At 73.4% G+C, this 56,460-nt stretch carries 53 protein-coding genes, 4 pseudogenes and 1 riboswitch (2 of these 58 cut by a window edge); of the genes and pseudogenes, 34 read left to right on the forward strand and 23 right to left on the reverse strand.

The genetic code is table 11. The features are described 5' to 3' along the window. On the forward strand, positions 1-346 hold the 3' portion of the coding sequence (locus tag KRR39_RS23115; RefSeq protein ID WP_216939694.1) for a LytR C-terminal domain-containing protein. It extends 164 nt beyond the left edge of the window; 346 of the gene's 510 nt are visible here — the last part of the coding sequence; the start codon falls outside the window, past its left edge; the stop codon is at positions 344-346. A gap of 4 nt (positions 347-350) precedes the next feature. Then, a complete protein-coding gene (gene otsB / locus KRR39_RS23120) occupies positions 351-1,205 on the forward strand; it encodes a trehalose-phosphatase (protein WP_216939695.1) in 855 nt (284 codons plus the stop codon). Here the strand turns inward: otsB and KRR39_RS23125 are convergent. Further along, positions 1,193-1,636, reverse strand: coding sequence for a hypothetical protein (locus tag KRR39_RS23125; RefSeq protein ID WP_216939696.1), 444 nt, complete (start codon positions 1,634-1,636; stop codon positions 1,193-1,195). The genes otsB and KRR39_RS23125 overlap by 13 nt on opposite strands. Positions 1,637-1,714: 78 nt before the next feature. Next, positions 1,715-1,865: riboswitch (SAM riboswitch) on the forward strand. Between KRR39_RS23125 and thrC the strand changes: the two are divergent. From thrC to KRR39_RS23140, 3 genes and pseudogenes are all read left to right on the forward strand, one after another. Then, positions 1,859-3,149, forward strand: a pseudogene (gene thrC / locus KRR39_RS23130) (threonine synthase). Its footprint overlaps the riboswitch before it by 7 nt. Before the next feature lie 52 nt (positions 3,150-3,201). Further along, positions 3,202-3,477, forward strand: coding sequence for a MoaD/ThiS family protein (locus KRR39_RS23135; RefSeq protein ID WP_216939697.1), 276 nt, complete (start codon positions 3,202-3,204; stop codon positions 3,475-3,477). A gap of 6 nt (positions 3,478-3,483) precedes the next feature. Then, entirely contained in the window at positions 3,484-3,945 is a 462-nt protein-coding gene (locus KRR39_RS23140) for a PPOX class F420-dependent oxidoreductase (protein ID WP_216939698.1), read from the forward strand. On the opposite strand, the gene KRR39_RS23145 is transcribed toward KRR39_RS23140, so the two are convergent. After that, complete coding sequence (locus KRR39_RS23145) at positions 3,942-4,889, reverse strand: NAD(P)H-dependent flavin oxidoreductase (RefSeq protein WP_254185365.1); 948 nt, start codon at positions 4,887-4,889, stop codon at positions 3,942-3,944. The genes KRR39_RS23140 and KRR39_RS23145 overlap by 4 nt on opposite strands. A 47-nt stretch (positions 4,890-4,936) precedes the next feature. Here KRR39_RS23145 and KRR39_RS23150 point away from each other — a divergent pair, with 47 nt between their 5' ends. Continuing rightward, a complete protein-coding gene (locus tag KRR39_RS23150) occupies positions 4,937-5,773 on the forward strand; it encodes an ATP-grasp domain-containing protein (protein WP_216939699.1) in 837 nt (278 codons plus the stop codon). Between the two features lie 329 nt (positions 5,774-6,102). Beyond that, positions 6,103-7,731 carry a chaperonin GroEL gene (gene groL, locus KRR39_RS23155; RefSeq protein WP_216939700.1) on the forward strand — a complete coding sequence of 543 codons (1,629 nt, stop codon included), beginning with the start codon at positions 6,103-6,105 and terminating at the stop codon, positions 7,729-7,731. Between the two features lie 86 nt (positions 7,732-7,817). Here groL and KRR39_RS23160 read toward each other — a convergent pair whose 3' ends face one another. From KRR39_RS23160 to KRR39_RS23175, 4 genes are read right to left on the reverse strand one after another with little or no spacing between them, the layout of a single operon-like run. Continuing rightward, complete coding sequence (locus tag KRR39_RS23160; RefSeq protein WP_216939701.1) at positions 7,818-8,480, reverse strand: alpha-ketoglutarate-dependent dioxygenase AlkB; 663 nt, start codon at positions 8,478-8,480, stop codon at positions 7,818-7,820. A gap of 33 nt (positions 8,481-8,513) precedes the next feature. Next, positions 8,514-9,029, reverse strand: a complete 516-nt coding sequence (locus tag KRR39_RS23165; protein ID WP_216939702.1) for an AAA family ATPase — start codon at positions 9,027-9,029, stop codon at positions 8,514-8,516. Continuing rightward, a complete protein-coding gene (locus KRR39_RS23170; protein WP_254185366.1) occupies positions 9,026-9,553 on the reverse strand; it encodes a DUF1990 domain-containing protein in 528 nt (175 codons plus the stop codon). The genes KRR39_RS23165 and KRR39_RS23170 overlap by 4 nt, the downstream gene beginning before the upstream one ends. Before the next feature lies 1 nt (position 9,554). Continuing rightward, a complete protein-coding gene (locus KRR39_RS23175) occupies positions 9,555-9,827 on the reverse strand; it encodes a DUF3253 domain-containing protein (RefSeq protein ID WP_216939703.1) in 273 nt (90 codons plus the stop codon). 84 nt (positions 9,828-9,911) lie between these two features. Between KRR39_RS23175 and KRR39_RS23180 the strand changes: the two genes are divergently transcribed. The 12 genes from KRR39_RS23180 to KRR39_RS23235 all read left to right on the forward strand — a co-directional run bounded on the left by KRR39_RS23180 (position 9,912) and on the right by KRR39_RS23235 (position 21,928). After that, the gene (locus tag KRR39_RS23180; RefSeq protein WP_216939704.1) at positions 9,912-10,709 is read left to right on the forward strand and encodes an ABC transporter ATP-binding protein; all 798 of its coding nucleotides are present in this window, start codon (positions 9,912-9,914) and stop codon (positions 10,707-10,709) included. A 103-nt stretch (positions 10,710-10,812) separates the two neighbouring features. Further along, positions 10,813-11,565 carry a GntR family transcriptional regulator gene (locus KRR39_RS23185; RefSeq protein ID WP_216939705.1) on the forward strand — a complete coding sequence of 251 codons (753 nt, stop codon included), beginning with the start codon at positions 10,813-10,815 and terminating at the stop codon, positions 11,563-11,565. Positions 11,566-11,569: 4 nt separating this feature from the next. Further along, complete coding sequence (locus KRR39_RS23190) at positions 11,570-12,667, forward strand: dipeptidase (RefSeq protein WP_216939706.1); 1,098 nt, start codon at positions 11,570-11,572, stop codon at positions 12,665-12,667. After that, the gene (locus KRR39_RS23195) at positions 12,664-13,254 is read left to right on the forward strand and encodes a nucleotidyltransferase family protein (RefSeq protein WP_216939707.1); all 591 of its coding nucleotides are present in this window, start codon (positions 12,664-12,666) and stop codon (positions 13,252-13,254) included. The genes KRR39_RS23190 and KRR39_RS23195 overlap by 4 nt, the downstream gene beginning before the upstream one ends. Positions 13,255-13,309: 55 nt before the next feature. Continuing rightward, entirely contained in the window at positions 13,310-13,918 is a 609-nt protein-coding gene (locus KRR39_RS23200) for an NAD(P)-dependent oxidoreductase (protein WP_216939708.1), read from the forward strand. A 304-nt stretch (positions 13,919-14,222) separates the two neighbouring features. After that, positions 14,223-14,924 carry an AAA family ATPase gene (locus KRR39_RS25720; RefSeq protein ID WP_436972067.1) on the forward strand — a complete coding sequence of 234 codons (702 nt, stop codon included), beginning with the start codon at positions 14,223-14,225 and terminating at the stop codon, positions 14,922-14,924. Between the two features lie 4 nt (positions 14,925-14,928). Next, positions 14,929-16,071 carry a vWA domain-containing protein gene (locus KRR39_RS23210; RefSeq protein ID WP_254185367.1) on the forward strand — a complete coding sequence of 381 codons (1,143 nt, stop codon included), beginning with the start codon at positions 14,929-14,931 and terminating at the stop codon, positions 16,069-16,071. Beyond that, positions 16,064-17,194: an XdhC family protein gene (locus KRR39_RS23215; RefSeq protein ID WP_216939709.1), complete on the forward strand. Its 1,131-nt coding sequence runs from the start codon at positions 16,064-16,066 to the stop codon at positions 17,192-17,194. The genes KRR39_RS23210 and KRR39_RS23215 overlap by 8 nt, the downstream gene beginning before the upstream one ends. Positions 17,195-17,336: 142 nt before the next feature. Further along, positions 17,337-17,831: a (2Fe-2S)-binding protein gene (locus KRR39_RS23220; protein ID WP_216939710.1), complete on the forward strand. Its 495-nt coding sequence runs from the start codon at positions 17,337-17,339 to the stop codon at positions 17,829-17,831. Then, the gene (locus KRR39_RS23225) at positions 17,828-20,302 is read left to right on the forward strand and encodes a xanthine dehydrogenase family protein molybdopterin-binding subunit (protein ID WP_216939711.1); all 2,475 of its coding nucleotides are present in this window, start codon (positions 17,828-17,830) and stop codon (positions 20,300-20,302) included. The genes KRR39_RS23220 and KRR39_RS23225 overlap by 4 nt, the downstream gene beginning before the upstream one ends. Further along, entirely contained in the window at positions 20,299-21,153 is an 855-nt protein-coding gene (locus KRR39_RS23230) for an FAD binding domain-containing protein (protein WP_216939712.1), read from the forward strand. The genes KRR39_RS23225 and KRR39_RS23230 overlap by 4 nt, the downstream gene beginning before the upstream one ends. 7 nt (positions 21,154-21,160) lie before the next feature. Continuing rightward, positions 21,161-21,928 (forward strand): SRPBCC family protein, encoded by a 768-nt coding sequence (locus tag KRR39_RS23235; RefSeq protein WP_216939713.1) that lies wholly within the window; start codon positions 21,161-21,163, stop codon positions 21,926-21,928. Between the two features lie 73 nt (positions 21,929-22,001). Here the strand turns inward: KRR39_RS23235 and KRR39_RS23240 are convergent, their stop codons facing one another. Next, a complete protein-coding gene (locus KRR39_RS23240; protein WP_254185368.1) occupies positions 22,002-22,364 on the reverse strand; it encodes a DUF8819 family protein in 363 nt (120 codons plus the stop codon). Positions 22,365-22,428: 64 nt separating this feature from the next. Between KRR39_RS23240 and KRR39_RS23245 the strand changes: the two genes are divergently transcribed. Then, positions 22,429-23,124 (forward strand): copper homeostasis protein CutC, encoded by a 696-nt coding sequence (locus tag KRR39_RS23245; RefSeq protein ID WP_254185369.1) that lies wholly within the window; start codon positions 22,429-22,431, stop codon positions 23,122-23,124. Positions 23,125-23,131: 7 nt separating this feature from the next. Next, entirely contained in the window at positions 23,132-24,331 is a 1,200-nt protein-coding gene (locus KRR39_RS23255) for a DUF4031 domain-containing protein (RefSeq protein ID WP_254185370.1), read from the forward strand. 22 nt (positions 24,332-24,353) lie between these two features. Here KRR39_RS23255 and KRR39_RS23260 read toward each other — a convergent pair whose 3' ends face one another. From KRR39_RS23260 to KRR39_RS26420, 5 genes are all read right to left on the reverse strand, one after another. Continuing rightward, a complete protein-coding gene (locus KRR39_RS23260; protein ID WP_216939716.1) occupies positions 24,354-25,055 on the reverse strand; it encodes a hypothetical protein in 702 nt (233 codons plus the stop codon). Between the two features lie 12 nt (positions 25,056-25,067). Further along, positions 25,068-25,373, reverse strand: coding sequence for a hypothetical protein (locus KRR39_RS23265; RefSeq protein ID WP_216939717.1), 306 nt, complete (start codon positions 25,371-25,373; stop codon positions 25,068-25,070). A gap of 206 nt (positions 25,374-25,579) precedes the next feature. Further along, on the reverse strand, positions 25,580-26,833 hold the full coding sequence (fmdA, locus tag KRR39_RS23270) for a formamidase (RefSeq protein ID WP_216939718.1): 1,254 nt from the start codon (positions 26,831-26,833) through the stop codon (positions 25,580-25,582). 42 nt (positions 26,834-26,875) lie between these two features. After that, on the reverse strand, positions 26,876-27,514 hold the full coding sequence (locus tag KRR39_RS23275; protein ID WP_216939719.1) for an AmiS/UreI family transporter: 639 nt from the start codon (positions 27,512-27,514) through the stop codon (positions 26,876-26,878). A 66-nt stretch (positions 27,515-27,580) separates the two neighbouring features. Further along, the gene (locus tag KRR39_RS26420) at positions 27,581-27,871 is read right to left on the reverse strand and encodes a zinc ribbon domain-containing protein (protein WP_216939720.1); all 291 of its coding nucleotides are present in this window, start codon (positions 27,869-27,871) and stop codon (positions 27,581-27,583) included. A gap of 264 nt (positions 27,872-28,135) precedes the next feature. Here KRR39_RS26420 and KRR39_RS23285 point away from each other — a divergent pair, with 264 nt between their 5' ends. Beyond that, positions 28,136-28,924 carry a GNAT family N-acetyltransferase gene (locus KRR39_RS23285; protein ID WP_216939721.1) on the forward strand — a complete coding sequence of 263 codons (789 nt, stop codon included), beginning with the start codon at positions 28,136-28,138 and terminating at the stop codon, positions 28,922-28,924. A gap of 18 nt (positions 28,925-28,942) precedes the next feature. Here the strand turns inward: KRR39_RS23285 and KRR39_RS23290 are convergent, their stop codons facing one another. Next, on the reverse strand, positions 28,943-29,536 hold the full coding sequence (locus KRR39_RS23290) for an HD domain-containing protein (protein ID WP_254185372.1): 594 nt from the start codon (positions 29,534-29,536) through the stop codon (positions 28,943-28,945). 22 nt (positions 29,537-29,558) lie between these two features. After that, positions 29,559-31,664, reverse strand: coding sequence for a HelD family protein (locus KRR39_RS23295; RefSeq protein ID WP_254185373.1), 2,106 nt, complete (start codon positions 31,662-31,664; stop codon positions 29,559-29,561). Positions 31,665-31,826: 162 nt separating this feature from the next. On the opposite strand from KRR39_RS23295, the gene KRR39_RS23300 reads away from it, so the two are divergent. Continuing rightward, positions 31,827-33,443, forward strand: a complete 1,617-nt coding sequence (locus tag KRR39_RS23300) for an alpha/beta fold hydrolase (protein ID WP_216939722.1) — start codon at positions 31,827-31,829, stop codon at positions 33,441-33,443. A 147-nt stretch (positions 33,444-33,590) separates the two neighbouring features. Further along, a pseudogene (locus KRR39_RS26425) lies at positions 33,591-34,115 on the forward strand (aminotransferase class V-fold PLP-dependent enzyme); the annotation flags it as partial. A gap of 630 nt (positions 34,116-34,745) precedes the next feature. Here KRR39_RS26425 and KRR39_RS23310 read toward each other — a convergent pair. From KRR39_RS23310 to KRR39_RS23320, 3 genes are read right to left on the reverse strand one after another with little or no spacing between them, the layout of a single operon-like run. Next, on the reverse strand, positions 34,746-36,389 hold the full coding sequence (locus KRR39_RS23310; protein WP_216939723.1) for a DNA repair helicase XPB: 1,644 nt from the start codon (positions 36,387-36,389) through the stop codon (positions 34,746-34,748). A 44-nt stretch (positions 36,390-36,433) separates the two neighbouring features. Beyond that, a complete protein-coding gene (locus tag KRR39_RS23315) occupies positions 36,434-36,862 on the reverse strand; it encodes a TY-Chap domain-containing protein (protein ID WP_216939724.1) in 429 nt (142 codons plus the stop codon). 37 nt (positions 36,863-36,899) lie between these two features. Next, positions 36,900-37,424: a CGNR zinc finger domain-containing protein gene (locus KRR39_RS23320; RefSeq protein ID WP_216939725.1), complete on the reverse strand. Its 525-nt coding sequence runs from the start codon at positions 37,422-37,424 to the stop codon at positions 36,900-36,902. Positions 37,425-38,461: 1,037 nt separating this feature from the next. Here KRR39_RS23320 and KRR39_RS25410 point away from each other — a divergent pair. Beyond that, a pseudogene (locus KRR39_RS25410) lies at positions 38,462-38,743 on the forward strand (GGDEF domain-containing protein); the annotation flags it as partial. A gap of 67 nt (positions 38,744-38,810) precedes the next feature. Beyond that, positions 38,811-39,857, forward strand: coding sequence for a putative bifunctional diguanylate cyclase/phosphodiesterase (locus KRR39_RS23330; RefSeq protein WP_367303695.1), 1,047 nt, complete (start codon positions 38,811-38,813; stop codon positions 39,855-39,857). Between the two features lie 21 nt (positions 39,858-39,878). On the opposite strand, the gene KRR39_RS23335 is transcribed toward KRR39_RS23330, so the two are convergent. Beyond that, complete coding sequence (locus tag KRR39_RS23335) at positions 39,879-41,117, reverse strand: EAL and HDOD domain-containing protein (RefSeq protein ID WP_216939727.1); 1,239 nt, start codon at positions 41,115-41,117, stop codon at positions 39,879-39,881. 85 nt (positions 41,118-41,202) lie between these two features. Further along, entirely contained in the window at positions 41,203-43,623 is a 2,421-nt protein-coding gene (locus tag KRR39_RS23340; protein ID WP_216939728.1) for a helicase C-terminal domain-containing protein, read from the reverse strand. A 68-nt stretch (positions 43,624-43,691) separates the two neighbouring features. Between KRR39_RS23340 and KRR39_RS23345 the strand changes: the two genes are divergently transcribed. The 5 genes from KRR39_RS23345 to KRR39_RS23365 all read left to right on the forward strand — a co-directional run bounded on the left by KRR39_RS23345 (position 43,692) and on the right by KRR39_RS23365 (position 49,626). Continuing rightward, positions 43,692-44,624 (forward strand): ATP-binding cassette domain-containing protein, encoded by a 933-nt coding sequence (locus KRR39_RS23345; RefSeq protein ID WP_254185376.1) that lies wholly within the window; start codon positions 43,692-43,694, stop codon positions 44,622-44,624. Continuing rightward, positions 44,621-45,433, forward strand: coding sequence for a DUF2705 family protein (locus KRR39_RS23350; RefSeq protein WP_216939729.1), 813 nt, complete (start codon positions 44,621-44,623; stop codon positions 45,431-45,433). The genes KRR39_RS23345 and KRR39_RS23350 overlap by 4 nt, the downstream gene beginning before the upstream one ends. Then, a complete protein-coding gene (locus KRR39_RS23355; RefSeq protein ID WP_216939730.1) occupies positions 45,433-47,289 on the forward strand; it encodes a helix-turn-helix domain-containing protein in 1,857 nt (618 codons plus the stop codon). The genes KRR39_RS23350 and KRR39_RS23355 overlap by 1 nt, the downstream gene beginning before the upstream one ends. A gap of 139 nt (positions 47,290-47,428) precedes the next feature. After that, positions 47,429-48,220: a 3-hydroxybutyrate dehydrogenase gene (locus KRR39_RS23360; RefSeq protein ID WP_216939731.1), complete on the forward strand. Its 792-nt coding sequence runs from the start codon at positions 47,429-47,431 to the stop codon at positions 48,218-48,220. A 14-nt stretch (positions 48,221-48,234) separates the two neighbouring features. Further along, a complete protein-coding gene (locus KRR39_RS23365) occupies positions 48,235-49,626 on the forward strand; it encodes an MFS transporter (protein WP_216939732.1) in 1,392 nt (463 codons plus the stop codon). A gap of 27 nt (positions 49,627-49,653) precedes the next feature. Here the strand turns inward: KRR39_RS23365 and KRR39_RS25415 are convergent, their stop codons facing one another. The 3 genes and pseudogenes from KRR39_RS25415 to KRR39_RS23375 all read right to left on the reverse strand — a co-directional run bounded on the left by KRR39_RS25415 (position 49,654) and on the right by KRR39_RS23375 (position 51,665). Continuing rightward, entirely contained in the window at positions 49,654-49,893 is a 240-nt protein-coding gene (locus KRR39_RS25415) for a hypothetical protein (RefSeq protein WP_254185377.1), read from the reverse strand. Between the two features lie 19 nt (positions 49,894-49,912). Continuing rightward, positions 49,913-50,404: pseudogene (locus KRR39_RS26430) on the reverse strand (glutamine amidotransferase); the annotation flags it as partial. After that, positions 50,394-51,665, reverse strand: a complete 1,272-nt coding sequence (locus KRR39_RS23375; protein WP_216939734.1) for a MurT ligase domain-containing protein — start codon at positions 51,663-51,665, stop codon at positions 50,394-50,396. The gene KRR39_RS23375 and the pseudogene KRR39_RS26430, both read right to left, overlap by 11 nt. Positions 51,666-51,806: 141 nt before the next feature. Between KRR39_RS23375 and KRR39_RS23380 the strand changes: the two genes are divergently transcribed. Genes KRR39_RS23380 through KRR39_RS23390 form a run of 3 tightly spaced genes read left to right on the forward strand, consistent with a single transcriptional unit; the run spans position 51,807 to position 55,749 of the window. Further along, on the forward strand, positions 51,807-52,436 hold the full coding sequence (locus tag KRR39_RS23380; protein WP_216939735.1) for a histone deacetylase: 630 nt from the start codon (positions 51,807-51,809) through the stop codon (positions 52,434-52,436). Positions 52,437-52,469: 33 nt separating this feature from the next. Then, positions 52,470-54,086: an AMP-binding protein gene (locus KRR39_RS23385; protein ID WP_216939736.1), complete on the forward strand. Its 1,617-nt coding sequence runs from the start codon at positions 52,470-52,472 to the stop codon at positions 54,084-54,086. A gap of 10 nt (positions 54,087-54,096) precedes the next feature. Continuing rightward, positions 54,097-55,749: a DUF885 domain-containing protein gene (locus KRR39_RS23390; RefSeq protein ID WP_216939737.1), complete on the forward strand. Its 1,653-nt coding sequence runs from the start codon at positions 54,097-54,099 to the stop codon at positions 55,747-55,749. Between the two features lie 23 nt (positions 55,750-55,772). On the opposite strand, the gene KRR39_RS23395 is transcribed toward KRR39_RS23390, so the two are convergent. Next, a protein-coding gene (locus tag KRR39_RS23395; RefSeq protein WP_216939738.1) for a S8 family serine peptidase crosses the window boundary here: on the reverse strand, positions 55,773-56,460 show its end. Its footprint extends 2,225 nt past the window's final position; only the last 688 of its 2,913 coding nucleotides appear in the window; the start codon falls outside the window, past its right edge; its stop codon occupies positions 55,773-55,775.

Consider the following 56,460-nt stretch of genomic DNA (forward strand, 5'->3'; position numbering starts at 1 on the left):
GAGCACCGCCCCCGCTCCGGTGGTCGAGCAGCAGCCGCAGCAGAAGAAGAAGGTCGTCAAGAAGAAGGTCCGCCGCGGCGGCACCTACGTCGAGGTCTACAACAACTCCGGCATCAGCGGCCTGGCCGGCAGCACCGCCGCCCGCGCGCAGGGCGCCGGCTGGCAGGTCGTCGGCTCGGACAACTGGTACGGCACCATCGCGGCCAGCACGGTCTACTTCCCGGCGCGGCTCAAGGACCAGGCGCAGCTGCTCGGCAAGGACCTCGGCATCAAGCGGCTCAAGCCCGCGATCGCCCCGATGCGCGGCGACCGGCTGACCGTGATCCTCACCCGCGACTACTCCTGACCCCGTGACGCCTCCCCGCGGGTCCGGCGACGGTTCCGGCGACCGGTACGACGCCCTGGTGGCCGTCGCCGACGAGGTGCTGGTCGGCCTGGACTTCGACGGCACGCTCTCCCCGATCGTGGAGGACCCGTCCCGGGCGGTGATCCACCCCGACGGGCCGCGGGTGCTGCGCGACCTGGCCGCCTGCGTCCGCGCGGTCGTCGTGATCACCGGCCGCCCGGCGCGCCAGGTCGTCGAGCTCGGCGGTCTCGACGCGGTCGCCGACTCGCTGGCCGCCGGGTCCCGGCTGGTCGTGATGGGGCAGTACGGCAACGAGCACTGGGACTCCGGCTCCCGCGAGTTCCGGTCGCCCGAGCCGCCCCCCGGCCTGCAGGCCTTCCGTGACGAGCTGCCGGCGCTGCTCGCCGCCCAGGACGCCGAGGGTGCGTTCGTGGAGGAGAAGGGCCTCGCCGTCGCCGTGCACACCCGGCGGCTGCCCGACGCCGCGGCCGCCTACGCCCGGCTGGAGGCCGCCCTCGGCGAGGCCGTCGAGCGGCACGGTCTCGGTCTGGAGCCCGGCCGGATGGTGCTGGAGGTCCGCGCCCCGGGCATGCACAAGGGGCTCGCGGTGCACGCCGCGCTCGAGGAGCACCGCGCCGGTGCCGTGCTGTTCGCCGGCGACGACCTCGGTGACCTCGAGGCGTTCGAGGCGGTGCGCGGCCTGCGTGACCAGGGTCTGCCGACGCTGCTGGTCTGCTCGGGCTCGGAGGAGCAGGAGGCGCTCGCGGCGCTGTCCGACGTGGTCGTCGACGGTCCGGCCGGGGTGCTCGGGCTGCTCGCCCGGTTCGTCGAGGACGTCCGCTCCGCTCAGGAGGGCTGAGCCGCCGCCTGCCCGCGCCGCCGGGCCCGGGCGCTCACGGTCGGGTAGCCGCCGTCCGCGAGCCCCGCGAGCCGCTCGAAGGCGTTGTGCACCGCGGGGTCGCCGCCGACCAGCAACGACCAGCCCACGGCCAGGAGGTACAGCGGCAGCAGCGGCAGCCCGAGGCAGGCGACGTACTGCCAGGTGTGCCGCTCCTCGTGCCGCATCAGGGCCGGGCGGGCGTCGAGCCAGGCCCGGTCGTGCGTGCTGGCCACCACGTTGCCCAGGGTGAACGCCGAGGCGACCGGCAGCGGCAGCCGGTAGCCGGTCGCGACCACCAGTCCGCGCGGCCCCCGGTCGACGTGGGCCCGGCCGGCCCGGGCGACGGCCAGGCCGAGCAGCGTCGAGCCGTTCAGCACGTTGACCACCTGCTTGACCCGCCACGGCTCCATCCCGTCATCCTGCACCCCGTCGGTCTCGCATGATGGATGCGATGTGCACATGCTGAGACGGATTCGTACAGTAAGGACTGCTCATCGAGAGGGGCAGAGGGACACGGCCCGCTGAAGCCCCGGCAACCCGCCACCGCACGCACGCGTCGAAATCCGTCGACCGGCCTGTGGTGCCAACGGTGCTAATTCCGTCCCGGTCCGAGAGTCGGCCCACCGGGGAAGATGAGAAGGAGGATTCCTTTGAGCACCTCAGTCGTTTCCGGTCCCGGCACCAGCACGCGTCCCGGCGCCTTCGGCAACGCGGTCAACCTCGTCTGTCGCGAGTGCCGCGCCACCCAGGACCTCGGTCCCTTCTACGCCTGCCAGGAGTGCTTCGGCCCCCCTGGAGATCGGCTACGACTTCCCCGCGGTCACCCGCGCCGGGATCGAGGCCGGACCCAAGAACATCTGGCGCTACCAGCAGCTGCTGCCGGTGCCCGCCGACATCACCTCGAGCCCCAACATGGAGCCCGGCTACACCCGGCTGATCAAGGCGAACAACCTCGGCCGCGAGCTCGGCATCAAGAACCTCTGGGTCAAGGACGACTCCGGCAACCCCACGCACTCCTTCAAGGACCGCGTCGTCGCGATCGCGCTGTCGGCCGCCCGCGAGTTCGGCAGCAAGGTCTTCGCCTGCCCCTCGACCGGCAACCTCGCCAACGCCGTGGCCGCCGCCGGTGCCCGCGCCGGCATGAAGACGGTCGTGTTCATCCCGGCCGACCTCGAGCGGCCCAAGGTCATCACCACCGCGGTGTACGGCGGCACGCTGGTCGCCGTGAACGGCAACTACGACGACGTGAACCGGCTCGCGTCGGAGATCGCCGGCGAGGAGGACGGCTGGGCGTTCGTGAACGTCAACGTCCGGCCCTACTACGCCGAGGGCTCCAAGACCCTGGGCTACGAGGTCGCCGAGCAGCTCGGCTGGCGGCTGCCGCAGCAGGTCGTGATCCCGGTCGCCTCCGGGTCGCAGCTGACCAAGGTGGACAAGGGCTTCTCCGAGCTCGTGCAGCTCGGCCTGGTCGAGGCGTCGCCCTACAAGATCTTCGGCGCCCAGGCCCAGGGCTGCTCGCCGGTCTCCGCGGCGTTCAAGGACGGCCACGACGTCGTACGCCCGGTCAAGCCCGACACCATCGCCAAGTCGCTCGCGATCGGCAACCCGGCCGACGGCCCCTACGTCCTCGACGTGGCCCGCCGCACCGGCGGGGCGATCGAGGACGTCACCGACGAGGAGGTGCGCGAGGGCATCCAGCTGCTCGCCCGCACCGAGGGCGTCTTCGCCGAGACCGCCGGCGGCGTCACCATCGCCACCCTGAAGAAGCTCGTCGACACCGGCCAGCTCGACCCGGACGCCGAGACCGTGGTGTTCAACACCGGCGACGGGTTGAAGACCCTGGACGCGATCGCGGACCGGGTCGGCCCGGCCGCCACCATCGACCCGAGCTACCGGGCGTTCACGGACGCCGGCCTGGTCTGAACCCCGGGTAACCTGCTCCCCAGCGTCCGCACCAGACAAGATCGAGGTACTCATGAGCGTCAGCGTCCGGATCCCGACCATCCTGCGCACCTACACCAACGGCGAGTCCGAGGTGTCGGCCGACGGAGGGACCCTCGCGGAGGTGCTCGACTCCCTCGAGGCGAGCTACCCGGGGATCAAGGGCCGCATCCTGGACGACCAGGGGGCGATCCGCCGGTTCGTGAACGTCTACGTCGGCAACGACGACGTGCGGTTCCTGGAGTCGCTGGAGACCAGCACGCCCGCGGGCGCGCAGGTCTCGGTCATCCCGGCCGTCGCCGGGGGCTGACACCGCATGGCGCGCAAGCTCGCGACAGCAGACCGGGTCGGCAAGCACGAGCTCGACGAGTTCGTCCGGCCGCGGCACAAGGGCACCCTCGTCACCCGCCGCAGGGACGGCAGCCCGCAGATGTCGCCGGTGACCTGCGGCCTGGACCCCGAGGGCCGGATCGTGGTGTCGACCTACCCGCAGCGGGCCAAGGCGGTCAACGCCCGCCGCGACGCCCGGGTGTCGATGGTGGTCCACTCCGACGAGTGGGACGGCCCCTACGTCCAGGTCGACGGCACGGCCGAGGTCATCGACATGCCGGACGCCGTGGAGCCGCTGGTGGAGTACTTCCGGTGCATCTCGGGCGAGCACCCGGACTGGGACGAGTACCGCGCGGCGATGCGCACCCAGGACAAGTCGCTGATCCGGATCACCGTGGAGCGCTGGGGGCCGGTCGCGACCGGCGGCTTCCCGCCCGAGAACGCCTAGAACCGTCGCAGCAGGGCCTCGGCGCCGGCCAGGTCCGCGAGCACCTCGGCGACGCTGCGCTCCTCCCGGAGCAGCCCGGCGCCCTGCCCGGCGTAGACGTAGGCCGTGTCATGGTCCTGGGCTGCCTGTGCCTCGGTGAGCTCGCGGGCGGCCGCGTCGTCGGTGGCCAGCTCGTCGAGGCGGTGCTGCCAGCGGTCGAAGTAGGCGTTGCGCAGCGCCCGGCCGCCGAACTCCGGGGGCCAGGCGAGCCGCTGGGCGACGTCGAAGACCCGGCCGTAGGCCGTCGCGGTCTCGTCGGCCGCGAGCAGCCGCTGCCGGGCGGCCGGGGTCGAGGCCGCCTCGTGCGTGGTGAGCAGGGCGGTGCCGACCCAGGCGCCCGCGGCGCCGGCCGCCAGCACCGCCGCGAGCCCGCGGGCCGTGCCGATGCCGCCGGCCGCGAGCACCGGCACCTCCACCGCGTCGAGCACGGCCTGCAGCAGCGGCAGCGTGCCCACCGCGTCGCGGCCGTGACCGCCGCCCTCGGCCCCGCGGGCCACCACGACGTCCGCGCCGGCCCGTGCGGCACGGAGCGCCTCGGCCACGGTGCCGGCCTGGACCGCGACCCGGAGGCCGGCGGCGCGCAGCAGGTCGACGTACGGCTCGAAGCCCCCGAAGCTGACCGCGACCAGGTCCGGGCGGACCTCGAGCACCGCGTCGAGCTGGCCGGCGTCGCGCTCGAGCGCCCAGGCCATCAGCCCGACGCCGTACGGCGCCCCGCCGGCCGCGGCCACCTCCGCCTGCTCGCGGACCCACCCGGGGGAGCGCGCCGCCCCCACGCCGACCATCCCGAGCCCGCCGGCCGCGGACACCGCGGCGGCCAGCCGGCCCTCGCCGGGACCGGCCATCGGGGCGCCGACGACGGGGACGGACAGGTCGAAGGTCTCGGTGAGCCAGGTGTCGATCACCCTCCCACTGTCGCAAACCGGTCGCGCCGATCGGTAGCGTCCCGCCCATGTCCGCCGACGTCCTGCTCGTGACCTGCGCCCCCCTGCCCGACGGAGAGACCGACGGTCACCTGCTGGTCGAGGACCTCGCGGCCCGCGGCCTCACGTCGCGCTGGGTGGCCTGGGACGACGCGGACGTCGACTGGTCGCGGGCCGGGGTCGTCGCGGTCCGCAGCACCTGGGACTACGAGTCGCGGCGCGAGGAGTTCCTGGACTGGTCCGCGAGCGTCGGGCCGGCGCTGCTCAACGGCGCCGATGTGTTCGCGTGGAACACCGAGAAGGCCTACCTCCTCGACCTGCTCGCAGCCGGGCTGCCCGTCGTACCCAGCGTGCTGGCCGGCACCCGGGCCGAGGTGGTCAGCGCCGCCCGCGGGTTCGGCGTGGCGGTCTGCAAGCCCGTCGTCGGGGCCGGAGGACGGGGCGTGGTGGTGCTGGACCGCCCCGACCTGCCGGTCCGGGGCCACGGTCCCTGGCTGGTGCAGCCGCTGGTGGAGTCGGTGCGCACCGAGGGCGAGGTCTCGGTGTTCACCATCGACGGACGGGCGGTCGCCCAGGTGCGCAAGGTCCCCGGCGACGGCGAGGTCCGGGTCCACGAGGAGTACGGCGGCCGCTCCGGCGCCGTACCGCTGGAGGAGCCGCACGCCGCGCTGGCCACCCGGACGGTGCAGGTCGCGGAGCGGCTGCTCGGGGCCCGGCTGGCCTACGCCCGGGTGGACCTGATGCGGCTCGCCGACGGCTCGCTCGCGGTGGGGGAGCTCGAGGCCACCGAGCCGGGGCTCTACCTCGACCTGGTGCCCGAGGTGGCGACCGCCTTCGGGGCGATGGTCGCGGGCCGGCTGGCTTAAGAAGAGGCCGGAGAGCGCTTTCGCGTTCTCCGGCCGAAACCCCGTCGCACCCACGAGGTTCCCTCAGGTTAGGCCCGGCTCCGAAGAGGGGTCAATGACACGTGGGGGTGGCTGACGTCGGTCTAGACCTAGCCCGCCCACGTCGTCTTGCACTCGCAAGGGGCGAGTGCTAAACATGAGGTAGCACTCTCACCACGAGAGTGCCAAGTGGACCGGGAAGATGAGGTCTCCACGCGCCGGCGGGAAGGGTCTGCCGGGTCAGCGGAGATCGTCCGTCGCGGGCATCCCCCGGGCCAGTCCATTCATTCCAGCGTGAGGAACCGCGGAGAATGCCGAAGCTTATTGCGTTCAACGAGGAAGCACGGCGCGGCCTGGAGCGTGGCATGAACACGCTCGCCGACGCCGTCAAGGTGACGCTCGGCCCCAAGGGTCGCAATGTCGTCCTCGAAAAGAAGTGGGGCGCCCCCACGATCACCAACGACGGTGTGTCCATCGCCAAGGAGATCGAGCTCGAGGACCCCTACGAGAAGATCGGTGCCGAGCTCGTCAAGGAGGTCGCCAAGAAGACCGACGACGTCGCGGGCGACGGCACCACCACCGCCACGGTCCTGGCCCAGGCCATGGTTCGCGAGGGGCTGCGCAACGTCGCGGCCGGCGCGAACCCGATGTCGCTCAAGCGTGGCATCGAGATCGCCGTCACCGCCATCACCGAGCAGCTGCTCGCGATGGCCAAGGACGTCGAGACCAAGGAGCAGATCGCCTCCACCGCCTCCATCTCCGCCGGTGACACCACCGTCGGCGAGATCATCGCCGAGGCGATGGACAAGGTCGGCAAGGAAGGCGTCATCACCGTCGAGGAGTCGAACACGTTCGGCCTCGACCTCGAGCTCACCGAGGGCATGCGGTTCGACAAGGGCTTCATCTCGGCGTACTTCGTCACCGACGCGGAGCGCATGGAGACGGTCCTCGACGACCCGTACATCCTGATCGCCAACCAGAAGGTCTCGAACGTCAAGGACCTGCTGCCGGTGCTCGAGAAGGTCATGCAGAGCGGCAAGCCGCTGCTGATCCTCTCCGAGGACGTCGACGGCGAGGCGCTGTCCACCCTGGTGGTCAACAAGATCCGCGGCACCTTCAAGTCGGTCGCCGTGAAGGCTCCCGGCTTCGGTGACCGTCGCAAGGCCATGCTCCAGGACATCGCGATCCTGACCGGCGGCCAGGTCATCTCCGAGGAGGTCGGCCTCAAGCTCGAGTCGACCGGCCTCGAGCTGCTCGGCCAGGCCCGCAAGGTCGTCGTCACCAAGGACGAGACGACGATCGTCGAGGGTGCCGGCGACGCCGACCAGATCGCCGGGCGGGTCAACCAGATCCGTGCGGAGATCGAGAAGAGCGACTCCGACTACGACCGCGAGAAGCTGCAGGAGCGTCTGGCCAAGCTGGCCGGCGGCGTTGCGGTCATCAAGGTCGGCGCGGCCACCGAGGTCGAGCTCAAGGAGCGCAAGCACCGCATCGAGGACGCCGTTCGCAACGCGAAGGCTGCCGTCGAGGAGGGCATCGTCGCCGGTGGCGGCGTCGCGCTCGTCCAGGCGACCGACGCCGCGTTCGAGAAGATCGAGCTCGAGGGTGACGAGGCCACCGGTGCGCAGATCGTGCGCTTCGCGGCCGAGGCCCCGCTCAAGCAGATCGCGATCAACGCCGGTCTCGAGGGTGGTGTCGTGGCGGAGAAGGTGCGCAACCTGACCCCGGGTCACGGCCTCAACGCGGCCACCGGCGAGTACGTCGACATGGTCGCCGAGGGCATCCTCGACCCGGCCAAGGTCACGCGCTCGGCGCTGCAGAACGCCGCCTCCATCGCGGCGCTGTTCCTCACGACCGAGGCGGTCGTGGCGGACAAGCCCGAGAAGGCGCCGGCCGGCATGCCCGGCGGCGACGGCGGCATGGGCGGCATGGACTTCTGAGTCCCGCCGCGCGGACGGTCCCGACCGTCCACTGAATGACAGCAGGGCCCCGGCTTCGGCCGGGGCCCTGCTCGCGTCCGGACGGGTCAGCGGACGCCGTACGGGCGGAACTGGATGCTGATCCGCGGCCCCACCGGGCGGGCGGTCTTGAGGACGGCGTGCTCCCAGGTGCGCTGGCAGGAGCCGCCCATCACCAGCAGGTCGCCGTGCCCGACCGGGAACGAGATCGACTCGCCCCCGGTGCGCGGGCGCAGCGAGAGCCGCCGGGCCTCGCCGAGCGAGAGGATCGCGACCATCGTGTCCTCGGTGCTGCTCCGGCCGATGGTGTCCCCGTGCCAGGCCACGCTGTCGCGGCCGTCGCGGTAGAAGCACATCCCGGCCGACCGGAACCGCTCGCCGAGCTCGGCGGCGTAGTGCCGGTCCAGCGCGTGCCGGGCCTCCACGAGCAGCGGGTCGGGCAGCGGCTCGTCCTCGGCGTAGAACTTCAGCAGCCGCGGGACGGCCACCTCGTTGTCCCACATCACCCGCCGCTCGGCGTGCCAGGGCACGTCGGTGACCAGCCGGGCGAACAGCTCGTCCGAGCCGGACACCCAGCCCGGGCGCACGTCGACCCAGGCGCCCCGGGTGAGCACGTGCCGGGTGACCGTGCCGCCGAGCGGCCCGAGGGCGGCGTCGGGTCCACCGGTGCCGTCGGGGCAGTCGAGGTCGTCGGGACTGTCGAACAGCGACGTCTGGAACTCCACGGTCATGCGTCGATGCTACCCCTGCTTCGAACAGGTGTTCTAGTGCCTGGTCAGCGCCAGCACCTGTGCGGCGACCGTCGGCACGCTCGCCGCGGTGGTGTCGACGACGTGGTCCTCCACCGCGGCGGCCGCCAGGAGGTCGGCCAGCTCGCTCGAGCGCGCCAGGTGCCAGCGCAGCCCGTCCGGGTCGTCGCGGTGCCGCGACCGGAGCCGGGCCCGCACCAGGTCCGGGTCCGCGGTCAGGCGGACGAAGGTCAGCGGCACGCCCGCCGCGCGGGTCAGCGCCTCCCGGTCGGCCGCCGTCTCGACGACGCCGGCCAGCACCAGCGTCCGGGCGCCCGCGGCACGGACGTTCGCCGACACCGCGCGCAGGTTGGCCAGCAGGATCGTGGTGTTGAACCGGTCGCCGGGCGGGGACGGCCAGGCCTGCCGCAGCGCGTCGAGGTCGAGCACCGCGTGGGGCTCGTCCCGCTCGCGGAGCAGGTCGCCGACTGCCGCGGCGACCGAGGTCTTCCCGGCGCCCACGGTGCCGTTGAGCAGAAGCCCCCGGGTCACCGCAGCGCGCCGGCGTAGCGGGCGAGCATCCGGCGCTGGCCCCAGCGGCCGACCGGCCCGGCGAGCCGGGTGACCAGCAGCCCCGGGCGGGAGTACGCCGACACGGCCAGCCGCACGACGTCGCCGTCCAGGCGGACCACGAACGACTCCTCGCCGGCCTCCGGGTGCCCGGGCAGCGTGCCGTAGGCGAACCCGGTCCGGGTCGGCTCGTCGACCACCCACACCACGCGGCAGGGGATCCGCAGCGGCCCGAGCCGGCACAGCACGACGGCGCCGGTGTGCACGCGGGGCGATCCGGCGGCGACCCGCAGCCCGGCTCCGGCGTGCATCCGCCAGGTCATCAGCGTCTCCGCGGCCCGGCGGAGGTCCGCCTCGCCCCGGCCCACCGCGACCTCGAGGTCGAGCCGGTGGAAGCCCGCGGGGTACGTCGACCCGCTGGTCGCGCCCACCGGGGCGTAGCTGAACGGCAGGGCGCCGAGCCGGTCGACGTCGCGGGCCGGGAGCCGGCCGACCTCACGGGCCACGTCAGCCAGCCCGGCGGATCCGGATCGGCCCGGTCGCGGTCGCGGGGTCGACGACCCGGCCGCCCTGCGTGACGACCACGCTGCCGTCCGCGACGAGCCGGCGGGCCGCCCGCCTGGCCGGCTCCATCAGGTCCCGCCAGCCGTCCGGCCGCACCGCGCGGGCGGCGTCGGAGGGGCAGATCGTCGAGGTGGGTGCCCGCTTCCCCAGGAGGTCGAGGATCGCGGCCTCGAGGCGTGCGTCGACGTCGGGACCGGTCTTCTCCTCGGGGGGCACGCCCCCAGTCTGCGTCGGGGCCGGTTGCCCGTCGCACTACGGTGGGGCCGGAGTGCCGCGCGCCGTACCGGAGGGAACCGCATCGTGACCGAGCAGTCGAGCACCGACCCGTCCCCGCGGCGGGCCGCCGCGCGCGCCGTCGGCCTCACCAAGACCTACGGCACGGGGGACGCCACGGTCACCGCCCTGGACGGCGTGGACGTCGAGCTCTACGCCGGCGAGTTCACCGCGGTGATGGGGCCGTCCGGCTCCGGCAAGTCCACCCTGATGCACTGCTGTGCCGCCCTCGACAGCGTCACCAGCGGGTCGGTGTTCGTCGGCGACACCGAGCTCAGCCGGCTCGGCGACAAGGAGCTGACCCGGCTGCGGCGCGACGAGATCGGCTTCGTGTTCCAGTCCTTCAACCTGGTGCCGACGCTGACCGCCGAGGAGAACATCCTGCTGCCGCTCTCGATCGCCGGCCGCCGCCCGGACCCCGCGTGGTACGACCTGGTCATCGACACCGTCGGCCTGCGCGACCGGCTCACGCACCGGCCCAACGAGCTGTCCGGCGGCCAGCAGCAGCGGGTCGCGGTGGCCCGGGCGCTGGCCAGCCGGCCCTCGATCGTGTTCGCCGACGAGCCGACCGGCAACCTCGACTCGCGCTCCGGCGCGGAGGTGCTCACGCTGCTGCGGCGCTCGGTCGACGAGTTCGGGCAGACCGTCGTGATGGTCACCCACGACCCGGTCGCGGCGGCGTTCACCGACCGGGTGCTGTTCCTCGCCGACGGCCGCGTCGTGGACGAGGTGCGGCACCCCGACCGGGAGACGGTCCTGGACCGGATGACCCGGATGGACGCCCGACAGCTCGACGCGGTTGCCGCGGACGGCACTCCGGACTGATCCGCCCGGGTCGGGTGTCCGCGGTGGCAGGGGGTCCTTTGGTCCCTGCCACAGCCACCGGCCGGGACGCTATGGTGGGCGCGAGGGGGCCGAGGGAGGTGTCATGGGTGACGTGATCACACCAGATCGCTCGCGCCCGGCGGTGCACAAGCACGTCCAGGTCCGCGAGTACGTCCGGGGGCTGATCCAGGGTGCCGAGCCTGGCAGTCCGGCCCCGTCCGAGCGGGAGCTGGTGCACCACTTCGGCGTGGCCCGGATGACCGTGCGGCAGGCGCTCGACGCGCTCGTCGCCGAGGGGCTGCTCGAGCGGGTCCCCGGCCGGGGCACCTTCGTGGCGCGCGCCAAGATCGACGTCCAGGTGCGGCTCTCCAGCTACACCGAGGAGATGGGCCGCCGGGGCATGAAGCCGGACGCGCGCACGCTGCTGGCCCGCATGGAGTCCGCCGGGCCGGGCGTCGCGCGCGCCCTCGAGATCGGCGAGGGCGACAAGGTCGTGCACTGGCAGCGGCTGCGGCTGGCCGACGGCACCCCGATGTGCATCGAGGACGCCTACCTCTCCGACGCCATCCTGCCGAACTTCCTGGACCACGCGCTCCCCGAGAGCCTGTACGTCGAGCTGCAGCGCCGCGGCCTGCTGCCCACGTGGGGCGAGGACTCGGTGGACGCGGCCCTGGCGCGCAAGGACGAGGCCGAGCTGCTCGGCATCCCCGAGGGCACGCCGGTGCTGCGGATCGCCCGGCGGGCGTTCGCGGGCAACATCGCCGTGGAGGTCTCGCGGTCGACGTACCGTGCCGACCGGTTCACGCTGTGGGTGCCGCTGTCCCGCCCGAACACACCGGTGACCCCCGCCCGATGACTCGATGACGGCTCGCCGGATCCCCGTCCTCGACGGGCACAACGACCTGCCCTGGGCGCTGCGCGAGCACTGCGGGTACGACCTGTCGAAGGTCGACCTGGCGGGCGGCGAGGGCGCCGTGCACACCGACCTCCCGCGGCTGCGCGCCGGCGGGGTGGCCGGCCAGTTCTGGTCGGTGTTCGTGCCGTGCTCGCTGGCCGGTGACGAGGCGGTCACCGCGACCCTCGAGCAGGTCGACTTCGTGCACCGGCTGGTGGCGGCGTTCCCCGACGACCTCGCCCTGTGCCGCACGGCGGACGAGGTGGAGGCCGCGATGCGGGCCGGCCGGATCGCCTCGCTGAGCGGGATGGAGGGCGGGCACTCGATCAACTCCTCGCTCGGCACGCTGCGGATGATGCACGCGCTCGGGGTGCGCTACATGACCCTCACCCACAACGAGAACGTCCCGTGGGCGGACTCGGCCACCGACGAGCCGGTGCTCGGCGGGCTCTCCGACTTCGGTCGCGACGTGGTCCGCGAGATGAACCGGATCGGCATGTTCGTGGACCTCTCGCACGTCTCCGCCGACGTGATGCGCGACGCGCTCGCGGTGGCCACGGCTCCGGCGATCTTCAGCCACAGCTCGGCGCGCGCCGTCTGCGACCACCCCCGCAACGTGCCCGACGACGTGCTCGCCTCGCTGGCCGGCAACGGCGGCGTCTGCATGGTGACGTTCGTGCCGCCGTTCGTCAGCCAGGACTGGGCGACGTGGTGGTTCGAGAGCATGGACGTGGTGTCCGGGCGCGGCGGCGACCCGCGCCGGTTCGAGGACCTCGACCCGGTGCTCCAGGAGCGGATGGCGGTGGCGCCGCCCGCGCCGACCGTCGCCGACGTCGCCGACCACGTCGAGCACGTCCGGGACGTCGCCGGCCTGGCCCACGTCGGCATCGGCGGCGACTACGACGGCTCCGTGTCGTTCCCCGCCGGCCTGGAGGACGTCTCGGGCTACCCGCGGCTCTTCGACGAGCTGCGCGCGCGAGGCTGGTCCGAGGACGACCTGGTGGCGCTCGGGTCCGGCAACGTGCTGCGGGCGCTGCGGGACATGGAGTCCGCGGCCTCGTGAGCGTCGCCGGGCTGCTGCTCGCCGCCGGGGCGGGCCGACGGATGGGTGGGCCCAAGTCCCTGCTGCGCGACCCGCACGGCGTGCCGTTCCTGGACCGCGCCGTCGGGCTGCTGCTGGACGGCGGCTGCGCGACGGTGACCGTGGTGCTGGGCGCCTCCGCCGGGGAGGCCCGGGCGCTGCTGGACGAGGCCGGCTGGACCGCGGACCCCGCGGTCGACGTGGTCGTCGCGGACGACTGGGACGAGGGCATGGGCGCCTCGCTGCGGACCGGGCTGCGGGCCCTGTCCGGGCGGGGCGACGAGGCGGCCCTGGTCACGCTGGTGGACCTGCCCGACGTCGACGAGCGGGTGCTGCGCCGGGTGCTGGCCGCCGGCCGGGGACCCGGGGCGCTGGTGCGGTCGACGTACGGCGGGGAGCCGGGGCACCCGGTGCTGATCGGGCGGGACCACTGGGCCGGCGTCGTGGAGACCGCCGCCGGGGACCGCGGGGCGCGCACCTACTTCCGGACCCACGCGCCGCTGGCCTGCGAGTGCGGCGACCTGGCGACCGGGCGGGACCTGGACCGTCCCGAGGACCTGCTGGAATAACCGGCCACCGATGACTGTTGTAGCGACAACAGTCATTCGAGGAGAGGTCGACAGCATGCGCATCGCGGTCTACGGGGCAACAGGGATGGTCGGCAGCAGGATCGCCGCGGAGGCGGTGGCCCGCGGCCACGAGGTCACCGGCGTCAGCCGTTCCGGCGGGGAGCTGCCCGAGGGCGTGAAGCCCGAGCAGGGCGACGCGCTGGACGCAGACCTGGCCCGCCGGGTCGCCGCGAGCCACGACGTCGTGGTGTCCGCCGTCGGCCCGAGCCGCACCGGCGCCGACGAGGGCCGCTTCGTGCAGGCCGTGCGGACGCTGGTGGAGACGCTGGGCGACAGCCGCCTGGTGGTCGTGGGCGGGGCGGGCAGCCTGCTCGTCGACGGCGTCCGGCTGGTGGACGGCCCGGACTTCCCGGAGGCCTACAAGAGCGAGTCGCTGATCGGCGCGGACAGCCTCGCCTACCTGCGCGGGCTGCCCGAGGGGCCCGACTGGACCTACCTGTCCCCGGCACCGGTGATCGCCCCCGGCGAGCGCACCGGCTCCTACCGGCTCGGGCTGGAGTCCCCGGCCGGCGACTTCGTCAGCGCCGAGGACTACGCCGCCGCGCTGCTGGACGAGGTGGAGACCCCCCAGCACAGCAGGAAGCGGTTCACCGTCGCCTCCTGACCCCGATAGTCCGTGACGGACTTGTTGCTCCGGGGTACCGGAGACAACAATTCCGTCACGGACTATCCGGACGGTCGGTGCACCGGGTTGCTCCCTTGGGGGATGCTGGGGCTCATGCAAGAGACCTCTGTCGGTTCGCCCGACGACCTGGCCAAGCGACTCGGTGAGACCGGGTACCTCTGCGACGACTCGCTGGCCACCATCGGCTACCTCGCCCTGAAGATGCACCGGCCGCTGCTGCTGGAGGGGGGAGCCGGGCACCGGCAAGACGGCGCTCGCGGAGGCGTTCGCCGAGGCGCTCGACCTGCCGCTGATCCGGCTGCAGTGCTACGAGGGCATCGACGCCGGCCAGGCGCTGTACGACTGGGACTTCCCGCGGCAGATCCTGCACCTGCGGGCCCTCGAGGCGGCCGGCGGCGGCGCGGTGAGCGACGCCGACGCGGCCGAGGAGTCCCTGTTCGACGAGCGGTTCCTGCTCGCCCGACCGGTGCTGCGGGCGCTGCGGGAGAGCCCCGCGGTGCTGCTCGTGGACGAGATCGACCGGGCCGACGACGAGTTCGAGGCCTTCCTGCTGGAGGTGCTCTCGACCTACCAGGTGACGATCCCCGAGCTCGGCACGGTGACCGCCGCGACGCCCCCGATCGTGGTGCTCACCTCCAACCGGACCCGCGAGCTGCACGACGCGCTGAAGCGCCGCTGCCTCTACCACTGGGTCGAGCACCCCGGCCTCGACCGGGAGATCGCGATCGTCCGGTCCCGGGCGCCGGAGGTCTCCGAGACCCTGGCCCGGCAGGTCGCCACGATGGTCCAGCGCCTGCGTACGGCGGAGGGGCTGCTCAAGCCCCCCGGCGTGGCCGAGACCCTCGACTGGGCGCGTGCGCTGGAGGCCCTCGGCGCCGGCGAGCTCGACGTGGAGAACGCCGCCCGGACGCTCGGCGCCGTGGTGAAGTACCGCGAGGACGCCCAGCGGGTCCGGCAGGCGCTGGACCGGATGCTGACCGCGTGACGCCGTGACCGAGTCGATCCTGGCGCCGCACCACCACGACGCGGACGAGCTGCTGCTCGGGTTCGCCCGGGCGCTGCGCGCCGCCGGGGTTCCGGTCACCCAGGACCGCAGCCAGGCCTACCTCGAGGCGACCTCCCTGGTCGGGCTCGACGACCAGCGCGCGACCTACTGGGCCGGCCGGGCCACGCTGTGCTCCGGCCCCGACGACCTGGACCGCTACGACCAGGTATTCGAGGCCTGGTTCCTGACCTCGGACCGGCCGATGGGGCGGGCGCCGAAGGACGAGCGGCAGGTCCAGCAGGCCGCGCTGGAGACCGGCGAGTCCGGCGGTGCCGGCGACGAGCTCGACGAGGACACCCTGCACGCGATGGCCAGCGAGGCGGAGGTGCTCCGGCAGCGCGACATCGCCGAGATGCCGGCGTCGGAGAAGGCCCGCCTCGCGGCGATGTTCGAGACCCTCCAGCCGCGCGCGCCGCACCGCAGCGCCCAGCGACGTACCCCGTGGCACCGCGGCGACGTCGACGCCCAGCGGACGCTGCGGCTGATGCTCCGGCGGATGGGGGAGCCCGGCGAGATCGCCTACCGGCGGCGCTCCACCCGGCCGCGCCGGGTGGTGCTGCTGGTCGACGTCTCCGGTTCGATGAGCGCGTACGCCGACGCCCTGCTGCGGCTCGCGCACCGGTTCAGCCATCCCCGGCCGACCCGCGGCGCACCGCCCCGGACCGAGGTGTTCACGCTCGGCACCCGGCTGACCCGGGTGACCCGGGCGATGCGGATGCGGGACGCCGAGCGGGCGATCATCGCGGCCGGCGAGACCGTCCCGGACTGGTCGGGCGGCACCCGGCTCGGCGAGACGCTGCGGATCTTCATGGACCGCTGGGGGCAGCGCGGGCTGGCCCGCGGCGCGGTCGTCGTGGTGTTCAGCGACGGCTGGGAGCGCGGCGACGCGTCGCTGCTCGGCGAGCAGATGAGCCGGCTGCACCGGATCGCCCACCGGGTGGTCTGGGTGAACCCGCACGTCGGCAAGGACGGCTACCTGCCGGTGCAGCAGGGAATCGTGGCGGCCCTGCCCTACGTTGACGACTTGGTGGCGGGTCACTCGCTCGCCACCTTCGAGGACCTGATCGAGGTGGTCGCCCATGCGTGAAGTGCTCCCCGAGCTGATGCGGTGGTGGCGGGACGGGAAGACCATCGGGGTCGGCACCGTCGTCGCGACGTTCCGCTCGGCCCCCCGGCCCCCCGGCGCGTCGATGCTCGTCGGCCCGTCCGGTGAGGCCGTCGGGTCGGTGTCCGGCGGCTGCGTCGAGGGCGCGGTCTACGAGCTCGCCCAGTCCGTGGTCGGCACCGGTGCCCCCAAGCTGCAGCGCTACGGGGTCAGCGACGACGACGCCTTCGCGGTCGGGCTGACCTGCGGCGGCATCCTGGACGTGTACGTCGAGAAGATCGACGTGCACACGTTCCCCGAGCTCGGCGCCATCGCCGAGGACGTCGAGGCCGGCCGCCCGGTGGCCGTCGCCACCGTCGTGGAGCACCCGGACCCGGCATGGATCGGGCGGCGGATGGTGGTGCGCCCCGACGACGGTGAGCGCTCGGGGTCCATCGGCTCGCCGCGCGCGGACGCCGCGGTGGCCGACGACGCCCTGGGCCTGCTCGCGTCCGGGCACGACCAGACGCTGACCTACGGCCCCGACGGCGAGCGCCGCGGCGAGGGCATGCGGGTCTTCGTGTGGTCGTTCGCCCCGGCGCCGCGGATGCTGGTCTTCGGCGCGATCGACTTCGCCGCGGCGGTGGCCCGGATGGGCAACTTCCTCGGCTACAAGGTCACCGTCTGCGACGCCCGTCCGGTGTTCGCGACCAACTCGCGCTTCCCGTCGGCCGACGAGGTGGTGGTCAAGTGGCCGCACAAGTACCTCCGTGAGGAGATCGAGGCCGGCCGCATCGACCAGCGCACCGTGCTCTGCGTGCTCACCCACGACCCGAAGTTCGACGTCCCCCTGCTCGAGGTGGCGCTGCGGCTGCCGGACCACCAGCAGGTCGCGTACGTCGGGGCGATGGGGTCCCGGCGCACCCACGAGGACCGGATGGCGCGGCTCGAGGAGGCCGGCCTCACCCACGAGGAGATCGGCCGGCTGTCCTCGCCGGTCGGGCTCGACCTCGGTGCGCGGACCCCGGAGGAGACCGCGGTCAGCATCGCCGCGGAGATCATCGCGCTCCGCTGGGGCGGGAAGGGCGAGCGGCTCGCCTCGATGGAGGGCCGGATCCACCACTGACCCGGTCCGACGCGCACCCGGGGAGCGCGACCTGTCCTTTCGGACAGGGTGCGCAATCTGGCCCCTGTGACCCTTGTCTCGTGTCGTCAAAGCGGCAACGATCTGCCTAACCGCACTCGCGAGCCAGCACAGGAGATTGTCGATGACCCGGATCAGTGTGACCGTCGACGGAGCCAAGTACTCCGACGACGTCGAACCCCGCATGCTTCTCGTCCAGTACCTCCGTGAACGTCTCGGCAAGACCGGCACCGTCGTGGGGTGCGACACCAGCAACTGCGGCGCCTGCACCGTGCACCTCGGCGGACGCAGCGTGAAGTCGTGCAACGTGCTGGCCGTCCAGGCCGACGGGCAGGACGTGACCACCGTGGAGGGGCTCTCGCAGAACGGCGAGCTGCACCCGATGCAGAAGGCCTTCCACGAGTGTCACGCCCTCCAGTGCGGCTACTGCACCCCGGGCATGATCATGCAGTCCATCGACCTGCTCAACGACAACCCGAAGCCGAGCGAGGCCGAGATCCGCGACGGTCTCGAGGGCAACCTGTGCCGGTGCACCGGCTACCACAACATCGTGCGTGCGGTGCAGACGGCCTCCGGCCAGGAGTCCAAGGCCGACGCCCTCGAAGGGAGCGCCTCATGACCGTCACCGAGGACCGGCCGGCCGCGCTGGAGATCGGCAACAAGCGTCGCCGCAAGGAGGACCAGCGGCTGATCACCGGCCGCACCAAGTGGACCGACAACATCCAGCTCACCGGGATGCTGCACATCGCGATGGTGCGCAGCCCCTTCGCGCACGCGACCATCACCCACATCGACACCGCCGAGGCCGCGGCGGCCCCGAACGTCGTCGCGGTGCTGACCGGCGAGGACGTCAAGGACGAGCAGGGCAGCCTGCCGAACGCCTGGGCGATCACCCCCGACCAGGTCACCCCCAACCACCCGTCGATCGCGGTCGACCGGGTCGCGTTCGCGGGCGAGGTCGTCGCGGTCGTCATCGCCCGTACGGCGGCCGAGGCGCGGGACGCGGCCGAGCTCGTCGACGTGGACTACGAGGAGCTGCCCGCGGCGCTCGACCTGCGCGAGTCGGCCGAGGACAAGGTGCTCGCGCACCCCGACCTGGGCACGAACAAGTCGGCGTTCTGGCAGTTCGACTCCGAGGGCGCCGGCACCGGCGGCAACGTCGACGCGGCCATCGAGAAGGCCCGCGCGGACGGCATCGTGATCGAGCGCGAGTACCGCCAGCAGCGGCTGATCCCGGCCTTCATGGAGCCCCGCTCCGTGGTCGTCGACCCGACCGGCGAGCAGCTGACCATGTGGTCGGCCACCCAGAACCCGCACATCCTGCGGTTCCTGCTCGCCGCGGTGCTCGGCATGTCGGAGTCCAAGATCCGGGTGATCGCCCCCGACGTCGGCGGCGGCTTCGGCGGCAAGCTGCAGGTCACTCCCGAGGAGTTCATCACCTTCATGGCGGCCCGCCGGCTGGGCAAGCCGGTGAAGTACACCGAGACCCGGTCCGAGTCGCTGATGGCGGCCCACCACGGTCGCGACCAGTGGCAGAAGCTCACGCTGGCCGCCACCAAGGAGGGCAAGGTCACCGGCCTCAAGGTCGACCTGATCGCGGACCTCGGCGCCTACGTCGCGCTGGTCGGCGGCGGCGTCCCGGTGCTCGGCGCGTTCATGTTCAACTCGATCTACAAGTTCGAGGCCTACCAGTTCAACTGCACCACGGTGCTGACGAACAAGACCTGGACCGACGCCTACCGCGGCGCAGGCAGGCCCGAGGCCACCTTCGCCATCGAGCGGATCATGGACGAGCTCGCCCACGAGCTCGGCGTGGACCCGCTCGAGGTCCGGGAGAGGAACTGGATCAAGAACACCGAGTTCCCGTTCACGACCGTCTGCGGCATGGAGTACGACTCCGGCAACTACGAGGCGGCCACCGAGCGGGCCAAGGAGATCTTCGGGTACGACGCGCTGCGGGCCGAGCAGAAGCAGCGCCGCGAGTCGAACGACCCCATCCAGCTCGGCATCGGCGTCTCGACGTTCACCGAGATGTGCGGCCTGGCGCCCTCACGGGTGCTCGGCAGCCTGAACTACGGCGCCGGCGGCTGGGAGAGCGCCTCGGTGCGGATGCTCCCGACCGGCAAGGTCGAGGTCGTCACGGGCTCCTCCGCGCACGGCCAGGGCCACGAGACCGCCTGGTCCCAGATCATCGCGGACCGGCTGGGCGTCCCGTTCGAGGACGTCGAGGTGCTGCACGGCGACACGCAGGTCGCGGCCAAGGGCATGGACACCTACGGCTCGCGCTCGCTGGTCGTCGGTGGCGAGGCACTGGTCCGGGCCGCCGACAAGGTGATCGAGAAGGCCAAGCCGATCGCGGCGCACCTGCTCGAGGCCTCCGTCGACGACATCGAGTTCAAGGGCGGCCGGTTCGGCGTCAAGGGCACCGACCAGGGCCTGGCGATGGCGGAGATCGCGCTGGCGACGTTCGCGGCGCACAACCTCCCCGACGGCATCGAGCCCACGCTCGACTCCGACGCGACGTACGACCCGGTGGCGTTCTCCTTCCCGCACGGCACGCACCTGTGCGCGATGGAGATCGACACGGAGACCGGGGGGCTGAAGATGCGGAAGTACGCCTGTGTCGACGACATCGGCAACATCATCAACCCGCTGATCGTCGCCGGCCAGGTGCACGGCGGCCTGGTCCAGGGCATCGCCCAGGCGCTGTGGGAGGAGGCCGTGCACGACGATGCCGGGACCCTGGTCTCCGCCTCGTTCGTGGACTACCTCGTGCCGACGGCCGCGGACACGATCAGCTTCGACATCGACCACACGACGTCCCCCTCGACGACGAACACGCTCGGCACCAAGGGCGTGGGCGAGGCCGGCACCATCGCCTCGACGCCCGCCGTGGTGAACGCCGTGGTCGACGCGCTGCGGCCGTTCGGCGTCAACGACGTCCGGATGCCGTGCACGCCGGAGCGGGTCTACAAGGCGATCCACGCCCAGGACGGCGCCGAGTCCGGTGGCGGCGCCACCGAGGGTGCCGCCACGCCACACTTCGACGAGGCCGACACGGCCGACCGCACCGATGGGAGCTCGCTGTGATCCCCGCCCAGTTCGACTACCTGGCGCCCACCAGCCTCGAGGAGGCGCTCGCCGCGCTGGCCGAGCACGGGGACGACGCGAAGATCATCGCCGGGGGGCAGAGCCTGCTCCCGGTGCTCCGGATGCGGCTGAACGCCCCGGAGGTCGTGATCGACCTCGGCAAGATCGAGGCGCTTCGCGGTGTCCGCGACGACGGCGACGCGATCGTCATCGGCGCGATGACCACCCACGACGACGTGCTCAAGAACGACCTGGTCCGCGACAACGCGTTCGTGATCACCAAGGCCGTCGAGCAGCTCGCCGACCCGCAGGTGCGGCACCGCGGCACGTTCGGCGGCGCGCTGGCGCACGCCGACCCCGCCGGCGACCTCGGTGCGCCGTCCCTCGCCCTCGACGCGCAGTTCGTGATCGTCGGCAGCGGGGGCGAGCGGACCGTGGAGGCCGACGACTTCTTCCGCGACCTGTTCGACACCGCGATCGAGGAGGGCGAGATCCTCAAGGAGGTCCGCATCCCGAAGCGGGCCGGCTGGGGCGCGCACTACGAGAAGTTCGTGCGGGTGGCCCACCAGTGGCCGATCGTGGCGGTCGCCGCGGCGGTCAAGGTCGAGGGCGGCACGATCAGCGAGGCCCGGGTCGGGCTGACCAACATGGGGTCGACGCCGCTGCGTGCCCGCTCCGTCGAGGCGGCCCTGGTCGGCCAGCCGGCCACCGACGAGGCGGTCCGGGCGGCCGCCCAGTCGGCGGCCGAGGGCACCAACCCGCCCTCCGACCTCAACGGCGACGCGGACTACCGCAAGCACCTGGTGACGGTGCTCACGCGGCGCGCCGTGCTCGCGGCAGCAGGGGCGTGATCGCGGCGTGGACCTGAACCACTCGTTCACCGTCCCGGCCTCCGTGGCCGACACCTGGAAGACCTTCGAGGACATCGAGTCCGTCGCGGGCTGCTTCCCCGGTGCCACCGTCACGGAGGTCGACGGCAACGACTTCAAGGGCACCTGCAAGGTCAAGCTCGGGCCGATCGCGATGGTCTACTCCGGCGCCGGCACCTTCCTGGAGAAGGACGAGGCGGCCCGGAGGTTCGTCATCGAGGCCAAGGGCAAGGACAAGCGGGGCAACGGCACGGCCGGCGCCACGGTGACCGCGACGTTCGCCGAGGCCGAGCCGGGCTCCACCCGGGTCGACGTGCAGACCGACCTCGCGATCACCGGCAAGCCGGCGCAGTTCGGCCGGGGCGTCATCGAGGACATCTCCAACAAGCTGCTCCAGCAGTTCGTCACCTGCCTGCAGGACAAGGTCGGCAAGGACGAGGAGCCGGCTGCGGAGGAGGCACCGGCCACCACCGGGTCGGCGCCGCAGGCGGCGCCGGACGCGGCGGGCGCGGAGCCGCCCGCTGCGGCGACGCCCCCGCCGAGCAGCACCCCGGCGCCGGTCGCCGCTCCGCGGACCTCCACGGGGTCCTCGGGCGCGTCACGGACGGCGTCCTCGGGGAACTCGGCCCCGGACGACGACGCGCTGGACCTCGGCGCGACCGTGCTGCCGATCCTGGCGCGGACCTACGGCCCGCAGGCAGCGATCGCGCTGGTGGCCCTGGTCGTCGGCTACCTGCTGGGCCGCCGACGCGGCTGACGCCGCTGACCGGCACCGTGACCACGGGCGCCCTCGTCCCACCGGGACGGGGGGCGCTCGCGGCGTACGGCGGTCAGCGGGTCAGCCCGCCGAGCGGCGCCACCGCGATGCCGGAGCTCTCGCACACCCACGTCGGGTCGGGGCCGCCGAGCTCGGGGTGGATGTACAGCGCGTGCGGGTCGAGGTCGTCGCAGGCGCGGCACAACGGCCAGCGTCCGGTCTCCTCGAGCAGCGCATCCTGCACGTCCTGGGCGATCAGCCCCGCGACGTACTCCTTGCCCTCCTCCCACTGGGAGGCCCACCACCTCCGGGTGGTCACCGAGGCCTCGAGGGCGGAGACCGAGGCCGGGTTCGCCGCGGCGGTCGCCTCGAGGTCGTGCAACACGAGGGCCCGCGCGGTCAGCAGAGCGTCTGTCTGGTGCTCGTCGGATGTCACGATGTCCATTGTGAGCACGGATCAAGTCCCAGGGCACGGCCCGGCCCCTCTTCTGGAGGTCGTCGTGCTGCATCCGCGCGACGTCGCGGGTGCCCACGACGGCGGCGCGGACCGGATCTTCGTGGTCGACGACCTCGGTCTGGACGGGCTCTCGGCCGAGCCGTCGGTGGTCTCCGCGGTCTGCAAGGAGACCGACCTGCCGGTGCGGGCGATGCTCCGGCTCAACGACACCTTCACCACCACCGGCGGCGAGCTGACCCGGCTCGTCGGCCTCGGGGAGGACTACCTCGCGGTCGGCGCCGAGGGGGTCTCCTTCGGCTTCCTGACCAGCGACCTGACCGTGGACGTCGAGGTCTGCGCGCACCTCGCCGACGCGCTCGGGGTGGTGCCGTGGACCTTCCACCGGGCGATCGACGCCTCCCTGGAGACCTCGCTGGCCTGGCGCCAGCTGCGCGGCCTGCCCGGTCTGGACGCGGTCCTCTCGGCCGGGTCGTCGCGCGGGATGGGCAGCGGCCACGAGGAGCTCACCGACCGGGCGGTGTCGGACGCCGGGGTCGCCGACCTGCTGATGGCCGGCGGCGGGCTGCGCGGCGAGCACGTGCCGTGGCTGGTCCGGGCCGGGGTGCACCAGTTCCAGGTGGCCTCGACGGTCCGGCCCGGCGGCACCAAGAAGGCGCACGTCGACGCCGGGCACGTCCGCGCGTGGCGGATGCTGCTCGACGACGCCGCCGACCGCGCGGCGGGACGGCCCACCGGATGAGCAGCACGTGACGCTGCTCATCGACCCGCCGAACTCCCCGGGGCACGGACGGCTCTGGTCCCACCTGGCCAGCGACACCTCCTACACCGAGCTGCACCGCTTCGCGCAGTCGCTGGGGATCCCGCAGCGCGGCTTCGACCGGGACCACTACGACATCCCCGCCGAGCGGTACGACGCGGTGGTGGCCGCCGGGGCCACCGCGGTCACCTCGCGCGAGCTGATCGCCCGGCTGATCGCCGCCGGCCTGCGCCGGCGCAAGGCCGAGGCGCTGGCCCCGAAGAAGCCGGGCCGGTCGCTGATCCGTGCCGCGCGGCTCCGGCCGGGCGACCGGGTCGCCGTCGTCGCGCCCGCCGGCCCGGTCGAGCCCGCCCGGCTCGACGCCGGCCTCGAGGTGCTCCGGTCCTGGGGGCTCGACGTCCAGGTGGGGGCGCACGCGCGGGACACCGACGAGCGGTTCGGCTACCTCGCCTCCGACGACGCCGCCCGGGCCGAGGACTTCATGCGGGCCTGGTGCGACCCGGCGGTGCAGGCGGTGTTCTGCGCGCGCGGCGGGTACGGCGTCCAGCGGATGGTCGACCTGCTCGATTGGGAGTCGCTGGCGGCGGCGGGCCCGAAGGCGCTGGTCGGGTTCTCCGACGTCACCGCCCTGCACCAGGCGTTCGGGGCGCGGCTCGGGCTGTCCACGATCCACGGCCCGGTGGTGACCTCGCTGGGCGCCGGGGACGACGTGTCCAAGGAGCACCTGCGCGCGCTGCTGTTCGAGCCGGTCCCGGGCACGTCACTGACCCCGGGTGGGGCGCTCGCGCTGGTCCCCGGCCGCGCCGAGGGCGTGCTCGTCGGCGGCAACCTGGCGCTGCTGTCCTCCGAGGTCGGCACCCGCAACTCGCTGCGCGCCGCCGAGTCGATCGCGGTGCTGGAGGAGATCGGCGAGGAGGTCTACCGGGTGGACCGGATGCTCACCCAGCTGCTGCGCACCGGCTGGTTCGACGAGGTCCGCGGGATCGTGCTGGGCGCCTTCACCGACTGCGCCTCCCCGGAGGCCCTGCAGGAGCTGGTCGGCGACCGGCTGGCCCCGCTCGGCGTACCCCTGCTGTGGGGCGCGCCGATCGGGCACGAGCCGCGCAACCTCGCGTTCGCGTTCGGGGTGCCCGCGATCCTCGACGCCACCGCCGGGTCGCTCGTGATGCGCGAAGCGGCGCTGCTCTGAGCGGCCCGTCGCCGGCCGGCGCTCAGGCGGCCGGCGGCTCGACGTCCGTGCCCCGCGCGAGGTAGCGGCCGGGGTTGCTCGCGGCGCGTGGCCCGAGGCCGATCCAGCGGGCGAACCCGCGCGGGTCCCGGCGCTCGAGGGCGTCGAGGTACTCCTGGCGCCGCTGGACGACCTGCGCGCGTTCCTCGGGCCGGTCCAGCGTGGTGTCCAGGGCGGTGAAGCTGACCCGCCACGCCCGGCAGAGCTGCGCGGTGGTCATGCCGTCGGCGGGCGGGCAGGTCACGGGACGGCGCGGGGCCGCGACCGGCGTTGCCACCGGCGTGCCGTCCGGGCGTGGCCGGTCGGCGACCGGCGGGTGCTGCCCCGCGAGCCGGGACCGGACGAGGCGGGTGACAGGGGGCGAGGTGAGCAGCAGGACGGCGAGGAGCACCGCGCCGCCGAAGCCGCCGAGGCCGACCAGGCCGACCAGCACGAGCAGCGTCAGGGGCGCTCCCACGGCCGCCCCGACCAGCAGGTCGCGGCGCACCGGCACCGGCACCGGCGACGGGGCGTGCACCCGCATCCAGTAGCCGCCGCAGCCGGCGAAGTGGCCCACCAGGACCCAGGGGACGAGGTTGCCGGGGGAGGTGGTGGCGAGGAGCCCGAGGCCGCCCAGGGCGACGACCACCGCGGCCGCGACCGACCACAGGACCCAGTAGGCGGAGGGGAGCGAGGGCGGACGCATGGTCACGACGGCTCAGAAGGTCGGCGGACCGGAGTCGTCCGCATCGTCGAAGCGGCAGACGTAGGCGTCCCAGTGGTCGACGCGGTCGGGTTGCGGCCCCATGTTCGGGGTGTCCGCCTTGATGATCCGGCCGGCGGGCGGCGGGGTCCGCAGCATCACGCGGCGGGTCAGTGCGTCCAGCTCGGGCTGGTGCAGGTCGTGCGGGTCGGCGGCCTCGTCGGCCGGCTCGCGCACCTCACCGAGGGCCGCGTCGATCCGGGCCACCAGGCTGCGGGCCTTGGCGTCCCAGACCGCGATGCGGTCGCTGTCTCGTTCCATTTTCCGGTACCTGTTCTCGTTCTCCCGACACGGGGGAGCCGGGGGGGTACCGGAGGGTTGCCCCTCTCGGGCGGGTCATGCAGATCCGGGCAGGTTCGTCCCGGCTGTCTAGACGGATCGCGCCGGGACGCCGGGGCGCGTGCGCGCAGGCCGCGACGGCGGCCGGCCCTCGGGGGTCGGTCCGCCGTCGCGGCGCGGTCAGCGGGTCAGAAGCTGGCCTTCGGCACCCCCATCCCCGGGTCGATGCGGGTCGGTCCGGCGGCGCTCGGGGCGACGTCGAAGTCGAAGATCGCGGTCGGCACGTAGACCGTCGAGCAGGAGTTCGGGATGTCCACGACGCCCGAGAGCCGGCCCTCGATCGGGGCCGCGCCCAGGATCATGTACGCCTGCTCGGGCGAGTAGCCGAACTTGGTGAGGTAGTCGATGGCGTGCAGGCAGGCACGCTGGTAGGACAGGTGCGAGTCCAGGTAGTGCTGCGTGCCGCCGAGCGTGACCGACGTGCCGGAGAACGCCAGCCACTCGCTGTACTGCGGGTCGGTGTTGCCGGGCATGAAGATGGCGTTCTCGCTGACGCCGTACGTCTCCATGCCGCCCTTGATCAGCTCGACGCGCAGGTCGATGAACCCGCCCATCTCGATGGCGCCGCAGAAGGTGATCTCGCCGTCGCCCTGGCTGAAGTGCAGGTCGCCCATGGACAGCTTGGCGCCGTCGACGAAGACCGGGTAGAAGACCCGGGTCCCCTTGGTGAAGTTCTTGATGTCCTGGTTGCCGCCGTTCTCCCGCGGGGGCGCGGTGCGCGCCGCCTCGGAGGCGGCCTTCTCGAACGCCTTGCCGTTCAGGGTGCCCAGGACCGCGTCCTGGGGCAGCGGCGGGAGCGCCAGCGGCGGCACCCGGTTCGGCTCCTGGGCGATCAGGTCGCCCTCTCGCCGGTTCCACTTCGACAGCAGCGCGGCCGAGGGGGCGGTGCCCATCAGGCCCGGGTGGACGATGCCGGTGAACTCCACGCGGGGTACGTGGCGGGAGGTGGCCTTGCCGCCGGTGAAGTCCCAGATCACCTTGTAGGCGTCGGGGAACTGCTCGGTCAGGAAGCCGCCGCCGTTCTCGGTGGCGAAGATGCCGGTGTAGCCCCAGCCCTGGCCGGCCAGCGGGCCGGAGTCCTCCTGCGGGATAGGGCCGACGTCGAGGATGTCGACGATCAGCAGGTCGCCGGGCGCCGCGCCCTCGACCGCGATGGGGCCGCTGAGCACGTGCACCGTCGACAGCGGCGCGTCGCGTACGTCGACGGCCGAGTCGTCGTTGTGGATCGCGCCGTCGAACCACTCCCGGCAGTGGACGCGGAACGAGTCACCGGGCTTGACCGACACGGCCGCCGGGATGTCCGGGTGCCACCGGTTGTGCCCGACGAGCTGCTGGTCGGTGAAGCGTTTGGTGGAGTCGAGTGGGAATACGACCTCGGGCATGACTGCCTCTTCCTGTAGTGCGGACTTCTGTGCGGGACCGGGTCAGCCGGCCGTGGACACGGTGGGGCTCTGCGCCGGGGTGGGACTCGGCGTGGAACCGCGGAACAGTGGGTAGCCGAGCCCGAAGAGGACGACGGCGGCCACGGCGAGCACGATCGCCGCGGTGTTGGTGTGGTCGACCCAGTTGCCGGTCAGCAGCAGGAAGGCCGGGATGGCACCCGTGAGCCAGCCCTGGATCGCGGCGACGGCTCCGGTGTAGCGGCTCAGCGACTCGACGCCGAGCCCGAGCACGACGAAGAACAGCGCCCACAGGAACGCCCAGTAGAGCCAGATCACGCCGAACGCGTTGTCGTTGAACCGGGTGAAGTTGAGGTAGCTGTACACCACGGCGCAGACCGCGACGAACAGCGAGAAGTAGCCGAGCCCGGTGCCGTCCGTGCCGGCGAGCAGGTTGAACGCGACGTACAGGTAGGTGAAGCCGAACAGGTAGAGGCCGGAGGCAGCCAGGATGGTGTCGGCGTCACCGTTCGCGGTGAAGATCAGGTACGTCGGCGTGATCACCTGCAAGCCGCCGACGAAGATGTTGAGCGGGGCCGCCGAGCGGGCGTCCACCCGCCCCAGCAGCATCATGCCGTTGAGGAACAGCACGGCACCGACGTACAGCAAGCCAACACTTCCCATGAGGAACCATCTCCAGTTCGAGCACTTCGAGCACCTGGTCGCGAGCGCCGCAGCGGCTCGCGGCCGTCAGGGACGGGGGAGCCGCTGGTACGCGGGGTTCGGCGGCGCCATCGGGGTGCGCCGGCGGGCGCCCTGCGTGGGCAGCGAGGTCACCACCTCGGGAGCGTCCGCGGACCGCTCCGCGCGGTCGATCGCGGCCACCAGCCGGCTGGGGGCGAGGGACAGCATCGGCGGCACGAAGACCCGGGCGCACTCCGACTGGCAGACCGGGCACGACCAGGTCGGCGGGGCCGACCCGATGGGTCGGACGACCTCGGTCTCCCCGTGGGAGGTGCACCGGTAGAGATAGGTCGCCATCGTCGCTCCGTCGCCCCTCTGCGAGTGGGCCCGGACCTGGGCCCTGGTTCCTCGATCCTTCGACCGACGGCCCCGACGTCAACAGGGCCCTTGGTCCCGAGTTGGCGGGCCCGGCCTCCGGGGGGCGCCCGCCGTGTGCGGCGATAGCGCGCCGGGACGGGACAAGCCGGGATCACCCGACGAGGGGGCTTTGGCCGGTCACGTCGTGCTTCGGGCGGACGATAAGGAGTTGCTTCGGGGACGGCGAGCCGCGACCGTGACGGCATGACCGATCCCGCCCGCCTGCTCGCGGCCTACGACGACCAGCTCCGCACCGACGCCGAGACGCCCAGCGCCGTGTCGGTGACCCGGCTGGGGCCGCTGCGGCTGGTGACGTTCGCGGGCGGCCGCGGCTTCGTGACCTACCGGGACCTCGACGGGGCCGACGCCGCGACGGTCCGCCGCCTGGTCTCCGCCGCCCTCGCGCACTTCCGCGTCGACGCCGGGATCGACCGCGTCGAGTGGAAGACCCGCGGCCACGACCAGGCGCCGGGGCTGCACGAGGCGTTGCTGGAGCACGGGTTCACGGCCGCCGAGCCGGAGTCGATCATGCTCGGCGACGCGCGCGGGCTCGCCGTCGACGTGCCGCTGCCCGAGGGCGTGACCGTGCGCCGGATCACCGAGGAGGCGGACGTCCGGGCGATGAGCGCGATGGCCGACGAGGTGTTCGGCGACCCGGTCTCCGACGTCATGGCCGACGCCCTGCTGCGGCGGCTGGCGCTCGGCGAGGGCATGGAGCTGTGGGTGGGCGAGGCCGACGGGCGGATCGTCAGCGCGGGACGTCTCGAGCCGGTCAGCGGGTCCGACTTCGCCGGGATCTGGGGCGGGGCCACCCGCGAGGAGTGGCGCGGGCGCGGGCTCTACCGGGCGGTGACCGCCGCGCGGGCCCGCTCGGCGCTGGCGATGGGCAAGACCCTGCTGCACAGCGACTCCACGGAGTTCTCGCGCCCGATCCTGGAGCGGTCCGGCCTGGTGAAGGTGTCCACCACGACGCCGTACGACTGGCAGCGCTGAGCGTGCGCCGGGGGCCGGTCAGCGTCCGGTCAGCCGCTCGATCTCCCTCGTGACGTTGGCGCGCGCCCGCTGCTCCCACCGCGACCGGGCGGTGGGCGTGTGGAACAGCGTCGGCTTGGCCAGCAGGTCGCGCAGGATCGCGGCCCGACCCGCGGCGAAGTCGGCGTCCGGGACGTGGGCGTGCTCGCGCCGCACGCCGGCGGTGTAGGAGGCGTAGCGCTCCGGCTGCGCCGCGAGGATCCCGAGGTCCGCGTCGCAGAGCAGCTGGCCGGCGTGGTCGTTCGCGGCCGGCCGGTGGGTCCGGGTGAGCCGGACGAGCCGGGCCACCTCGTCGGACAGCGGGTCGCGGCCGAGCGAGTCGGCGGCGAGCCGGGCCGAGCGCTCCTCGTCGTCGTCCTGCCCGTCGTACACCGCGTCGTGGAACCAGCCGGCCAGCAGCACCGCCTCACGGACCGGGTCGTCGGGGGAGGTCAGCTCTTCGACGTGCTCGAGCACCTCGGTCAGGTGCTGGAGGTCGTGGTAGCCGCGGCCGGGCGAGGCGTACGCCGCGAGCAGGTCGTCGCGCAGCGCCACTGGCAGCCGCGCGGGCCAGAACCGTGCGAGGTCGGACACCGGCCGATCCTCGCACGCCGGGTCAGGGGCTGCCCAGCTCCGGCGGCAGGTCCTCGGTGTGCAGCACCGCCAGCGAGGTGACCGCCCGGGTCAGGCAGACGTAGAGCCGCCGCAGCCCGGTGACGTGGTCAGCCTCCCCGGCGACCAGGGCCGCCGGCTCGAGCAGCACCACGTGGTCGAACTCCAGGCCCTTGGCCAGCGACGCGGGCACCACGTCGAGCTGGACCTGGAACTCCACCGGCGCCGCGTCGGCCGACTCGTCCCCGAGCACCGCGTGCCCGGTCCCGGCACGGGTGAGCGCGTCGACGACGCGGGGCAGCAGCACGTCGGGCGTGATCAGCCCGACCGAGCCGACCCGGTCGACGGCCGTGCCGACCAGCGCGGCCAGCCGGTCGAGCAGCTCGTCGTCCTCGACCCGGACCACCTCGAGCTCGCCGCGGGTGCGCCGCACCGAGGTCGGCGGCTCCAGTCCGGGGGCGATCGTGGGCAGCAGCCGGGCGGCGTACTCGATGACCTCGCCGGGGACCCGGAAGCCCTTGGTGAGCTGCTCGATGTGCGCGTCCGGCTTGCCGAGGTGCCGCAGCGCGTCCTCCCAGGACCGGGACGCCCAAGGGGTGGTCGCCTGCGCCAGGTCGCCGAGGACGGTGGTGGAGCCCGTCGAGCAGCGCCGCCCGACGGCCCGCAGCATCATCGGCGACAGGTCCTGCGCCTCGTCGGCGACCACGTGCCCGAGCGAGGGGGTGCGCTCCACCAGGTCGGCCACCTCGTCGATGAGCACCGCGTCGGCCAGCGACCATCGCGCGGACGTGGGCGCCTTGAACGGCCTGTCCCACAGCAGCAGCGCCTGCTCCTCGGCGGTCAGCACCCCCTCGGCGGCCGCCGCCAGCGCGTCGGGGTCGCCGAGCAGCCGCAGCACCAGGCGCGCGGGGTCGACCGGGGGCCACAGCTGGTCGACGTACCGCTTCACCTCGCGGCTGCGCGCCACCGCGTCCTGCACCCGGTCGTCCGGGGAGTCGCCGGAGTCCTCCATCTTGACCAGGATCCCGTGCGCCAGCCGTTGGGCGAGCATGCCCCGCGCCGCGCCGTACCGGACCCCGCGGGCGCGCAGCGCGGCGAGCACCTCCTCCACCTCGTACGGAGCGAGGCGCCAGCGCCGCGATCCGCGGGGCACCAGCAGCCCCTCGGTGGGCGGCTGCACCCGGGACCAGAGCGCGCGGTGCAGCACCTCGGCGAGCCGGGCGTCCCCCTTGAGCGTCGCGACGGGCGGCTCGTCGGCGCCGCGCACGGCGTACTTCGCGTTGAGCCGGGTCAGCGTCGCGCCGACCAGCCCCTCGATCGTGGTCTGCTGCGCGTCGATCTCGCCGAGCGCCGGCAGCACGTCGCCGATGTAGCGCAGGAAGGACGCGTTGGGCCCGACCACCAGCACGCCCTGGCGGGAGAGCTGGTCGCGGTGGGAGTAGAGCAGGAACGCCGCACGGTGCAGGCCGACGGCGGTCTTGCCGGTGCCCGGTGCGCCCTGCACGCACACGGACTGGTCGAGGTCGGAGCGGACGATGACGTCCTGCTCGGGCTGGATGGTGGCCACGATGTCGCGCATCGGCCCGACGCGGGGCCGCTCGATCTCGGACTCGAGGATCTCGGAGTGGTCCTCGACGACGCCCTCCAGCAGCGCCTCGTCCTCGTAGGCCGTCATCTCGCCGTGCTGGAAGCCGAACCGGCGGCGCAGCACGACGCCCATCGGCTCGGCCTTGCTGGCCCGGTAGAACGCCAGGCTGATCCGGGCCCGCCAGTCCACGACCATCGGCTCGCCCGCCTCGTCGCTGACGTGCCGGCGGCCGATGTAGAACCGCTCGCCGAGCGCGTCGGCGTGGCCCGGGTCGTAGTCGAGCCGGCCGAAGAACAGCGGGACGGTCGGGTCGTCGGCGAGCGCCTTCATCCGCGCGAAGATCGCCGACTCGAGGTACATGCGGCTGACCCAGTCGCCGGCCGCGGAGGAGTCGAGGGCCGCCGTACGCTCGCGCATCCGGGTGAGCGCGGAGCGGGAGGCGGCGAGGTGGTCGCGCTCGGCGGCCAGGTCGGGGGCGGACGGGGAGTCGGGGACGGTGGTCGGGGGCGTGGGAGCAGGCACGCGAGGACCTCGCAGGGTTGGTGGGAGCCCGGTGACGCTACACCCGGATCGCGACCGCGTCATCCGGATATGCGCCAGGTGGCACGGCCAAGACCGGTCGTCCGGCCTATGGACAGCCGTGCACCGCTCGCGCATCGTGGACGCGAGGTCGAGGGGCGACGCATGAGACTCGTTGCAGCCGTGGTGTCCACCTGCGTCATGGTGGCGGGGTTGACCGCTCCGCAAGCCGCGCAGGTGGCCGTGGCGCGGCACGCGCCGCCGCCCATCCGGTGGGGCCGGTGCGCGGACCCGAACCTGCAGAAGGCGGGCGCGAGCTGCGGGGACCTCGTGGTCCCGCTCGACTACGCGCACCCGGAGGGCGCGAAGATCACCCTCGCCGTGTCGCGCGTCCTGCACACCTCACCGGACGCGGCGTACCAGGGCGTGATGCTCACCAACCCCGGCGGACCCGGCGGGGCGGGCCTGAACCTGGCGCTCCTGGGCCGGTTCGTGCCGGACCATGCCGGTGACGCCTACGACTGGATCGGCTTCGACCCGCGCGGCGTCGGTGCGAGCCGGCCGTCGCTGTCGTGCGTCGGACGCTACTTCCGGCTGGACCGGCCGGGCTACGTGCCACGGACCCGCCACCTGATGCGGGTGTGGCGGGCTCGCTCGAGGCACTACGCGCACGCGTGCGCGACGGCGCGCGGCCACAGGTTGCTCGCCCACGCGCGGACCCGCGACACCGTCCGCGACATGGAGAGCCTGCGCGAGGCGCTGGGGCAGCCCGCGATCAGCTTCTACGGCTTCTCCTACGGCACCTACCTCGGCCAGGTCTACGCCACGCTGCACCCCACCCACGTCCGCCGTCTGGTCCTGGACAGCAACGTCGACCCGCGGACCGTCTGGTACCGGGCCAACCTCAACCAGGACGTCGCCTTCGACCGGAACGTCAAGATCTACTTCCGCTGGCTGGCGCGCTACGACGGGGTCTACCACCTCGGCTCCAGCGCGCGGGCCGTCGAGCGTCGCTTCTACCGGGAGCTCGCCCGGCTCGGCCGTCACCCCGCCGGCGGGGTCCTCGGACCCGACGAGCTGACCGACGTGTTCACCACCGCGGGGTACTACGTCTACGGCTGGGAGGCCATCGCCCGGGCGTACGCCGCCCTGCGGCACCACGGACGTGCCGCCGGGATGGTCCGGCTCTACCGGGCGGTCAACCCGGTCGGCCCGGCCGCGGACAACCAGTTCGCGATGTACCTGGCCACCGAGTGCACCGACGCCCCGTGGCCGCACAGCTGGGCGCGGCAGCGGCACGACAACCGGCGCCTCTACCGCACGCACCCGTTCCTGACGTGGGCCAACGCCTGGTTCAACGCGCCCTGCACGCGCTGGCCCGCGCCCGCGGGCCGCCCGGTGCGCGTCGACGGGCGAGCGGTGCGCCAGCCCGTCCTGCTCATCGACGAGACGAAGGACGCCGCGACCCCGTTCCCGGGCAGCCTGGAGGTGCGCGGCCGGTTCCCGACCTCGAGCCTGGTCGCCGGAGTCGGCGGCACGACGCACGCGGCGTCGCTGTCGGGGGTGGCCTGCGTGGACGACGCGATCGCTGCGTACCTGAGCACCGGGGTCGTCCCGGCCCGCCGGCCCGGACGGCGCGCCGACCTGGACTGCCCGCCGGTCCCGCAGCCCCACCCGACGGCGCACCCGGCACGGGGGACCGTGGGTGGGTCGGGCCTCGCGCCGGTGGGCTTCGGTCCCCAGGGTCTGCAGCGCAGCCCGTCTGCCGCACGGCGGCCGTGAGAGGGCGCCTGGCACACTGCCGGGGTGCGTGAATCGTTCAGCCTCGACCCGGCCGTCACCCATCTCAACCACGGCTCGTTCGGCGCGGTGCCGCGGGTCGTCGCGGAGCACCAGCGCCGGGTGCACGCCCGGGCGGAGGCGAACCCGATGCGGTTCTTCCGGGTCGAGAGCCCGGGCCTGAAGGCGGAGGCACGGGCCGTCGCGGGCGAGTTCCTCGGCGTCGGCGCCGACGAGGTGGGCCTGGTCCGCAACGTCACCCAGGCCACCGCGACCGTGCTGTCGTCGCTGCGCGACCAGGACCGGCTGGGCCCCGGGGACGTGGTGGTGCTCAACGAGCAGGGCTACCAGTCGGTGAAGCGGTCGGTGGAGCACTGGTGCGAGCGGACCGGGGCGACGTACCGCGTGGTGTCGTTCGCGCTGGACGCCGACGAGGCGCAGGTCGTGCAGGCCTACCGAGACGCCTTCGACGTGGTCGCCGCGGGCGGCGGCACGGTCCGGCTGGTGATCACCGACCGGATCACCTCGCCGACCGGGGCGCTGCTGCCGGCGGCCGCGATCGCCGCCGCCGCCCGTGAGGTCGGTGCGCTGACCTTCGTCGACGCCGCCCACGTGCCCGGCCACGTCGAGGCCCGGCCGGCGGAGAGCGGCGCGGACTTCTGGACCGGCACCTGGCACAAGTGGGGCTTCGCGCCGCGCGGTGCGAGCGTGCTGTGGGTGGCCGAGGCCGAGCGGGACGGCGTCGTGCCGCTGACCACGAGCTGGAACCACCAGATGCCGTTCCCGCTGCCGTTCGACACCTACGGCACCGACGACTACACGTGCTGGTACTCCCTGGCCGCCGCCGTGGCCTTCTGGCGCGACGCCGGCGGGCTGGACCTCGGCGTGCGGGCCGCGGCCCTGCTGGAGACCGGTGCCGCCGTGGTCGACGACGCGGTCCGGGGGACCGGGCTGCCCCGGGCGGCGGTCCGGATGCCCGCCGAGCCGTCGCCCTGCCTGCGGCTGGTCGCGCTGCCCGACGGGGTGGCCGACGACGAGGACAAGGTCGACGCGCTCTACCTCGCGCTGAGCGACGAGCTGGTCGAGGCGCAGGTCGTGGCGTACGGCGGTCGCGGCTGGGTCCGGCTGAGCGGGGCGGCGTACAACGAGCCGGCGGACTACGAGCACCTCGCCGCCGTGCTCCCCGCCCTGCTGAAGGCCCACGCCCCCCTGACGCACAAGACCCACGTCGACCCGGGTGTGGTGTCAGGTCGACCCGGGTACCGGCTCACGTCGACCCGGGTCGGGGTGGTCCTGGCCGTCCGGTCAGGCGGTGGCGATGTCGTCGGAGTCGACGATCCGGTAGGCGTAGCCCTGCTCGGCGAGGAAGCGCTGCCGGTGCTGGGCGAAGTCCGCGTCGACGGTGTCGCGGGACACGATCGCGTAGAACCGTGCGGAGCGCTTGTCCTCCTTGGGGCGCAGCAGCCGGCCGAGCCGCTGGGCCTCCTCCTGGCGGGAGCCGAACGACCCGGACACCTGGATCGCGACGGCGGCCGACGGCAGGTCCACGGAGAAGTTGGCGACCTTGGAGACGACGAGCAGGTTCAGCTCGCCGTGCCGGAACGCGTTGAACAGCCGCTCGCGCTCCTTGACCGGGGTGTCGCCCTTGATGACGGGGGCGTCGAGCCGCTCGCCGATCTCGTCGAGCTGGTCGAGGTACTGGCCGATCACCAGGGTCGGCTCGCCGCGGTGCTTGGCCACCAGCTCCTCGACGAGGCGGGTCTTCGCGTCGGTGCAGGCAGCGAGCCGGTAGCGCTCCTCGGGCTCGGCCGTCGCGTAGACGAACCGCTCGCTCTCGGGCAGCGTCACCCGCACCTCGACGCAGTCGGCCGGGGCGATGTAGCCCTGCGCCTCGATGTCCTTCCAGGGGGCGTCGTACCGCTTCGGGCCGATCAGCGAGAACACGTCTCCCTCGCGGCCGTCCTCGCGGATCAGCGTGGCGGTCAGCCCGATCCGGCGACGGGCCTGCAGGTCGGCGGTCATCCGGAAGATCGGCGCGGGCAGCAGGTGCACCTCGTCGTAGATCACCAGGCCCCAGTCCTTGGCGTCGAACAGCTCGAGGTGGGCGTAGACGCCCTTCCGGCGCGTGGTCATCACCTGGTACGTCGCGATGGTGACCGGGCGCACCTCCTTCTTGGTGCCGGAGTACTCGCCGATCTCGTCCTCGGTCAGCGTCGTGCGACGGATCAGCTCCTCCTTCCACTGCCGCGCCGAGACGGTGTTCGTCACGAGGATCAGCGTCGTGGCCTTGGCGTGCGCCATCGCCGCCGCCCCGACGATCGTCTTGCCGGCGCCGCAGGGCAGCACCACCACCCCGGAGCCGCCGTGCCAGAACGACTCGGCCGCCTCCTGCTGGTAGGACCGCAGCGTCCAGCCGGCCTGGTCGAGCTCGATGGCGTGCGCCTCGCCGTCGACGTACCCCGCGAAGTCCTCTGCGGGCCAGCCGATCTTCAGCAGCGCCTGCTTGAGGTTGCCGCGCTCCGAGGGGTGTACGACGACCGTCGCCTCGTCGAGCCGCTCGCCGATCATCGGGGCGATCTTCTTGGCCTTCAGCACCTCCTCGAGCACCGGGCGGTCGGTGCTGGTCAGCACCAGGCCGTGCACGGGGTGCTTGTCGAGGCGCAGTCGGCCGTAGCGGGCCATCGTCTCGGCGATGTCGACGAGCAGGGCGTGCGGGACGGCGTACCGGCTGAAGGCCAGCAGGGTGTCCACGACCTGCTCGGCGTCGTGGCCGGCGGCCCGCGCGTTCCACAGGCCGAGCGGCGTGAGCCGGTAGGTGTGCACGTGCTCGGGGGAGCGCTCGAGCTCGGCGAACGGCGCGATCGCCTTGCGACAGTCCTGGGCGCGCTCGTGGTCGATCTCGAGGAGCAGGGTCTTGTCGGACTGGACGATGAGCGGTCCGTCGTTCACGCTTTCGTCACCAACATCCCGCCAGCCTACCGGCGACCGGCAACTCAGCCGCCCGGGCGGAACTCCACGGCGGCCGGGGCGACGCCGAGCAGCCGCAGCGAGTCGACGCCCATCTGCGCCAGCCGGGCCGCCTCATGGCGGGGCACGTCGCACTTGTACAGCGGGTCGCCCCACGCGTGCGTGTTCGTGTCGTCCGGGGCCCGCCACCCGAGCGCGCGCAGCCGCTCGTCCTCCGCGGGGGAGATCTCCCAGTCGCCGCCGAAGGCCGTGGACCCCACGCACTCACCGCCGAGGTGGTGCTCCATGCGGACGTAGCGCACGAAGCGGGACGGCAGCGGCTTCCGGTGCCGGAGCAGGCCGTGCGGCTCGCCGAGGACGACGGGCTCGCCGAGGACCACGGACTCGCCGTCGTCGAGCGACTCCAGCCAGGCGGTGAGCTGTTCGTGGAGCGCCGTCCACGTGGCGTCGGTCATGGCACCTCCGGGGTTCCGCGGTGGGAGAGGGGTCGCCTCAGGCGCTCGCCGCACGCTGCCGGGCGCGGTAGGCCGCGACGTTCGCGCGCGAGGAGCAGCGGTCGGAGCAGTAGCGGCGGGACTGGTTCGGCGAGGTGTCCACGAAGACGTGGGTGCAGCCGCTCGCGTCGCAGACCCCCAGCCGGGTGGCGCCCAGGTCGCAGACCAGCGTGGAGAGCCCCATCAGCGACTCCGCGATCAGCAGCTCGGAGACCGAGGAGTCCCGGTCGGCGACGTGCATGTGCCACCTCCCCGGCTCGTGGCCGGCGATGTAGGGGGTCACCGGGTGCTTGGCGAGCAGCGCGTTGAGCAGCGCCACGACGGCGTGCTCGTCGCCGGCGTTGGAGGCCTCGAACACCGGGCGGAGGTCCTTGACGAAGCGGCGGAGCGCGCCGGCGTCGCGCTCGGCGACCGCCGCGTGCAGCCACTGGCGCTCGTCGAGGAAGTGGATGAGGTGGTCCGTGTCACCGAGGTCGGCGTTCACCAGGCCGGCAGACCGCTCCGCGTAACGAACAAAGTCCATGACTAGATCTTACGCGGCCCGGCAACGGCCGGATCGGTCCCGAGGGTCAAGTCCGGCCGCCCGGAATCCGATCTTCCGGGTGGGAAGAAGCCGGTTTCCTCACGAACGGCAGGGGGGTCTGGTGGACTGTGTTCCGGCCCACGCCGTGGGCCGACGACGCCGGAAGGACGTGCGGGTGAGCGGGCCCCGGGGGGATGCGTGTCGCAGCGCTGGCGGCGCTGGTGGTGTACGCCGCGGTCGCGCTGCTCGACCCGCCCGGCGTGCCCGCCTGGACCCGCGACGTCCTGCTCGGCAACCTGCCCTTCCTGGCCGCGACCTGCCTGCTGGTGGGCCGCGCCGCCGCGCGTCCCGAGGACCGGGTCTGGACGCTGCCGCTGGCGGTCGGCACCACGTCCCACCTGGTCGGGAACGTCTACTACATGGTGGTCGAGTCCGGCGGCCCGGTCTCGTTCCCGTCGGTGGCCGACGTCGGCTACCTGGTCACCTACCCGTGCCTGGTGGCCGGGCTGCTGCTCGTGCTGCGGCAGAACCTGCATGGCGTACGCCTGATCGTGGCGCTGGACGGGATCGGCGGCACGCTCGCCGGCGGAGCCGTGGCCGCCTGGGCGACCGCACCGCTCATCGACCGGCTCTGGGACGGCAGCCCGGCCGCCGCCACGACGCTGGCCTACCCGGTCTGCGCGGTCGTCGCGGTCGCACTCACCCTGGGCGCCCTCGGGATGGCCGGCCGGGCGCAGGGCCGGTCGTTCGTGGTCTGGGGCCTCGGCATGCTGGTCTTCGCGGCCGCGGACATCACCTACGCCTACCGGCTGGCCAACAGCAGCTACCGGGTCGGCACCTGGCTCGACGTGCTGTGGCCGACCGGCCTGGTGCTGGTCGCCCTCGGCGCCACCACGCTGCAGCCCCGGGAGACCACCCGTGCCCTGCCCGGCGCGCGCTCGCTGGCGGTCTCGGCGGTGGCCGCGGTCAGCACCATCGCGGTCCTGGCCGCGGCCCCGCCCTGGTCGGACAACCCGCTGCCCACGGTGCTGGCGCTGATGACGCTGACCACCTGCGCCGTACGCCTGCTGCTCGCCTTCTTCCAGCTGCGCGAGCTCGCCGCCGTCCGCGCGCTGGCGCTCACCGACGAGCTGACCGGCGCCCCCAACCGCCGCGCCCTGTACGTCGCCCTGGACCGGGTCTGCGCGGAGCCGGCCCCGGGCCGCGCCCGCACGGGCTTCTCGCTCGCGCTGATCGACCTCGACCACTTCAAGGAGGTCAACGACTCGTTCGGGCACGCGACCGGGGACGAGCTGCTGCAGGCCGTGGTGGAGCGCTACTCGGCGGCCCTCGAGCAGCTCCAGACGCCGCACCTGCTGGCCCGCCTGGGGGGGCGACGAGTTCGCGGTGATCCTCTACGAGGCGGACACCCACAACGCCGCGATGGCCTGCGGCAGCGCGCTGGAGGAGAGCCTGGCCGAGCCGATCGAGCTGCGCGACGTGGTGCTGCACGCCCAGGCCAGCATCGGGATCGCCACCTCCCCGGAGCACGGCGAGACGCGCGGGGACATGCTCTTCGCCGCCGACGCGGCGATGTACTCCGCGAAGACCTCCGGCCTGCCGCTGGCCTACCACTCGCCGTCCGCCGTGGGGGACCGGCGGCAGCGCCTGATCGTCGCCGAGGACCTCTACACCGCGCTGGACCGGCGCGAGCTGACGGTGGAGTACCAGCCGGTGCTCACCGTCGAGGGCGCGCTGGTCGGCTGCGAGGCCCTGGTGCGCTGGGACCACCCGACCCGGGGCCGGCTGTCGCCCGGCGAGTTCCTGGAGGCGGCCGAGCGCTACAAGCTCACGCCCGCGATCGCCGAACGGGTGCTCGACGTGGCGCTGGGGGACCTCGCGCGCTGGCGCCGGGGTGGCACCCGGCTGACGGTGTCGGTGAACGTGTCGGCCTCGGACCTGCGTGACGAGGGCCTGGTCAGGCTCGTGGCGTCCGCGCTGCTCACCCACGACGTGCCGCCCGAGGCGCTGACCATCGAGATCACCGAGACCGCGATGATGCACAACCCGGAGCAGGCCCAGCAGGTCATGGCGGCGCTCTCCGACCTGGGGGTGCGGCTCTCGGTCGACGACTACGGCACCGGCTACAGCAGCCTGGAGTACCTCCTCAAGCTGCCGATCAACGAGATCAAGCTGGACCGGGCGTTCTGCCGCGACATCGTCACCGAGCTGCGGGCCACCGCCATCGTGCGCTCCACGGTCGACCTGACCCACGCGCTCGGCCTGCGGATGGTCGCCGAGGGGGTGGAGAACGCCGGCACGCTGTTCGTGCTGCGCGAGCTCGGCTGCGACCTGGTGCAGGGCTGGCTGCTCGGCCGGCCGATGCCGGCCCAGGCGTTCGAGCTGCTGATCGCCCAGGAGTTGCGGCGCGGCTCGCGCGAGCTGCTCAGCTGAGCGGAGCGCCGGGCGGAGCGGTCAGCCGGCCGTCTGGAGGCTGGAGACGTAGGGCATCGCCCACGCGAACGAGGCCGCGGCGGCCGCGTCCAGCTCGCCGGAGGGGTCCTCGACGGCGCCGGTCTCGTCGAGCTGGTCCTGGTAGCGGACCACGTCGGCGACCAGCAGGCCGAGCGGCCCGGTCCGGCGGAACGCCGCGTCCTTGAGCACCTCGTCGATGTCCATCGTCCGCTCGAGCTGCTCGAGCTCGACGCCGAGCAGCAGGTCGAGGGCGGACAGCAGCCCGGCGGTGAACGCGACCTCCGGGGCCCCCAGGCCGCGCAGGCCGGCCAGCGTCTCGGCCATCCGGGCCCGCACCAGGGCGGTGGCCAGGCCGTCGGGCGTCTTGCCGGGCTGGGTGCTCAGGATGGTCAGCGCGATCCACTGGCGGATCCGGGTGGTGCCGAGCAGCACCAGCGCCTCGCGCACGGTGCGGACCTGGCGGCGCAGCCCGTGGTTGCTGCCGACCGACGCCATCTGGAGCACCTGGACCACGAGACCGGGCTCGCGGCGCAGCACCTCCTCGACCTCCTCGAACTCGATGTCCTCCGACAGCAGGGTCATCGCCAGCTGCACCTGGGCCACCGCGGACGCCGGGATGGAGGAGCCGTGCACGATGTCGGGACGCTCGATGGCGTAGCCCTGGAACAGCTCGAAGCCGAGCTCCTTGGCGAACGCGATGTCGTCGAGGGTCTCGACCTTCTCGGCGAGCAGGCGGACGCCGAAGGGGCGGCACTTGTCGACCAGGGCCGGCAGGTCCGCGCGGCTGACGGCCAGGAAGTCGATCTTGACGATGCTGGCGAGCTCCAGCAGCCGCTCGGCACCGGGCGTCCAGGTGAAGTCGTCGAGGGCCAGCCGGAAGCCGGCGTCCACCAGCTCGCGGCACCCCGCGACGGTGTCGTCGTCGACGGCGACCGTCTCCAGCACCTCGATCACGGTGCGGTGCGGCGGCAGGGTCACCGGGGTGGACCCGGTGATCACCCCGCGCTCGGCGTTGCAGAACATCGCCTTGTCGCCGACGAGCTGGTCCAGGCCGATGGTCAGGGCGCCGAGGACGACCTGCGCGGTCATCTGCTCGCCGCTGATCGCGGGGGCGTCGGGGCGTTGCGGCCGGTAGAGCAGCTCGAAGCCCACGACCTCCTCGTCGAGGTCGACGATCGGCTGGCGCGCGACCACGACCTGCACCGACAGGGGGTGTTCCCCCGCCACCGCTGCCGTCACCGTGCACCTCGATTCGTCCGGCGTCCACCGCGAGCGGACCGGTCAATTCTGCGCGCAGAACGCGTCCGGTGTGAGGCTTTCGCCGCTATTGGTCGAGGCGGCGTACGGCGGTGATGCGATGCACCGCGAAGGACCGCACGTCCTCGGTCCGGTGGTCGTAGGCCGACAGCCAGCCGGCCTCTACGCGGACCGGGTCCACGACCCGCTCGACGGTGGACCCGTGGTTGTCGACGTACCCGATCCACACCGAGGTCCCGGTCTCCACCGACTCCCGCAGCACGGCCAGCGTCGAGGCCGGCGTGGTGGGCTCGGCGGCCCGCAGGCCCGGCGCGGGACGGTTCGCCGCGGCCCGGTCGCCGGCCCGGATCGCGGTGACCGTGGAGGCCACCCGGGCGGCGAGCCGGGCGGCGCCGTGCGCGTCGAGCGGCCCCGGGAACGGCGAGGCGTCGCCCGGCCCGGGGCGGCGCCGGACGGTCCGGGCCCGCAGCGTCTCGCGCCGGGCCAGCCGGACGGTGCCGTCGGGTGCCTCGACGACCGGGGCCGACCCGAGCTCGCGCAGCCGCGGCAGGAGCACGTCGAGCGGCACGTCACTGACCACCACGGTCGGCGCGATCCGGCGCAGCCGCAGCCCGGAGGACTTGGGATGGTGCACCAGCTCGGTCAGGGCCGCCTCGTCGTCGCTGCGCAGGAACGACTCGGCCGCCCCGACCCGGATCGTGCCGAACCGGCGCGACACGTCGTCGACGAGGTAGGACAGCGCCTGCGGGACCGGGGTCCGTGACGAGCCGGCCAGGAAGGCGTGCACCTCCGCGGCGGACCAGCCGGAGTCGAAGGCCCGCCGGACCGACCCCTCGGTGAACCGGTAGACCGTCGCACCGCCCCGGGACTCGATGTCGGCGACCACCGACAGGTGCCGGGCGAGGTCCTGCTCCAGCGGGCCGGGGGCGACCGCGGTGAGGTCGGCCTGCAGCAGCACGTGGTCGATCGGCTCGGGCAGCAGCGGGCCCAGCGCCGCCGGGGCGTGGTGCTGCGGGTCGTCGGTGGAGAGCAGCGCCCGCCCGTGCACGGACATGCCGCCCAGTGCGGTGACGCCCACGACCGCGGCCTCCTCGGTCACCCAGGCGACCGCCTGGGCCCGCACGGAGGGACGGCGCGGCCGCAGCCAGGCCATCCGCTCCACCAGCGAGGGCACCCCGGTGCCGGCCGCCAGGACGGTGCCGGGCTCGAGGGCGGCGACCTGCTCCAGGGCCGCGCGGCGGGTCTCCGGCAGCCACATGCGCTCGAGGTCGGGGACCAGCGCGTTCACCGGCTTGCCCGCCTCGCGACCACCGACCAGCCCGACCAGGCGGGGGCAGTCGAGCCAGGCGAGCGCCAGCCGCGTCCAGCGGTCCGCGACGGAGGCCGCGCTCCAGATGTCGAAGGTCTCGGTGGGCAGCCACACCGCGTCCCCGTCGCCGGAGGTGCCGGTGGCGAGCAGGTCGGCGGCGAGCGCGATCTCGACGTGCAGCGCCGCGGTGCGCTCGTCGGTGTGCAGCAGCTCGGCGGTGGCCTTGAGGTCGCGCACCCCCAGCCCGCCGGCCCGCAGCGCGGAGGGCGGCGTCGTGCCCCAGTGCTCGAGCAGCAGCTCGACGTGCCGGACCAGCTCGAAGGCCGCGCCCGCGGCGGCCCGGTCCACCAGGGCGGCGTCCCGCGCGGAGGTGGCCAGCTCCGGCTCGAGGTCGGCCCGGGCGCCGGTGGTCCGGCCGTCGCGCAGGCAGATCGCCACCTCGCGGGGCACCGCGACGTGCCGGCGGTCGCGGGCGACGAGCAGCCCGCGGGCCAGCAGTTGGTCGACCGGGCTGCCGCCGCCACCGCGGGACAGCGTGCGCTCGGTGCTCTCCACCGACCCGTCCTTGCCCTCGTCGGCGAGGTGCTCCAGGATCGCCCGGGCCTGGTCGTCCACCTCGGCGACCAGCTTCGCCACCTCGGCGGGGTCGGACAGGTGCGCGGCGACCGCGTCCACGTCCTCGTGCCGGTTGCCGCTCGGGGTCAGGCCCAGGTCGCGGGCCAGCGTGGTGACCCGGGACGGCCCGTACGGCGCCATCAGCACCGCCAGCGGCTGCCCGAGCCGGCTGATCTTCGTGCCGACCACCTCGGTGAGCACGCTCAGCGCGCGCAGGGCCTCGTCGGTGCCCCACACCAGCGCGAGGCGACGCACCTTCGCCAGCGCGGCGTCGACGGCGGCGGGCTCGGCGTTGACCACCGTGTGCAGCGTCGACGTGGCCGCCGTACCCCCGAGGGCGAGGACGGCGTCGAGCACGGTCAGCTCGAGCAGCGTGAGCTGGTCGACGGCCCGCAGCACCGAGGCCCGGGTGCCGGCGCGGGAGGCCAGCTGGGAGGTGTCCTGGGGGGTCGGCGTGGCCAGGTCGGGCCGGGCCCGGAGCAGCGCCGCGAGCTCGGCGTCGGACCAGCCGCGGAGCTGGTCGGCGAGCGTGCGGGGCGCGGACCCCTGGCGTGGTGTGGACATCCTCACCACGATACTGACCCGGGCAGCAGACGGCCGTCCCCGGCCGGGCCGGATGTCAGGATGTGGCCATGGCAGTGATCGAGGCGCGGGGGCTGGGCAAGGAGTACGCCGGGAAGCCGGCCGTCTCGGACCTGTCCTTCGAGGTGCACCCCGGCAGCGTGACCGGCTTCCTCGGCCCCAACGGCGCCGGCAAGTCCACCACCATGCGGCTGATGCTCGGCCTCGACCACGGCCGGGGCTCGACGACCTTCGACGGCGTGCCGTTCACCGCCCTGACCCGGCCGATGACGCACGTCGGCGCGCTGCTCGAGGCCAAGCCGTTCCACCCGACCCGCAAGGCCCGCAACCACCTGCGGATGCTCGCGGCGGCCAACGGCATCCCGGTGCGCCGCGTCGACGAGGTGCTCGAGCAGCTCGGGCTGGCCGCGGTGGCCCGCAAGAAGCCGCGGACGTTCTCCCTCGGGATGGGCCAGCGGCTCGGCCTCGCCGCCGCGCTGCTCGGCGACCCGCACACGCTGGTGCTCGACGAGCCGGCGAACGGCCTCGACCCGCAGGGCATCCAGTGGATCCGCGAGCTGCTCAAGGGGTTCGCCGCCTCCGGGCGGTCGGTGTTCGTCTCGAGCCACCTGCTCTCGGAGATGGCGCTGATGGCCGACCAGCTCGTGGTGATCGGACGCGGCCGGCTGATCGCCAGCGGCCCCGTCGAGGACTTCGTGCGGACCTCCACCCGCAACGCCGTCGTGGTCCGCTCGCCCCAGGCCGCCGACCTGGCCGACGTGCTCCGCCGGGAGGGTGCGGCCGTCGAGGCGCTGGAGCCCGGCGTCGTCTCGGTCGTCGGGCTGGACGCGGCCCGGGTCGGCGACCTGGCGTTCGAGGCGTCGATCCGGCTGCACGAGCTGTCCCACCGGGTGGCCACCCTGGAGGAGGCGTTCCTGGAGGCCACCTCGGACGCCGAGGAGTACCGGGCCCAGGTGGCCGCGCGACCGGGGGAGGGCGCATGACCGCCGCGCTGGCCTACGAGTGGACCCGGATCCGGACCATCCGCTCGACCTACTGGCTCTCCGCGATCGCGGTGGTCTTCGGCGTCGGCCTGTCGTTCCTGGTGTCGATGGGCCTGCACTTCTCGCTGGTGTCGGCGAACCCGCCGCCCGCCTCGGAGCTGAAGGGCGTCGACCAGGGGATCGCCACCCAGTTCGCGGTGTTCGGCGTGCCCTACTTCGTGGCCTACATCCTGGCGATGGTCGCGGTCTTCGGCTGGGGCCACGAGTACCGCCACGGGATGATCCGCGCGACCCTGACCGCCCTGGGCTCCCGCACCGCGGCCTGGGTGGCGAAGTTCCTGGTGGTCGGCGCCTGGGTGGTCGTCGTCGCGCTGGTGACCGCGCTCGCCTCGCTGCTGGTCGGCTGGCTGTGGCTGCACGGCGACGGCGTACCGGTGTTCACCGCGGACGTGTGGCGGGCGGTGGCGCGCACGCTGCTCTACACGCTGCTGTTCGCCTGGCTCGCCTCGGCGTTCACCGCCCTGGTCCGCAACCAGACCGCCGCGCTGGTGCTGCTGTTCCTGTGGCCGCTGGCGGTCGAGAACGTCGTCTCGGTGGTGTTCTCGCTGGTGCCCGCGCTGAGCGAGCACGCCGAGGTGACGCGGTTCCTCCCGTTCAACGCCGGCACCCGGATCATCAGCCAGGTCCCGGGCGCCGACGGTGCGTTCGGCAGCCCGCTGTCGGTGGGGGCCGCGGTCGTGGTCTTCGGCGGGCTGACCGCCGTGGCGATGGCGCTCAGCCTCACCCTCTTCCACCGTCGGGACGCCTAGTGTCCGAGCAGTTCCTCGACCTGCTGTACGGCGAGGCGCCCCGCGAGGCCTTCGACGCGGTCGTCACCGGCGCCGTCGACGACGGCCTCGACGGACCCGCGCTCCAGCGGCTGCGCGACCACCGCACGGTGGCCCTGCGGATCCGCGAGCAGATGGAGCGCCAGCGGCAGCGCGAGGCCGAGATGTCGGCGCTCTACGAGACCGCCAACGACCTCACCGCGATCCGCGACGTCGACGCGATCCTCGCCGCGATCGTGCGCCGGGCCCGCTCCCTGCTGCACGCGGACATGACCTACCTGTCGCTGAACGACGAGACCGACGGGGCGTCGTACATGAAGGTGACGGAGGGGGCGCTCACCCCGGAGTTCCGGCGGCTCCGGCTGCCGCTGGGCACCGGGCTGCTCGGCCTGGTGGCGCAGACCGGCGAGCCCTACTTCACCGAGGACTACCAGAACGACGAGCGCTTCCTGCACCGGGAGTTCATCGACTCGGCGGTCGACGGCGAGAACATCCGGGCGATCCTCGGCGTCCCGCTCACGGTCGAGGGCACCGTGATCGGCGCGCTGCTCGCGGTGCACCGGCAGGTGCGCCGGTTCCCGCCCCGCGAGGTCTCGCTGCTGATGTCGTTCGCCGCGCACGCCGCGGTCGCCCTGGAGAACGCCCGGCTGTTCGAGAAGCTCGACACGGCCAACCAGCAGGTGCGGGCCCAGGCGCACGCCGTGGAGGTGGCCGCGAGCGCCCACGACAAGCTCACCGACGTGCTGCTGCACGGCGGCGGCGTGGGCGACGTGGCCGACGTGGTGGCCGACGTGCTGCACGGCTCGGTGGTGGTGCTCGACACCGAGGGGCACCGGCTGGCCGGCGAGAGCGGCTCGGTCGATGACCTCGACGACGCGATCGGCGAGGCCCGGGCGTCCGGCCGCAGCGTCCGGGTGAGCCGGCCGGGCGGTCCGTCGTACGTCGCGGTGGCGCTGGCCGGCAGCGAGCACCTCGGCACCCTGCTGCTGCACGGCCTGCCGGGCGAGCTGGGCCTCGCCGACCGGCGGACCCTGGAGCGCGGGGCCCTGGTGACCGCGCTGGTGCTGCTGTTCAGCCGGTCGGTCGCCGAGGCCGAGGAACGGGTGCGCGGCGAGCTGCTCAACGACCTGCTGGAGCGCCGTGACCTCGACGAGGCCCGGCTGGTGGAGCGGGCCCGCCGCCAGCACGCCGAGCTGGAGGGCCCGACGGTCGTCGCGGTGGCTGCCGTCGAGGGGCTCGACCGGCACCGCGCCGCCCAGGTCGCCGCCCGGCTCGGCGGCGAGCTGCAGGGCCTGGCCGGCGAGCACGACGGGCGGGTGGTGCTGGTGGCGCCGGCCCCCGAGGACGCCCGCGCCGTCGGCCGGCAGCTGTGCGAGCGGGTGCAGGGCGCCGGCGGCTCCTGCACGGTCGGCGTGGCGATCGCCACCGGCGGACCGGCCGAGGTCGCCGCCGCCTACGGCGAGGCCCGGCGGTGCCTGGACACCCTGGTCACGCTGGGCCGCACCGGCGAGGTCAGCGACCCCGCGGGCCTGGGGCTGGCCCGGCTGCTGCTCGGCCAGAACGGCCCCGAGGAGCTCGACGCGTTCATCGAGACCCTGGTCGGGCCGGTGCTGGCCTACGACGCGCGCCGCGGCACCGAGCTGGTCGGCACCCTGGAGGCGTGGTTCGCGGCCGGCTCCCGTCCCGCCGAGACCGCCAAGCGGCTGCACGTGCACCCGAACACCGTCGCCCAGCGGCTGGACCGGGTCAGCACCCTGCTCGGCGAGGACTGGCGCGACCCGGCCCGCGGCCTCGACGTCCAGCTCGCGCTGCGCCTCTTCCGCCTCAGAGCCCGCTGACCCGGCGACTGTGGCGGCGCAGGCGCCGCCACAGTCGCCGGGTCGGCGGAGGTCGTGTGGAGGATGCCACACCGGACCCCGGAGTTCATGTGCAGGCTTCACATAGGTATGTGCGCCGCGGACCTCTAGCGTCGTAGGCATGAGTGAGACGCCCGTCACGCCCACCCGCACCCCCCTCCCGCTCGTCGGCCGCACCGCGCTGGTGACCGGCGGGGCCAGCGGCATCGGTCTCGCCGTCGCGGGCCGGCTGGCCGCCGACGGCGCGCACGTCATCGTCCTGGACCGCGACGAGGCCGGCGCCAAGCAGGCCGCCGCCGACGTCGGCGGCGACTACCTGGTCGCCGACCTCTCCGACGGCACGTCGATCGACGCGCTCGGCCTCGGCGACCGCGTGCACGCCGACATCCTGGTCAACAACGCCGGCGTGCAGCACGTCGCGCCGGTCGAGGACTTCGACCCCGAGCGGTTCGGCTTCATCCAGCGGCTGATGCTCGAGGCGCCGTTCCGGCTGGCCCGGGCGCTGCTCCCCGGCATGTACGCCCGCGGCTGGGGCCGCCTCGTGCACGTCTCCTCCGTGCACGGCCACCGCGCGTCGCCGTACAAGGTGGCGTACGTCGCGGCCAAGCACGGTCTCGAAGGTCTCTCCAAGGTCATCGCCTTGGAAGCGGCGGGCAGGGGCGTCACCAGCAACACGGTGTGCCCCGGCTACGTCCGCACCCCTCTGGTCGAGGGACAGATCCACGACCAGGCCCGCACCCACGGTATCGACGAGGACGAGGTCCTCGACGACGTCCTGCTCGCCAGGACACCGGTGAAGCGGCTCGTCGAGCCCGCGGAGGTCGCCGACATGGTCGGTTTCCTGTGCGGTCCCGGCACCAGCTCGGTCACCGGAAGCTCATTTCTCATGGACGGCGGCTGGACCGCCGCGTGAAAGGAAACAACCCCATGTCCACCCAGACCCACGCGTCCGGCTCACCCGCCGGCACCCAGAACGGGATCGTCAAGGTCGTCTTCGCGAGCCTGATCGGCACCGCGACCGAGTGGTACGACTTCTTCCTCTACGGGTCGGCGGCCGCCCTGGTCTTCGGCAAGCTGTTCTTCCCCGACTCCGACCCGATCACCGGCACCCTGCTGGCCTTCGGCACCTACGCCCTGGGCTTCGCGGCCCGGCCCCTCGGCGGCGTGGTCTTCGGCCACTTCGGTGACCGGGTCGGCCGCAAGAAGATGCTCGTCGTCTCGCTGCTGATGATGGGCTTCGGCACCATCGCGATCGGCCTGCTGCCGACGTACGCCACCATCGGCGTCGCGGCGCCGATCCTGCTGCTGGTCTGCCGGCTGGTGCAGGGCTTCGCCGTCGGCGGCGAGTGGGGCGGTGCGGTGCTGATGGCCGCGGAGAACGGCAAGGACAAGGACCGCGGCTTCTGGTCCTCGTGGCCGCAGGCCGGTGTCGCGCTGGGCAACCTGCTCGCGACCGGTGTGCTGTTCGTGCTGGCCGCGGTGCAGAGCGACGCGGCGTTCGAGGCGTGGGGCTGGCGCATCCCGTTCCTGCTGTCCGCCGTGCTGGTCTTCGTCGGCCTCTGGGTGCGGTTCACCCTCGAGGAGTCGCCGGTGTTCGCCGAGGCGGCGAACGAGATCGGGGAGAAGAAGCAGGACGCCAACCACATCCCGATCCTCGAGGTCTTCCGGAAGTACCCCAAGGAGGTCCTCACCGCGATGGGCATGCGGCTCGCGGAGAACACCTCGTACTACATCTTCACCGTCATCGTGATCACCTACATCGTCGACTTCGCCAAGCAGGACAAGGGCCCCGTGCTCCAGGCCCTGCTGATCGGCTCGGTCGTGCACTTCTTGTGGATCCCGACCGTCGGTGCGATCTCCGACCGGGTCGGCCGCCGGCCGCTCTACCTCGCCGGCGCCATCGGCGTGGCCGTCTGGTCGTTCGTGTTCTTCGGCCTGCTCGACTCGGGCAGCCAGCCGAAGATCATCCTGGCGATCGTCGTCGGGCTGATGCTGCACGCGCTGATGTACGCCCCGCAGGCGGCGTTCTTCTCCGAGCTGTTCGGCACCTCGGTGCGCTACACCGGCGCCTCGGTGGGCTACCAGCTCGCGTCGATCTTCGCCGGTGCGATCGCCCCGCTCGTCGCGGTCGCGCTGCTCAAGACCGGCACCCTGGAGGACCCGAACACCAAGGCGGTCGCGATCTACGTGACCATCACCTCGGTGATCACCGTGATCGCGGTGCTGTTCGCCAAGGAGACCCGCGGCAGCTCGCTGCGCCACGACCGCGTGGTGCACGGTGCGCACGAGCACACGGAGATGCCCGCGCCGACCGCCTGATCCCCACCCGGACGGCCCGCCGGCCGGTCAGCGGTGCAGGTGCAGCCGGTGCCCACGACGGACGGCGAGGGCAGCCGCGCGACGCTCCTCCCGCAGCAGGAGCACCGGCTCGTCGTCGTAGGCGGGCAGCTCGCCGACCACCTGCTCGAGCAGGTGGTCGGCGAGCCAGCCGTTGCGGACCAGCACCGGACCGTGCAGGTAGGTGCCCACGACGTGTCCCTGCACCGCACCCTCGGTGTGCCGGTCGCCGTTGCCGGTGCCCGACACGAGACGGCCCAGCGGGCTCGCCGCCGGCCCGAGTCGCGCATCCCCCCTGGTGGTTCTCGAACCCCGTGAGGAACCCGGCTCCCACGACCCCCTCGCACTCGGCGAGCACCTCCCCGACTGCTCGCGGCCCGGGGAGCCGACCGCAGTGGAGGTCGAGGACGCCCAGCCCTGCGCGTCGCCCGCCCTCCGGACCGACGAACGACCTCGACAGCAGCTGAAGCCCGGCACAGACGCCGAGACAGGTCGCCCCGCGGTCGAGCGCTCGCAGCAGCCCGCCGTCGTGGACCAGCCGGCGCCACGCGAGCAGCATCGAGGCGTCCTCGCCTCCTCCGACGAGGTAGATGTCAGCGGCCCGGGGCAGGGGGTCGTGCAGGCCCACCGCGACGACGCTGCAGTCGATGCCGCGGGCCCGGGCCCGGTGGGCGATCGCCATCGCGTTGCCCTGGTCGCCGTACGTGCCGAGCACCTCGGGGTAGACGAGGACGACGCGCACCTCGGAGTCAGCCGGCATCCCGCAGCTCCCGACGCGCACTCTGGAACGCGGTGTAGTTCGCGACCAGGTCGACCGGCCCCGGCGGCAGCATCGCCAACGCCGAGCGGGTGTCCGCGGCCCGTCGGACGTCGGTCAGACCGGCCATCTCCAGCCGGACCAGCATGTCCGTGGCCCGGCGCCCCGTGACGACCACCGGTCGCCCCGCGACCCCGGCGAAGGGGACGTCGTAGAGCCAGGAGGGGTCCCGTCCGTCGACGCCCTCGGAGTTGAAGGCCAGCACGAGCGGGACGGTGCGCGAGGCGACCATGCTCAACGCCTCGACCCAGCCGGCCGGGTTCTTCGCGAGGATCAGGCGGGTCAGCCGGCCGTGGTGGTCGATCACGGCGTAGCGGCCGGCCACCGAGTGGATGTCGCGCAGCCGGTCGGCCGCGGCCTGCGGGTCGACGCCGGCCGCGGCAGCCGCCGCCACCCCCATCGCGGCGTTGGCGAGGTTCGCCCGCCCCGGGAGGCCGAGGTCCAGCGTGACCCGCACCGAGTCGCTGACCAGGTCGGCGGACTCGAGCCACCAGTCCGGGCGGGGACGACGCAGGCCGCAGCCGCAGCCCCAGTCCAGGCCGGTGTGCCGGCACTCGTCGCCGCACCGCGGGCAGACCTGGGAGTCCTGCGTCCACCGGAGGCCGACGCTCACCCAGGTCCGCCGGTGCGCGGCCAGGGCGGGGAACACCACGTCGGGGTCGTCGCAGTTGGCCACCGCGTGCTCGAGCCCGCCGAGCACCCGGTGCCAGCTCGACGCGAGCGCGGCGACCTCGTGGTGGCGGTGCAGCTGGTCCCGCGACAGGTTCAGCAGGACCGCGGTCCGGGCGCCGGTCTGGGCCAGGGCCCACGGCAGCCAGCCCTCGTCCGTCTCGAGCACCACCACGGGTGCCCGGCCCGACGCGAGCGTCCGCACCAGCCCGTTGGGCGTGTTCGCCCCGTCCTCGTTGCTGTCCACGGCCGAGCGGACCCGCAGGGCGGCGGTGAGGTACGACGACGTGGTGGTCTTGCCGTTCGTGCCGCTCACCAGCACCACGTCGCGGTCCCGGGAGAGCTCCCGCGCCGTACCCGGGGCGAGCGCGAGCATCACCCGGCCGCCGATGACACCGCCGGAACCGAGCCCGATGCGGCAGGAGGCCTTCTCGGCGACCCCTCCGAGGCGAGCCGCGGCACCCACCCGCAGCGACCGGTGCGCCGCGGTGGGAGGGCGGGGCCGGTGCCGCCGCGCTGTTCGCGTGATGCTCACCCCCAGAGTGAAGACCCGGATCCCTGACTGCAACCTGAACCCGAGGACCCTCTGGTCGCATGGCTCATGATCGCCCCCGTGCGCTCCCTCTGCCATGGCTCGAACACGTCCGCGGCCATGGCCCGCGTAGCCTGCGAGGTCATGTCGGACACGTCGGAGAACCGCACGGAGGGGCCGCGCGTCTGGTACGTCAGCTACGGCTCCAACCTGTGCTCGGACCGGCTGGCCTGCTACCTCGAGGGTGGTCGCCCGGTCGGCGCGAGCAGGACCCACGCGGGGGCGCGGGACCGGACCCTCCCGCGGCGCAGCATCCCGGTCGACCTGCCGGGGACGGTCTACTTCGCGGGCGAGTCGGCGCAGTGGGGCGGCGGCGTCGCGTTCTACGACCACGCGACGCCCGGCTGGACGGCGGCCCGCGGCTACGACGTCACCGCGGGCCAGCTCGCCGACATCGCCGCGCAGGAGATGCACCGCGAGCCGCGCGAGGGCGACCCCCTCGAGGCGCTGCTCGGCCGTCCGCTCGACGGGGGCCGCCACGAGGTCGGTCCGGGACGCTACGAGACGCTCGTCGAGGTGGGCCGGCACCAGGGCCTGCCGATGCTCACCTTCACCTCGCCGCACGGCGCCGGTCACGTCGAGCACACCCGCCCTTCCGAGGGCTACCTCGCGATGCTCGGGGCCGGCCTGCGCGAGTCCCGCGGATGGGCGGACCGGGAGGTGGCGTCCTACCTCGCGACCGTGCTGCCGCGCACCTCCCCGGACGAGGGGTAGGCGGGGCGCGGGCCGCTCACTAGTCTGCGAGGCATGGAGTCCTACGCCGCCGGAGAGACCACCCCGCCCCTGCTCGAGCAGACGATCGGGGACCACTTCGAGAGCGTGGTGGCCCGGCACGGTGCCCGCGAGGCGCTCGTCGAGGTGGCCAGCGGCCGGCGGTGGACGTACGCCGAGCTCGACGCGGACGTGAACGCGCTGGCGCGGGGGCTGATGGCCGCCGGCGTCGCGAAGGGCGACCGGGTCGGGATCTGGGCGCCGAACTGCGCGGAGTGGACGCTGGTGCAGTACGCCACCGCCAAGATCGGCGCGATCATCGTCAACGTCAACCCGGCCTACCGCACCCACGAGCTGGCCTACGCGCTCAACCAGTCCGGTCTCAGGCTGCTGGTCAGCGCCGAGAGCTTCAAGTCCAGCGACTACCGCGCGATGGTCGAGGAGGTCTCCTCCGACACCCACGCCCTGGAGCGCACGGTCTACATCGGCACCCCGGACTGGGACGAGCTGGTCGCCGGCGGCGCCGCGGTCGCAGAGGAGGCGCTGCGCGAGCGGATGAGCGCGCTGGACCCCCGCGACCCGATCAACATCCAGTACACGTCGGGCACCACCGGCTTCCCCAAGGGCGCCACGCTGAGCCACCGCAACATCCTCAACAACGGCTTCTTCGTCACCGAGGCGATCGACTTCACCGAGCAGGACCGGTTGGCGATCCCGGTGCCCTTCTACCACTGCTTCGGGATGGTGATGGGCAACCTGGGCTGCACCACCCACGGCGCCGCGATGGTCATCCCGGCCCCCGGGTTCGACCCGTCCGTGACGCTGAGGACCGTCCAGGACGAGCGCTGCACCGGCGTGTACGGCGTCCCGACGATGTTCATCGCGATGCAGAACGCCCCGGACTTCGCGGACTACGACCTGTCCACGCTGCGCACCGGGATCATGGCCGGCTCGATCTGCCCGGTCGAGGTGATGAAGCGCTGCCTGTCCGACATGCACATGGCCGGGGTGTCGATCGCCTACGGCATGACCGAGACCTCGCCGGTGTCCACCCAGACCCGCAGCGACGACGACCTCGACCGCCGTACGTCGACCATCGGCCGGGTCCACCCGCACGTCGAGATCAAGGTGGTCGACCCGGCGACCGGCGAGACCGTCGAACGGGGCGAGACCGGCGAGCTGTGCACCCGCGGGTACTCGGTGATGATCGGCTACTGGAACGACCCGGAGAAGACCGCCGAGGCCATCGACCCCGACGGCTGGATGCACACCGGGGACCTCGCCGTGATGCGCGAGGACGGCTACGCCAACATCGTCGGCCGGATCAAGGACATGGTGATCCGCGGCGGTGAGAACATCTACCCGCGCGAGATCGAGGAGTTCCTCTACACGCACCCCGACATCGAGGACGTCCAGGTGATCGGCGTGCCCGACGAGAAGTACGGCGAGGAGCTGTGCGCCTGGATCAAGATGCGCGCCGGCGCCGAGCCGCTGGACGCCGCCGCGGTGCGGGAGTTCGCGACCGGCAGGCTGTCGCACTACAAGATCCCGCGCTACGTGATGGTGGTCGACGAGTTCCCGATGACGGTCACTGGCAAGATCCGCAAGGTGCAGATGCGCGAGGAGACCGCCGAGCAGCTCGGCCTGGCCTGAGGGGGGACCCATGAACGAAGAGCTCGACCGGCTGGCGGCCGACTACTACGACTACCGCCTGCGTACGACGCCCACGTGGGCGCACATGATCGGGGAGTACGCCTACGCCGACCGCTACGAGGACGTCAGCCGCGCCGGCGAGGACGCGGCGATCGCCGAGGCCCGGGCGCTGGCCGCGCGGGCGGAGGCGGTCGACGAGACCGGCCTCGACGACGGCGACCGGATCACCCGGTCGATGCTGGTGTGGGACGCGTCCTCACGCGCCGAGCTGCTCGCCGGCCGCACCGCCGAGCTGATGGCCAACCCGATCTTCGGCGTGCAGGCCAGCCTCGGGGTCTACGTCCCCAAGCTCGCCGTGCCCGACGCCGAGGTCGCCGAGGCGATGGTGGCCAAGTTCGAGGGCGTCGCGGCCCACCTCGACCAGGTCGCGGAGCGGCACCGGGAGGGCGTCGCGTCGGGACGCACCCCGGCCGACTTCGCGGTCCGGCAGACCGTCCAGCAGCTCGACGCCTGGCTCGCCACGCCGATCGGCGAGGACCCGATGCTGGGCGTGCAGGACCCGCCCGCCGGCGTCGACGCCGCCCGCTGGCACGAGCGGCTGCTGGCCGTCGTGCAGAAGCAGGTGCGTCCGGCGGCCGAGCGCTACCGCGACGTGCTCCGCGACGAGGTGGCGCCGCACGCGCGGCCCGACGAGCGGTGCGGGATGACCTACCTCCCCGACGGCGACGCGGTCTACGCCGGGCTGGCCCGGTTCTTCACCACCACCGACCGGACCCCCGAGGAGATCCACGAGACCGGGCTGCGCCAGGTGGCCGCCCTCGCGGAGGAGTACCGCGACCTCGGCCCCCAGGTGGTCGGCACCGACGACGTGCCGTCGGTCTTCGCCGCGCTGCGCGACGACCCGGCCATGCACCACACCAGCGGCGACGAGATCGTCGCGGACTCCAAGACCGCGATGGCGAAGGCCCGTGCGGCGATGGGGGACTGGTTCGGCCGGCTGCCGCAGTCCGACTGCGACGTCGAGGCGACCACCAGCGGCGCGATCGCCTACTACTTCGCGCCGCCCAAGGACGGCTCGCGCGGCGGGGTGTTCTTCATGAACGTCGCCGACCCCGAGGGCTGGGGCCGCTACGAGATCGAGAACACCAGCTACCACGAGGGCATCCCGGGCCACCACCTCCAGCTGGCCATCGCCGCCGAGCTCGACGACGTCCCGGAGTTCCGCAAGCGCGCCTTCATCGCGGCGTACGGCGAGGGCTGGGGGCTCTACACCGAGCGACTCGCCGACGAGATGGGGCTCTACTCCACCCCGCTGGACCGGGTCGGGATGCTGTCGGCGGACTCGATGCGCGCCTGCCGGCTGGTCGTCGACACCGGGATGCACGCGCTCGGCTGGAGCCGGCAGCAGGCGGTCGACTACATGCTCGCGAACTCCCCGATGCGGGCCGGCCACATCGGCGCGGAGATCGACCGGTACGCCGTCACCCCCGGGCAGGCACTGTCCTACATGATCGGGCGGCTGGAGATCCAGCGGATCCGGCGCGAGGCGGAGGCCCGGCAGGGCACGGCGTTCGACATCAAGGCGTTCCACGACGCGGTGCTGGACTCCGGTCCGATGCCGCTCGGGCTGCTCGACGCGCACGTCACCCGCCGCCTGCCCTAGCCGGCGACCGGGGGAGTCGAGCGTCAGTTGACCGCGAGCAGGGTGCGGGCCGCGGTGTCGCCGTAGGTCAGCACCCCGAGGTAGCTGGTGGCCGCGTCCAGCCCGACCCACGACGCGGAGTAGCGGAACCGCTGGCCGGGGGCGAAGCCGACCGCGTCGGTGCTCAGCGTGACCGGGGCCGCGCCGCTGCCGGGGACGACCCAGGTCTGCAGCGCGCCGGCGACGGTCGAGCCGTTCTCCGCGGAGGCGGCGTGCACGTAGACCGTGTAGCTGCCGGGCGCGGGGTCGGTCAGGGTGACCTCGGCCTCGGGGGAGGAGCCCGTCGAGCCGTCCACCAGCACGCCGTCGCGGTAGACGTAGAGGTCGACGTCGTCACCGGCGGCGCCGCTGGCCGTGGTGAAACGGGCCACGTCGGTGCCGGCCGGGACGGTGACCTGCCGGGAGGCGGTGGCCGCGTCCGCCGCGGGTGCGGTCACGTCGAACGGGCCCGGTGTCAGGGCGAGGGGGGTCGTGGTCGCCGGCACCAGGCCGCTGCTGCGGAGCTTGACGGTGCGGCCGTTGCCGGAGCGTCCGGTGACCGAGACGCTGCCGCTGGCACCGCTGCCGGTGACCTGGCGGGGAGCGGCGACGACGGTCGGGCGCACCGCGACCGGGATCCGCACCCGGTGCCGGTCGCCGCGCCACACCAGCCAGCCGGTGACGTCCCGGTCG

The sequence above is a fragment of the Nocardioides panacis genome, assembly GCF_019039255.1.
GTDB lineage: Bacteria > Actinomycetota > Actinomycetes > Propionibacteriales > Nocardioidaceae > Nocardioides_B > Nocardioides_B panacis.

Bases quoted from the DNA above. Each gene is read 5' to 3' on its own strand.
- KRR39_RS23340 (WP_216939728.1), bottom strand. From the start codon at position 43,623: ATGTCCACACCACGCCAGGGGTCCGCGCCCCGCACGCTCGCCGACCAG.
- KRR39_RS23315 (WP_216939724.1), bottom strand. From the start codon at position 36,862: ATGACCGACGCCACGTGGACGGCGCTCCACGAACAGCTCACCGCCTGG.
- KRR39_RS23275 (WP_216939719.1), bottom strand. From the start codon at position 27,514: ATGGGAAGTGTTGGCTTGCTGTACGTCGGTGCCGTGCTGTTCCTCAAC.
- KRR39_RS23360 (WP_216939731.1), top strand. From the start codon at position 47,429: ATGAGTGAGACGCCCGTCACGCCCACCCGCACCCCCCTCCCGCTCGTC.
- KRR39_RS23385 (WP_216939736.1), top strand. From the start codon at position 52,470: ATGGAGTCCTACGCCGCCGGAGAGACCACCCCGCCCCTGCTCGAGCAG.
- KRR39_RS23345 (WP_254185376.1), top strand. From the start codon at position 43,692: ATGGCAGTGATCGAGGCGCGGGGGCTGGGCAAGGAGTACGCCGGGAAG.
- KRR39_RS23265 (WP_216939717.1), bottom strand. From the start codon at position 25,373: ATGGAACGAGACAGCGACCGCATCGCGGTCTGGGACGCCAAGGCCCGC.
- KRR39_RS23300 (WP_216939722.1), top strand. From the start codon at position 31,827: ATGAGACTCGTTGCAGCCGTGGTGTCCACCTGCGTCATGGTGGCGGGG.
- KRR39_RS23215 (WP_216939709.1), top strand. From the start codon at position 16,064: ATGCGTGAAGTGCTCCCCGAGCTGATGCGGTGGTGGCGGGACGGGAAG.
- KRR39_RS23185 (WP_216939705.1), top strand. From the start codon at position 10,813: ATGGGTGACGTGATCACACCAGATCGCTCGCGCCCGGCGGTGCACAAG.
- KRR39_RS23150 (WP_216939699.1), top strand. From the start codon at position 4,937: ATGTCCGCCGACGTCCTGCTCGTGACCTGCGCCCCCCTGCCCGACGGA.
- KRR39_RS26420 (WP_216939720.1), bottom strand. From the start codon at position 27,871: ATGGCGACCTATCTCTACCGGTGCACCTCCCACGGGGAGACCGAGGTC.
- KRR39_RS23260 (WP_216939716.1), bottom strand. From the start codon at position 25,055: ATGCGTCCGCCCTCGCTCCCCTCCGCCTACTGGGTCCTGTGGTCGGTC.
- KRR39_RS23380 (WP_216939735.1), top strand. From the start codon at position 51,807: ATGTCGGACACGTCGGAGAACCGCACGGAGGGGCCGCGCGTCTGGTAC.
- KRR39_RS23350 (WP_216939729.1), top strand. From the start codon at position 44,621: ATGACCGCCGCGCTGGCCTACGAGTGGACCCGGATCCGGACCATCCGC.
- KRR39_RS23225 (WP_216939711.1), top strand. From the start codon at position 17,828: ATGACCGTCACCGAGGACCGGCCGGCCGCGCTGGAGATCGGCAACAAG.
- KRR39_RS23125 (WP_216939696.1), bottom strand. From the start codon at position 1,636: ATGGAGCCGTGGCGGGTCAAGCAGGTGGTCAACGTGCTGAACGGCTCG.
- KRR39_RS23200 (WP_216939708.1), top strand. From the start codon at position 13,310: ATGCGCATCGCGGTCTACGGGGCAACAGGGATGGTCGGCAGCAGGATC.
- groL (WP_216939700.1), top strand. From the start codon at position 6,103: ATGCCGAAGCTTATTGCGTTCAACGAGGAAGCACGGCGCGGCCTGGAG.
- fmdA (WP_216939718.1), bottom strand. From the start codon at position 26,833: ATGCCCGAGGTCGTATTCCCACTCGACTCCACCAAACGCTTCACCGAC.
- KRR39_RS23365 (WP_216939732.1), top strand. From the start codon at position 48,235: ATGTCCACCCAGACCCACGCGTCCGGCTCACCCGCCGGCACCCAGAAC.
- KRR39_RS23220 (WP_216939710.1), top strand. From the start codon at position 17,337: ATGACCCGGATCAGTGTGACCGTCGACGGAGCCAAGTACTCCGACGAC.
- KRR39_RS23320 (WP_216939725.1), bottom strand. From the start codon at position 37,424: ATGGACTTTGTTCGTTACGCGGAGCGGTCTGCCGGCCTGGTGAACGCC.
- KRR39_RS23135 (WP_216939697.1), top strand. From the start codon at position 3,202: ATGAGCGTCAGCGTCCGGATCCCGACCATCCTGCGCACCTACACCAAC.
- KRR39_RS23285 (WP_216939721.1), top strand. From the start codon at position 28,136: ATGACCGATCCCGCCCGCCTGCTCGCGGCCTACGACGACCAGCTCCGC.
- KRR39_RS23160 (WP_216939701.1), bottom strand. From the start codon at position 8,480: ATGACCGTGGAGTTCCAGACGTCGCTGTTCGACAGTCCCGACGACCTC.
- KRR39_RS23190 (WP_216939706.1), top strand. From the start codon at position 11,570: ATGACGGCTCGCCGGATCCCCGTCCTCGACGGGCACAACGACCTGCCC.
- KRR39_RS23140 (WP_216939698.1), top strand. From the start codon at position 3,484: ATGGCGCGCAAGCTCGCGACAGCAGACCGGGTCGGCAAGCACGAGCTC.
- KRR39_RS23390 (WP_216939737.1), top strand. From the start codon at position 54,097: ATGAACGAAGAGCTCGACCGGCTGGCGGCCGACTACTACGACTACCGC.